This window comes from Spirillospora sp. NPDC047279 (assembly GCF_040643285.1).
Classification (GTDB): Bacteria; Actinomycetota; Actinomycetes; order Streptosporangiales; family Streptosporangiaceae; genus Spirillospora.
Map to the genome: position 1 here is coordinate 55,338 of NZ_JBEYUA010000021.1, position 57,271 is coordinate 112,608.

Here is a 57,271-nt window from a genome sequence, read left to right on the forward strand (position 1 = left end):
GCCAACGCCGTCTGGCCGTACGGGCTCGCGTTCGACCTCGCGCTGGCGTCCGGGGCGGTCTGGCTGTCGGCCCGGCGCCTCCGGGCCCCCGCGCACACCCTGCCCAAGGGCATCCGGGTCGCCTGACGGCGGGTCACGATCGGATGCCGTGTCTGTAGGCGATCTGGCCATTTCTTGAATGCTGGGTAAATTCCACCGGAACGCGACTCGACGAAGGAGTGTCCGGAATGGAACGTCGTCACTTCCTTGCAGGTGGAGCGACCGTGGCGGCCGGGGCGGCCCTGGGGGCGGGCCCCTTCCAAGGCGTCGTGGCGCACGCGGCCAAGCCCGGCGGCACCCGCGGGTACGGCCCCCTCCGTCCCGCTCCCGACCTCCGGGACGGCCAGGTGCGGCTGCACCTGCCCGAGGGGTTCCGCTACCGCTCGTTCAACCCGGCCGGATCCGAGCTCGGCGACGGTCACGCGACCCCGGGCAAGCACGACGGCATGGCCGCGTTCCGGGGCCGCCGCGGGTCGGTGATCCTCGTCCGCAACCATGAGGTGAACGGCCCCGTCGGCGCGTTCGGCGACACCTCCAAGGCCTACGACCCGGCGGCCGGCGGCGGCACCTGCACGCTGCGCGTCACCCCGTACGGCGAGGTGCTCGACTCGGGGGTCAGCCTCAGCGGCACCCAGATGAACTGCTCCGGCGGCCCGATGCCGTGGGGCTCCTGGGTCACCTGTGAGGAGACCGTCAACGGTCCCGACGTGGGCAACGACTTCTCCGGCGGCGACAACAGCAAGCTCACCCAGAAGCACGGCTACCTCTTCGAAGTGCCCGCCGACCGCCGTGCCGCCCCGCGCCCCATCCGCGACGCGGGCCGCTTCGCCCACGAAGCGGCGGCCTGCGACCCCCGTACCGGCGCCGTCTACCTGACCGAGGACAACTTCGGCTTCGCCTCGGGCTTCTACCGCTACCTCCCGCCCAGGAACCCGCTGCGCGCCGGGCGCCTCCTCGACGGCGGCCGCCTCCAGATGCTCGCCGTCAAGAACCGCCCCAACGCCGACCTCTCCGCGGGCCAGCCCGAGAACGCCGTCTACGAGACCACCTGGGTCGACATCGACGACCCCGACCCGACGTTCACCGGCACCCCGTCCAACGACACCGCCATCCAGGCCGTCGGCAACCAGGGCCGCGCCGCCGGCGGCGCCGTCTTCTCCCGCCTCGAAGGCGCCGTCCACGACCGCGGCGTCATCTACTTCGTCTCCACCCAGGGCGGCGCACCGGTCACCCAGCCCGTCCCCTCCGGCTTCGGCGACGGTCGCGGCCAGATCTGGGCGTACGACACCCGCTCCGGCCGCCTCCGCCTCGTCGTCGAATCACCCGGCGCCGAGTGGCTGGACCTCCCCGACAACATCACCCACAGCCGCCGCGGCAGCCTCGTCCTCTGCGAGGACGGCGAAGGCGACAACTACCTGCGCGGCCTCACCACCCGAGGCTCCCTCTTCGACTTCGCCCGCCTCGTCTCCGTCCCCGGCGACGCCGGCGCCGAGTTCGCCGGCTCCACCTTCTCCCCCGACGCCCGCACCCTCTACGTCAACATCCAGTCCAACCAGGGCATGACCCTGGCCATCTGGGGCCCCTGGCACACCGGCCCCTTCTAACCCCAAGGACCGCTACTGGGATCTGCGGATCTGCCCTGGCCGTTGCTGGGCGACGTCGGCCAGACCGATGGAGCGGCGGCGGCCCTCCTCTGAGCGGGAGCCTTCGTCCTTCTTGGTGCCTCGCTCGTGTACCAAACACGCGAGTTGCGCCACTCACGTGAGCAGGCGGCACGTTCGACCCGGCAAGAGTGCGAGACCGGGATCAGGTGTCTGGCCAGCAACGAGATCTTCGATCAGGAATATGCGGCGGTGATGCCGGCGGCCCACCCGCTGGGGGGCGGGTGGGGGCTCGACAGCGGGAGACCCCACGGATCGCCTCGGGGAGGGTCCTTTCAATGGTCGGCGCCGTGGGGGTCGGGGTGATGCTCGGGGGCGCGGGAGGGGCCTTGCTCAGGCGGAAGGTCAGGCCGTCAGGTCGTGGGCGCCGGACTTGATCCGGTCGGTGAAGGCGCGCCAGCTGGTCTCATCGAGAACGAGAATCGTGGCTCCGGAGACATGCTCGCCGCGGACACCGACCATCCCATCGGGAAGCCTGCGTACCTCCACACAGGTGCTGCTCGCTCCGCAATGCCGGCTCTTGATCCAGGGACTCTGGGATGCCTGCTCAGCTCGCATCCCCACCTCCTGAGGGGTTCGGACCGACGATGACAGGCGTCGTTGCCAAGCAGGTTGTACCCACCGGCCGCTGAGAATATTGGCGGAGGCTCAAGCCGTCACGCCGCGCGTTGGAGCGGGACAAGTCAGGGGAGGAGGGTGAGGTCGCGGGGGCTGCAGGCGCCCGTCAAGTGGGTTGGGGACGGGCGCCCTCACTCAGCGTGTTCCCTTGTTAGGAACTGAGGTCGAATTCGCCGTTCTTGGCTTGCGTGAGGAAGGTGCTCCAATCACCTGCACTGAATCTCAGGATCGGCCCTGTGGTGCCTTCCTTAGTGTCCCGAGCGCCGATCTGTCCGCCCGAGAGCATTGCCACCTCGACGCATGTGCCGCTTCCGCCACATCGTGTACTCTTCCGCCATCCGGCGGAGTTTGCGACCAAAGCTGACACCGAGGATCCTCCAGGTTTTTTTGTCCGGTTTTGAGCAGGCAGACTGAATTGTCTGATGGCTCCACTGCGCCCTTCGGCGTGCAGTTGGAGTGCTCAAGCGCGACTCGCGCGCGGGAACTTTACCATTCGGACCTGAGGTCGCGGTGGGAAGGTTCGTGGCGCCAGCCTCACTTATGCTTGCGCTGACCACCACTCCTTGCATTGCTCAAGATAGGCCCGGGACTCGTTGACCGGGAGTGCGATATCGCACATGTGCTCGTGCGCAAGGCGATACATATTGGTCTCGCGCTCGTCTTCCAGATAATGGAGCGTGAGACTCTCGGTGTGCACCGTGTCCGGGAAGGGCGCATCGTACATGGGTGGAAATTCGAGCAGTGTGAACGATCCAGCCAGGATTTTATGCCGTGCATCGAGTGGAAGCACGAAGATTTCCACGTGCGGCAGTTGTGACATCCGGTGCAGGTGAGAAACCTGCTCGACCATCACGCCCGATGTCCCGATGCGCCGTTTGAGCACGGCTTCGTCGAGGATGACCCGAAGCTCCAGTGGGCGGGTGGTGTGCTCGACGACTTTCTGGCGACGCAACCGGACCTCGATCCGGCGCTCGATCTCCTGAGGGGTCAACGTGTCGACGATCTGCCAGCCGCTGATGACCTCGCGGGCGTACGTCTCGGTCTGGAGGAGCCCGGGAACGACCAGGGTCTCCCAGAACAGCGCCTTGCGTGCATCCGCCTCGAGCGCGATCAGTTGCGCATAGGCCGGCCCAATCGACGGATACGCCTCCCACCATCCCTTCTCGGCGGCCTCGTTCGCCAGCGCGATCAGCTCGTTGAGATGCGGACCGTTCACCTTGTAGAGGTTCAGGAGCCGCTGGACATCGGAGATGCGTGCTCCGGTGCGCGCGTTCTCGATCCTGGAGACCTTGGCCGTACTCCAGGAGAGCTCGGCGGCGACGTCGTCCCCGGTCAGTTGCTGATCCTCGCGCAGTCTGCGCAGCTCGGCCGCCAGGCGCCGCTGCCGGACGGAAGGACGTGGGGATGCGGTCATGGCTGCGGCCTCTCCCGCCCAACGGGTAGCTATGTGCGCAGTCTGCCCCGGGAGGGGGCGTTCCGCGCAAGTCGGCTGATGATGATTGTCCCCCGTCTGCGGAGAATTCATCGCTGTACATGACACTGTAACTTGCACAGCAACGTACAGATGTTCACAATCGAGTAAAGGCCGATCACCCCGAACGGTCCCCTGCCCCGAGTGTCCGACCAGGTCACGAACCTGAGTGAACACATCCCCGCCGCGCCGGAGGCTGGCGCCGACGCGGCTCGAGCGACAGGCGCCAGGCAACGGAGCCTCGCCGGGTCACCTGAGATCACACCCTGTGATCTTCCCTCGTGCGTTGGCCGGCTCACAAGCCGGAGAATGGAGGGGTCCGGTGGACAATCTTCCCCTGCACCGGAGCATCGTGGCCGTCGACATGGAGAGGTCGACGAGTCCGCTCCGCACCAACCCGATCAAAGGCGAGCTGCGCGGTCACGTCTACCGCATGCTGAACCAGGCCATGGCCCACGCCGGCATAGGCCCCCGGCGACGTGACCCCTTCGAAGACCGCGGCGACGGCGTGCTCGCCCTGATCCACCCCGATGACGGCGTGCCCAAGACCTACCTGCTGAGCCGGCTCATCCCCGAGCTCGCCCGCCAGCTCGTCGAGTACAACCTGAGCCTCCCGCCCGACGAGTGGCCACGCCGCGGCCTCCGCCTCCGCGCCGTCGTGCACGCCGGTGAAATCCACCGGGATCCGTACGGCTACTTCGGCGAAGCCCTCGACGTGGCCTGTCGCCTTCTCGATGCCAGGTCCCTGAAGAAATGCCTGGAGTCCGTGGCCGCCCCGCTCGTCCTGGTCGTCTCCGAGGAGCTCTACCAGACCATCGTGAAACACGGCTACGACGGCATCTCCCCGGAGACCTACCAGCCCGACGTCCGAGTCAAGGTCGCCGGCCGTCGCCGCCAGGGCTGGGTCCACGTCCCGACCGAAGCCCTCAAACTCATCCCCGAAGACCCGCACACCTACCCCGACCTAGACCACTCCGCCGCCTGAAGAACGGAACACAAAACCCCGCGCCTTTACAACCGGCACGAGGTCTGACAGGCATCGAATCACTTGTCTCGGTGGATTGCCGTACCAGGACTGCGGACGCGAAGAGAGCCGCGGACGGGCTCAGAGCAGGTCGAGTTCTCCGGCGCGGATGCGTGAAAAGAATTTGCGCATTTCTTTGCCGTCGAAGGCGAGGACCGGGCTGGCCTCGCCGAGGACGCTGTCCCGGGCGCCGGTGGTTCCTGGGGCGAAGGCAGACAGTTCCAGGCAGCCATTACTGTTCTGGCATGCACGGCTCCTCCTCCATGAACGGCTCCGCGGAGCGGCGGAGGCGTCGGAGGACTTCAGCGCGGCGGGCGACGGCGTACGCCCGTTGAGGAAGTTCATGTGATTCCGTCTCTGGTGATGGCAGAGGAGCCCGGTGGGGGCCTCTATATTCTATTTCATAGAGGCCATTCACGTGATGGCTCGACCGCACGCGAAGAAACCTTGGATAACGAGGAAACTTCGGTGCGGCGAAGCTGTGAAAAGAATAGCAGTCGCTGCTGCCCGCCAGGGCCTATTCGTAGAATGAATCGCCGGTCTAGTGTCAACGCTGAGCAATTTATTGAGTGTATTCGCCTGGACACTTCAGGTTGCCGGTCATCCGCCATGGGTCATTGAAAAGGCGTCGATGACTGCTCATCGAAAACTTTGCGAGGATGTTCATCCAGCCCGACGAAAGCGAGAAACTAAAATGCTCACATGTGCTTTGTGGTGAGCGGCCGTTAACTCGCTGTTGATATTCAGGGAGCTGTCGCATGGCAGAGGATGGCTCGGCCTACCGGAGTGGGAAGAGGGGACTTCTATGGTGCTCGACGCGGCTTCCTCGCTCAGGGTGATCGATTCGGGCGCGCGCTCGCTCAGGCGGCGGTGAAGGGGGTCGTCGAGGCCGTGCACGAGGGGACGTGTAGATAGCCGTGTCTGGTCAGACCGCCGACCCGGACTTCGACTCCTCGCCGGTAGGAGTCTGGCTGGATGCCGTCATAACCGTGGATCACGATGGACTCGTAGATCATTTGGGAGACGACGACCACGAGGGGTGCGCTCGTCTCGCGCAGGCACCTGCGGACCGCGTCGGCGTCCAGCAGTCTGATTGCGGCGTCGAGCTCCAGGCCGAACGATCCGTGCGCGTCGCGCAGTAGGTCACCGGCGTGGACTACCACGCGCATTCTCAGTTCCCGTTCCGCGCGCTGTTCTTCGGGAAGTGCCGCGTTGTGCTCGGTGAGCAGCCGGCTCAGTGTGGGAATCAGGGGCGTGAGCAGTCGTGATTTCGGAACCTCGTCCACCGGATGGATCAAAAGGAGGACCCCGTCGCCCCTATCCGCGATCGGTTCGCAGTGCTTCTCGTCGATCTCCGCGACTTGAAGAGCCTCTTGGAGGAGATGATAGAGCTGATAGCGAAGCTCGATCTTGACGACATTCGTCCTGGCCGTGGACCGTTCAAGATCCAGCGCCAGGATGGTTCGGTGGTGCGGGCCCCGCAGCAAGCTGCTCAAGACGCCCTCCGTCCCCAGGCCGGGCGAATCCGGCCTCCCACGTGAGAGGAAAGAATGCCACCGTGGTGGCGTGGCCCGTCCGCCGTCTCATCGCCGCCGGCGGGCGCCGCTCGCGTGGTCTGCTCCAAAAAGGAACTTCCCGGAACAGACCTACTCCCCTTATGTTCTATATGCCCGATGGAGCGTGCTGGTGCAACATGCACGGCCCGATGCAGACGGGCGTTTACGAGAACCTATCTACGTAGTCACATTGGTCCTGAAACTTTCGACTCGATTTTCCCGTTGTAGTGGGAAGGTGATCGGGATAATCTGCACATTGCAACGTGCGGCGTTAGTTGCAGAGCAAGATGACTCAACAGATTCCCATTGACCAGACAACTGGACAACCGGCGGCTGGAGGCGCTTTCCCGGCCTGGATCTGAGGAGCCTGGTGATGGCCACGGTGCGAGCCCCGACCGTTCGGCAGCGGCGTCTGGGGGTCGCGCTGCGGCGGCTGCGGGACCAGAACAGGTTGAGCGCCGAAGAGGTGGGGTGGCGGCTGGGCTGGTCCGCCTCCAAGGTGAGCAGGATCGAGACCGCGCGCATCGGCGTGCGTGAGGTCGACGTCCTGCGCATGCTCAGGCTGTACAAGACCCCTGGGCAGCTGCGGCAGGAGTTGCTCTCCCTGACGCACGAGGCGAGCAGGAAGGGCTGGTGGTCGGAGTTCTCCGAGTTGCGGGAGGATACGGCCGCCTACATCTCTCTTGAGGACGAGGCCGACTCGATCTCGACGTTCGAGAGTCAGGTCATCAACGGCCTGTTGCAGACCGAGGACTACGCGCGCCGCCTCCTCCTGGGATGGGACGAGGTCATGCCGCGGCCGCCCACGACTCTTGAACGCCTCCTCCAGGTACGGATGCGGCGCCAGTACCTGATCCGCACACCGCGTTCTCTGCCGCTGAAGGCGATCCTCGATGAGGCCGTTCTGTTGCGGAGAGTCGGCGATGCCGCGGTGATGCGCGATCAGTTGCGGCTGCTGGTCGACCTCGCGGGTTTGCCCAATGTCGAACTGCTGGTGCTGCCTCTGGATGAGGACCATGGTGCGGGGCTGAGTTCGTTCACCTTGCTGGAGTACAAGCCCGCGTACGAGGTCACTTTTCCGGCGGTGGTCTACACCGAGAGCCGGACGTCGAACAGCATCCAGGACCGGACCGTGACTCACGAGTATCGGCGGGAGTTCGACTGGCTGGTCGCGCGCAGTTTGAGCGGGGCGCGGGCGATCGAGTTCATCGAGAGGGTCAACCGGGAGCGGTGGGGGGCCTGAGCGCGGCGGACTTCGTTCTGGCTGGACGGCTGTGCGGCGGATCGAGGTGCGGCGGTCGGGGAGCGGAGGAAAGGGGCGTGGCAGGGTGGGTGTGGAGGGTGGTCTGAGATTTAGGGGGTTGGGGTATGCGGGTCGGGCATGGGGTGGGGAAGGTTCGGGCGGCTGAGCGGGAGTTGATGGGGCGGCTGCCTGAGGGGGCTTTGATGCAGCGGGCCGCGGCGGGGTTGGCGGCTGTTTGTGTGCGGTTGCTTCCTGGGGTTTACGGGGCGGACGTGGTGTTGCTGGTGGGGAGCGGTGACAACGGGGGGGACGCGCTTTACGCGGGGGCTCGGCTGGCTCGGCGGGGGGCCCGGGTGACGGCCGTTCTGGCGGGGTCGAAGGTGCATGAGGCGGGGCTCAGAGCGTTGCGGGGGGCCGGGGGGCGGGTGGCCTCGGTCGAGGAGGCGCCGATTGAGGCGGCGGACCTGGTGGTGGACGGGCTGACCGGGATCGGGGGGTCGGGGGGTCTCCGGGAGCCGCATGCGACGCTGGCGCAAAGGGCGGCGGAGGCGCGGGGCGTCGTGGTCGCTTGCGACGTGCCGAGTGGGGTGGACGCGGGGACGGGGTGCGTCGAGGGGGTGGCGGTCCGGGCCGATGTGACGGTGACGTTCGGGACGTACAAGCCGGGGCTGCTCATCGACCCAGGGGCGGCGCGGTGCGGCGTCGTGGAGCTGGTGGACATCGGGCTCGACCTGCCGGAGCCGGACGTGGTGGCGCCGTGGGCGGAGGACGTGCGGCCGCCCGAGCCGGGGCCCGAGTCGGACAAGTACCGGCGGGGGGTCGTGGGGATCCTGGCGGGGAGTGACGAGTTCACCGGGGCGGCGGTGCTGAGCACGGGCGGGGCGGTGCACGGCGGCGCGGGGATGGTGCGCTTCGCGTCGGTGCCGCATGCGGTGGAGGTGGTGCGGCACCGGTGGCCGGAGGTCGTCACGGCGGAGATCGAGCCGGGGGAGCCGCTGGACATCGGGCGCGTTCAGGCGTGGGTCGTGGGGCCGGGGCTGGGGACGGGGGCCGACGGCGAGGCGCTGGTGGAGGCGGTGCTGCGCACCGATCTGCCGGCGCTGGTGGACGCGGACGGGCTGACGGTGCTCGCCAGGCGCAAGGAGCTGTTGAGGCGGGAGGCCCCCACGGTGCTGACGCCGCACGCGGGGGAGCTCTCGCGGCTCATCGGGGTGGAACGGGACGTCATCGAGGCGCGGCGGCTCGAGCATGTGCTGCGGGCGGCGGCCGAGCTCCAGGCCACGGTGTTGCTGAAGGGGTCGACGACGCTGGTCGCGGAGGAGGGGCGGCCGGTCCGGGTCAACCCGACGGGGACGCCGCGGCTGGCGACGGCCGGTACGGGGGACGTGCTGTCGGGGCTGACCGGGGCCCTGCTGGCGGGCGGGATGACGGCGATGGACGCGGCGACGGCGGGCGCCTACATTCACGGGCTGGCGGCGCGGCTGGCCTCGGGCGGGGCCGGCGACGAGCCGTCCGATGCCCCCATCAGCGCGTTCGACGTGGTGACCGCGCTGCCCGCGGCTTTCCGCGCGCTCTGAACCCCCGCATGGTCGATTGCGTCTCAAAAGGGTAGAGAACGCCCTGGACGCAATGCGTCCTGCGCGGGAGCGGGGCGTTCACCGTCGGGGGAACGGCACACTGGGTGACTATGAGGAGTCCAGCGCAGGCGCGCGTCGATCTCGCCGCCATCAGCCACAACGTCTCCCTGCTGCGCGAGCGCGCGGGCGGGGCCGAGGCCATGGCCATGGTCAAGGCCGAGGCGTACGGGCACGGGCTGGTCCCGGCGGCGCGGGCGGCGCTGGCGGGCGGGGCGGCCTGGCTGGGCGTCGCCAAGCTGGCCGAGGCGATCGAGCTGCGGCGGGGCGGTGTGACCGGTGTGCCGGTGCTGGTGTGCGTCGGGGTGCCGGGGGAGCCGTACGACGAGGCGGTCCGCGGCGACGTCGACCTGACGGCGGGGGCGGTCTGGGCGGTCGAGGAGATCGCGGCGGCGGCGGAACGGGCGGGACGGCCCGCGCGGGTGCATCTGAAGGCCGACACCGGGATGAGCCGGGGCGGTGCGGCGCCGGGTGACTGGCCGGTGCTGGTGGACGCGGCGCTCAAGGCGGAGGCGGCCGGGCATCTGCGGGTCGTCGGGCTCTATTCGCACTTCGCGTGCGCCGATGAGCCGGGGCATCCGTCGATCGCGAGCCAGCTGGGGCTGTTCAAGGAGTTCGTGAGGTACGCGGAGGGCGCCGGGCTGCGGCCCGAGGTGCGCCACCTGTCCAACTCGGCCGCCATCCTGACGCTGCCCGAGGCGCGGTTCGACCTGGTGCGGCCGGGCATCGCGATGTACGGGCTGACGCCCGTTCCGCGGATCGGCACGTTCGGGCTGCGGCCCGCGATGACGCTGACGGCGGACGCCGCGATGGTCAAGCGGGTGCCCGCGGGGAGCGGGGTGTCGTACGGGCACACGTACGTCACCGAGCGGGAGACGACGCTGGCGCTGGTGCCGGCCGGCTACGGCGACGGCGTCCCGCGGCACGGCTCCAGCCTGCTGGAGGTGCTCGCGGCCGGGCGCCGCCGCCGGATCGCCGGCCGGGTGTGCATGGACCAGTTCGTCATCGACCTGGGCGACGACACGGTGTCGCCCGGGGACGAGATCATCCTGTTCGGCCCGGGGGACCGGGGCGAGCCGACCGCCCAGGAGTGGGCGGACGCACTGGGGACCATCTCGTATGAGATCGTCACCCGCATCGGATCCCGGGTACCGAGGGTGTACTCGTAGGGGGATGGCCAGGAGATGGACAGCAGGAACAAGCGCAGGATCGGCATTCTCGGCGCCGTGGCGGGCGTCGGCGCGGCCGGTGTGGGCGCCGCGGTGGGGTTGCGGCACCTGGCGGTCGGCCGGGTCCGGCTGCGTCCCGACCCGGACGCGGGCGAACCGTTCGGTGAGCTGCGCGGCCGGGAACTGACCGTGCTGGCCGACGACGGCCTGAAGCTGCACGTGGAGATCGACGGCCCGGACGACGCGCCGCTGACCGTGGTGTTCTGCCACGGCTACACGCTCAACCAGGACGCCTGGCACTACCAGCGGCGCGACCTGGCGGGGCCGAACCTGCGGATGGTGTTCTGGGACCAGCGCAGCCACGGCCGTTCCGGGCGCGGCAAGCCGACGCACGCCACCATCGACCAGACCGGCGCCGACCTGCACGCGGTGTTGCGGGCGACGGTGCGGCCGGGCGATCCGGTGGTGCTGGTCGGGCACTCCATGGGCGGTATGTCGATCATGGCGTACGCGGAGCGGCACCCCGAGCCGTTCGGCGACCAGATCAGGGCCGTCGCGCTGATCAACACCTCGGTGGGCGACCTGGCCGAGCTGACGCTGGGCCTGCCGCTGGTGCTGGCGAAGGTCGTGCGCCCGCTGGCGCCGGGCACGCTGCGCGGGCTGGGCCGCCGGGCCGCGCTGGTGGACCGGGCGCGCGGGTACGGCGCGGACATCGCGTTCATGGTGACCCGCCGGATGGCGTTCAGCGACAAGTACGTCAGCCCGACCGTGGTCGACTTCCTGGAGCAGATGATCCGCGCCACCTCGATCGACGTGATCGCGGAGTTCTATCCGGCGCTGATCGCGCACGACAAGTCGGCGGCGCTGGAGACGATCGGGCGGGTGCCCGTCCTGATGCTGACCGGCGGGGACGACCGGCTGACGCCGCCCGCGCACGGCCGCCGCATCGCCGAGTCGGTGCCCGACGCCGAGCTGGTGGAGATCGGCGACGCCGGCCACGTCCTGCCGCTGGAGTACCCGGGCGTCGTCACCGGCGGCCTGCGCCGGCTGATCGAGAAGGTCCTTCCCGAACGGGCGGAACGGACCGCGTGAACGAGGCTCCGGAGGGAGAAGGAGTGGGGCAGGAGATCAGCGTCGCCGTGCCCACGGCCGAGGACATGCGGGAGCTGGGGCTCCGGCTGGCCGGGGTGCTGCGGGCGGGCGACCTGCTGGTGCTGACCGGTGATCTCGGCGCGGGCAAGACGACGCTCACGCAGGGGCTCGGCGAGGGCCTCAAGGTGCGCGGGCCGATCACCTCGCCGACGTTCGTGATCGCGCGGGTGCATCCGTCGTTGTGCGGCGGGCCGCCGCTGGTGCATGTGGACGCCTACCGGCTGGGCGGATTCGCCGAACTCGACGATCTCGATTTGGACGCATCGGTCGACGAGTCGGTGACGGTCGTCGAATGGGGCGAGGGGATGGCAGAAAATCTCACCGAGGATCGGCTCGATGTGATCATTTCTCGCGGGCATGAGGAAGGCTCGGAGGAACGGTCGGTAAGGATCACGGGTGTAGGCGCCCGGTGGGCGGCTCTGGGGGACGATCTGGCCTGATGTGGCCGGTGCGTATCTGAGAAACCCTCGTGATTTTCCGTAAGTGGGACCCGACCACTTTACGGTTACATGTCGTACTCTTTGCCGGAACGAACCACACCTTCGCGACATAGCAGATATTCCCTCGGGCGGGAGTGGGACCGGTGAGTGGGAGCCATGGAAGCGGGAATCACCGCGCCGACAGCGCCGACGGCGCTGGTTACCGGCCTGCGGACCGTTCGGGTGGTACCGGCGGGTACCCCCTCCCTGGCCATCCCCGCCAGACCGGCCCTCGCCAGACCGGCGCCCCCGGCTATCCGGCCCGGCCCGCCGACCTCCGCCAGCCGGGCGGCGGCGGCCATCCGGGCAGTGGGGGCCATCCGGCCGGCGGCCCGTATCCGGCGCCCGGCGGCGCCCCCCGCTCGTCCGTGACCGGCGGCCTGCCCTCGCCCAGCACAGGCCACCAGGAGAGCAGCGGCGCCTACGCCTCGCGCGACACCGGACCTCTTGCGGGCGGCTCCTACGGGAGCGGCGGCGGGGCGTACGGAGCGCGCGAGAGCGGCTCGCACGGAGGCGGCGGCGCCTACGGCTCGCGTGAGGGCGGTTCCGGCGGCGCCAGCGGCTCGTACGGGGCGGGCGAGAGCGGCTCCTACGGCGGCGGCGGCGCGTACGTGCCGGGCGAGGGCGGCTCCTATGGCGGGAGCAGCGCCTACGCGCCGGGGGAGAGCGGCTCCTACGGCGGCGGCAGCGGGACGTACGCCTCGCGCGAGAGCGGCGCTTTCGGCGGTAGTGGAGCCTACGGAGTGCGCGAGAGCGGCCCCTACGGCACCGGCGGGGCGTACGCGTCCCGCGACAGCGGCTCCTACGGCGGCAGCGGGGGGCACCCGACCGGCGGAGGCGCCGGAGGCAGCGGCGGCTACCCGTCCCGTGACAGCGGCGGGTACCCGTCCCGTGACAGCGGCTCGCGCCGGACCGGCAGCGGCAGCCACCGCAGGATCGAGAACGACAAGCCCCCGGGCCGCCGCTGGGCGTTCGTCCTGGCGGGCGTGGTGGCCGGTGCGGCCTGCTGCGTGCTCGCCGCCTTCGCGATCATGAGCGGGGTCGGCGTCGGCGAGGGCGAGCAGTCCGGCGGCGCGGTGGCCAACAGCGGGGCGTCCGACAGCTCGCCCGTGTCCAAGGGCGAACGTTCGCTGGTGCCCGACTCCTGCCAGCTGGTGAGCAACGAGCTCGCCGGCCGGCTGGCCCCGAACGCCGACCGCACCCAGGCCGACAACTACCGCAACAGCGACCGGCAGAACCAGTGCGTCTGGGGCGCCTACACCGGTGACCGCAAGCGCCAGCTGACCGTGGAGCTGCGCGCGATCGAGGCGAGCGGCGACAAGAGCCCGACCGACGCCGCGCGCGCCTCGTTCGACGGCGAACGCAAGGCGGACGAGTCCGGCAAGGCCCTGCTCGCGGGGCAGGAGCTGACCGACAAGCGGGCGCTGTCCGGCGTCGGCGACGACGGCTACGTCGTCTACAGCGTCGACAAGGGCCAGGGCTCGGGCGAGGCCATCGCCAACGTCCGGCTGGGCAACGTCCTGGTGACCATCCACTACTCGGGCGGCAACGACGGCTCCCCGCTGGGCGGCGACCCGGCGATGAACGGCGCCGTCGACGCGGCCAAGGCCGTGGTCAACGGCCTCAACCAGGGCTGAGCCGCCTCCCGGGGCCCGGCCCTTCCGGGGGTGGGGCGCCGAACGCGCTCGAGCAATCGGGCGCAGCCAATAAACTCGCAACGTGCTGGTCTTGGCTTTCGACACCGCCACCGCAGCGGTCACCGTCGCGTTGTACGAGTGGTCTCCGGGCCTCGGCATCCGCGGCCGGGCCGCGAAGGAGGCGATCGACCCGCGCCGGCACACCGAGCTGCTGACGCCGTCGATCGCCGCGGTGCTGGCCGAGGCGGGGGCGACCGCCCAGGACCTCAGCGCGATCGCCGTGGGCGTCGGCCCCGGCCCCTACACCGGGCTGCGCGTCGGCCTGGTCACCGCGCGGTCCATGGGCGAGGCGCTGCGCGTCCCGGTGCACGGCGTGTGCACGCTGGACGTGATCGCCTGGGCGTCGGGCCGGATGACGCCCTTCGCGGTGGCCACCGACGCCCGGCGCAAGGAGGTCTACTGGGCCCGGTACGCGTCGGCGGGGGCGCGGGTGACCGAGCCCGCCGTGGGCCCGGCCGCCGACGTCCGCGGCGAGGGCCCGGACGACCTGCCCGTCGTCGGCGAGGGCGCGGCCCTCTACGAGGACGTCCTCGGCACGCCCGGCCAGGACCCGACGCCGCTGCTGCCGGCCGCGACCGCGCTGGCCGAGCTGGCGGTCACCCGGCTGTCGGGCGGCAAGGGCCCCGAGCTGCTGCCGCCCGAGCCGCTCTACCTGCGCCGGCCCGACGCCAAGGAGCCCGGTCCGCGCAAGAAGGTGACGCCCAAGTGACGCGCGACGACGGCGTGCCGGGCGAGGTGGTCCGGTGACGTCCGTTCTCTACAGGCAGATGACCGAGGCGGACCTGCCGGCCGTGCTGGTGCTCGAACGGGAGCTGTTCCCCGAGGACGCGTGGAGCGAGGAGATGCTGGCCGGTGAGCTCGCCGACCAGCCGCGCACCCGCCACTACGTGATCGCCGAGAGCGGGGACGGCGAGATCGTCGGCTACGCCGGGCTCTTCGCGGCCGGGGGCCAGGCCGACGTGCAGACCATCGGGGTGAGCGCCGCGTGGCGGGGCGCCGGCATCGGCGCGGCCCTGCTGGAGCGGTTGCTGGACGAGGCCGGACGCCGGCACAGCGAGGCGGTGTTCCTGGAGGTGCGCGCCGACAACCCTCCGGCCATCCGGCTGTACGAGCGGTACGGGTTCGTGCGGGCCGGCCTCCGCAAGCGTTACTACCAGCCGTCGGGCGTGGACGCCGTCGTGATGCGGCGGGAGCTGCGCACCGGCCCGAGCCGCGTGACCTTCGGCTTCACCGGGGAGAAACGATGATCCGAGACTCCGAGCCGCTCGTCCTGGGCATCGAGACGTCCTGCGACGAGACCGGCGTCGGCATCGTGCGCGGGCACACGCTGCTGGCCGACTCGATCGCCTCCAGCGTCGAGCAGCACGCCCGGTTCGGCGGCGTGGTGCCCGAGGTGGCGTCGCGGGCGCACCTGGAGGCGATGACCCCGACGGTCGAACGCGCGCTGGCCGACGCCGGGGTCGCGTTCGAGGACGTCGACGCGTTCGCGGTGACCGCCGGCCCGGGCCTGCCCGGCGCGCTGATGGTCGGCGTCGCGGCGGCCAAGGCCTACGCGCTGTCGCTCGGCAAACCGCTGTACGGGGTCAACCACCTGGCCGCGCACGTGGCCGTCGACCAGCTCGAACACGGTCCGCTGCCCAAGCCGTGCGTGGCCATGCTGGTCTCCGGCGGCCACTCGTCGCTGCTGCTGGTGCCCGACGTGGCGGCCGACGTCCGGCCGCTGGGCTCGACCGTGGACGACGCGGCGGGCGAGGCGTTCGACAAGGTCGCCCGGGTGCTCGACCTCGGCTTCCCGGGGGGCCCGGTGATCGACCGCATGGCCCGCGACGGGGACCCGGCGGCGATCGCGTTCCCGCGCGGCAAGTACGCCGACGGCACCTACGACTTCTCGTTCTCCGGCCTCAAGACGGCGGTGGCCCGCTGGGTGGAGGCCAGGGAACGCGCGGGCGAGCCGGTGCCGGTCGCCGACGTGGCCGCCTCGTTCCAGGAGGCCGTGGTCGACGTCCTCACCCGCAAGGCGCTCAAGCTCTGCAAGGACCAGGGCGTCGACCACCTGCTCATCGGCGGCGGCGTCGCGGCCAACTCGCGGTTGCGGGCGCTGGCCCAGGAACGCTGCGACGCCGCGGGCGTCCGGCTCCGGGTGCCGCGGCCGAAGTTGTGCACCGACAACGGCGCCATGGTGGCGGCGCTGGGCTCGGAGCTGGTCGCGTCCGGGCGGGCGCCGTCCGAGCTCGACCTGCCGGCCGACTCCAGCCTGCCCATCGAGCACGTCCTGGTCTAGCCGAGCCCGCAGCCGTGCCGAGCCGGCGGCCGAGCCGAGCTCGGCGGACCGCAGTGCGGGGCTAGGCGCCTAGCTGGGACAGCAGGACGGCGAGGTAGTCCTCGATGAGCGGCATGTGCGGGTCGGGGATGATCCGGCCCGATTCCTCGGGCAGCAGGTCGAGCAGCACCCGGACGTCCCAGTAGGGGTCGTGCGAGTAGCCGCCGGACACCTGGTCGAACGCCGCCGAGAACCGGTCGGCGACCGCCAGGCCGTACCGCGGCAGCAGGTGGAGCCGCATCTGCGCGATGTCGACCGCGATGGGGCCGGACGAGGCGTCCGACCAGTCGACCACACCGGTGAGCCGGCCGTACGACCACAACGTGTTGTCCGGCTGGTAGTCGCGGTGGATGAACCGGGACGGCGCCTCGGGCGCGGGTCGGGCCGCGACCTCGTAGGCGCGGGTCCACAGCTCGTCGCGGGTCGTGTGCTTGGGCGGCGTGCGCAGGTCGAGCCGGTTGAACGGGACGTACGGCGGCATCGTGGACGCGCCGTTCAGCGAGTGCACGCCCAGCAGCGCCGCGGCCAGCTGGATGAGGTATTCGGGGAGGTCGTCGGGCGCGGGACGCGGCGGGTGACCGACCAGCCGGGTGATGAGCAGCGCGGGAGCGTCGCAGTAGGCGCCCGCCGGGTCGGCCGCGACCAGCGCCGGGGTCGGGATCTCCGAGCCCGCGAGCAGGGCCAGCGCGGCGATCTCACGTTCGGGCGAGAAGTCCGGGCCGCGGCCGTGCGCGTCCGGCGTCCAGCGGCGCAGCACCAGCCGGTGGGCGCTGCCGGCGCGGCTCTCGACGAGAAGCGCGTGGTTGGCGTGCGAGACGCCGCCGGTCAGCGGGCGGATCATCCGGACCTGGGCGCCCTTGCCGAGGCACTCCTCCACCCACCGCAGAGTGACGCGGCCGGGTGGTGCGCCGATCGGAAGGCGGGTCGCCGTGGTCTGGGTCACGAGATCCATGAAAACGGATTCCGATGGGTATTGAGAGTGATTTGACAAAGACGGAACGTAACACATTGCACGTCGTAGGCGTGTCTTGGAAGTGGACGCCCTGCGTGTTCCGTCTTCGTGAAGGGTGCTTTGTGCGGGGGAAGTCGGGGTGGGGGTGTGGGGGTGTGCGAGGTGCCCGGCGGGAGGTGAGGTGCGGCGTTCGGTGGGGCGCCCGGGCGGGCGCCCCACCGCCGGAACTCAGTCCTTCCCTTCGCGACGCGGGCGCAGGAGTGCCTCCGCCAGCGCCAACATGGTCTCCTCGAGCGTGGAGAGCCGCTTGAGGACGTCCTCGTGCACCGCCGTCACCTGCTTGGTGACGTCGTCGTGGACGTTGTCGACCTTCTTGCCGACCTCCATCTGAACGCCCTCGAACCGCTTGCCGACCTCCGCCTGGACGGCCTCGGCGCGGCGGACGACCTCTTCCGACATGCCGTCCACGCGCTTGGCGAACTCCTCCTGGACGCCGCCCACCTTGCGGGAGACGTCCTCGTGGATGCCGTCGACCTTCTTGCTGACATCCACGTGGATGCCGTCGACCTGCTTGGTGACGTCCTCGTGGATGCCGTCGATGCGCTTGGTGACATCGTCGTGCACGCCGGTGACCTGCCGCGAGAACTCGTTGTGCACCGAATCGACCTGCTTGGTGACGTCGGTGTGCACCGACTCGACGCGGCGGGAGACGATTTCCACCTGGTTGGTGAACTCCTCCAGCGCGCCGTCGACCTTCTTGGTGACCTCTTCGTGGATGCCCTCGATGCGGTTGCGCACGTCCTCGTGCACGTCCTCGAAGCGCCGCGAGAACTCGTCCATCTTCTTGGCGACGTCGCTGTAGGCCGTCTCGGCGATCTGGGACATGGTCGCCTTGACCTCGTCCCGGTCCGGCCGGGCCCGCAGCTCCTCGATCAGCGGGTCGACCGCGTCGACGAGGTGCTTCTCCATCGCGTCGAACCGGTCGCTGTGATCGATCAGCGGCCGCTGTGTCAGCTCGGCCAGCTTGCGGTGCAGCTCGCCGATCTCGAGCGTCGCCGGCAACTGGCCGATGCGGTCGTTGACGCCGTCGATCCGGTCGTCGATGCCCTCGAACCGTCCGTCCAGCCCGTTGAGCTTGCCCGACACGCCCTCGAGTCGCCCATCGAGCCCGTCCAGCCGTCCGTCCAGCCCGTCCAGCCGGCCGCCGACGCCCTCGACCCGGCCGTTGACCGCCTCAAGCCCCTGGTCCACCCGCTCGGCCATCTCGGCCAGCGACTGGTCCACCCGCGTGGTGACCCCGTTGATCGAGTGTTCGAGCTTCTCGGCCCGGTGCCCCAGCTCGGCCAGTGACTTGTCCAGCCGGTTGAACCGGACGGAGGCCGCCTCCATGCTGCCCTGGAGCTTGTCCAGGCGCTTGGTCATCTCCTCCATCCGCTGCGACGCCTGCTGGGTGACGTCGGTGATGTTCTGTGCGGAGTCCAGTACCGCCTGCAGGCGGGAGAGCCCCTCATCGACGTTCTCGGCGACGACGCCGACGTCCGCCCAGAGCGCCGGCAACTCGGCGACGGGCTTGACCCGCTCGCCCACCGCCTCGATGTGCTCGGCAAGACCCTCGGCCCATTCCGGCGGCTTGCTGGACAGCTCGTCCACCTGACCGCGCACGCTGTCGAGCTGCCCCGTCAGCCCGTTGAGCTCCCGCTCGCGAACCTCGCGGAGGAGCCACTCCATGCCTTCCAGTCGCTGGCGTATCTCATCCAGGACCTGACCCTGTGAGCGCTGTTCATAGACGTGGTCCTGCGCCGCACGGGCGAGCAACTCCCGCATCCGGTCCGAGACCGGTTGACCCCCCGTCTGCAGGAAGTTGTGATTCGTTTCCACCCGATGCTCCTTCGTGTGCCGACGCGATGAAATAGCGCTCGGCATTGAATCGTGAAGGCCCAACTGTAGTGCTTCTTCAGAGTGCTTATAAGAGGGAGCAGGGAACATTACGAGTTCTGTGGATTGCACTTCTTTCCCGAGTGGCACCGAAAGTGGGCGATCATAACGAGTGCGGCGATTCGGGCGATCTGCTTAGTTCCGGCGGCGGCGTCCCTCATGGTGCCGTGCGCCGAGCCCGTCGCCGGACAGGGCCCGCGGGGGTGCGCTTCCGCGGGTCTCCACCAGTTTGACCAGCCCGTACTCGCCGATCAGGACCGCCCGGCAGGCCGCGCACCGCTCGATCAGGATGCCGTCGCGCCGGTGGCCGACCATTCCCGCATGGCATTTTGGGTGGCGCGTCACCGTCTTCCGATCATGTGATGCCGTTTCGAGGCGTCGTTCCTGCGACCTTGCCGGTCGGTCGCAAACCATAGTCGGCGCAATGCCGGAAAGGGCTCAGGATTTGCCCTGCCGTGGCGCGTCGCCCGTGGCCGCTTGGCGTTTCTTGGCCGCGTGAAGATCATTGGGATTGATTAAGGGCTCTATGGCCTGCCGGGCGCGTCAAGAGCACGATCGGGGCCGTGCCGACTCGGGTCAGCACCAATGTCATCTCCGCGGCGCCCTTCGGCGCCTTGCGGGCGAAACCGAGATCGCGCCGGAGCCGGTCGACGTCCACCGCCGAGCCCCGTTTCTTGACGGTGAGCACGCCGACCTCGCGGCGCCGGAGCTCGGCCTTGAGCCGCTTGACCGAGAACGCCAGCACGTCCTCGATCTCGTACGCCGCCGCGAACGGCGTCGGGACCAGGTCGTCGGAGGTGACGTAGGCGATCCGCGGGTCCGCCAGGCCACCGTTCACCCGCGCCGCGACCTCCGCCACCAGGTGGGCCCGGATCACGGCGCCGTCCGGCTCGTAGAGGTAGCGCCCCCACTCCCGCACGTCAGGCTCCCCGAGCCCCGCCTCGGGGGTCAGCGTCACCGCGCCGCCGCCCGGCTCGGTGACGAGGGTGGCGCGGCGGCGGACGCCGGTCGCCGTGCCGCCGGTCCCTGTGCCGCCAGTCCCCGTGCCGCCGGCCCCGGCGCCGCGGGCCCTTGTGCCGCCGGGCGCGGGACCGCCGGCCGCGAGGTCGCCCAGCCACAGGGCGGCCTCCTTGACCTCGCCGCCGACCGAGATCCACTCGGCCTCGGCGCCGTCCGGGACCGCCTCGTGCGGGATGCCCGGCGCCACCTTCACGCACGCTCCCGGCGCACGTGAGGCCAGCTCCAGCACGGTGTCGAGCGGCGGCTGGTAGGCGCGGGGGTCGAAGACCCGCCCGCGCCCCGTCCGCCGCCCCGGGTCGGCGAACACCGCCCCGTACCCGCCCGGGTCCTGCCGCGTCGCGTCCCCCTCCCGTACGGACACCAGATCGCCCAGCCCGAACGCCTCGACGTTCGCCCGCGCCACCGCCGCCGTCAGCGGATCGAGCTCCACGCCCACGCCCGGGATCCTCGCCCGCCCCCGCGCGACGAGGTCGCCGCCGATCCCGCACCCCAGCTCCAGGACCCCGGCCCCCGCCGCGCCACCTGAGCCGCGATCTGAGCCGTCGCCGGCGCCGCCCCCGGGGCCGGTTCCACCCGCGGCGCCCCCGTGCCGGTCCGGGGCGGTGAAGCGGCCGGCGCGGTACGCGGCCACGGAGGCCCGGGTGGACTGTTCGAGGCCCGCGGGCGTGAAGTACATGCGGGCGGCGTCGTCGCCGAACTTGGCACGGGCCCGTTCCCGCAGGCGCAGCTGGGTGAGGGCGGCCGCGACGAGGTCGGCGGGGTGGTCCCGGCGCAACCGGGACGCGGTGGCCAGGAGGGCGTTCTCGCTCAGGTCGGATTCCGAGGCCTCGGCGAGTATCGCCTGGCCGGAAGGGGTGAGAAGGGCCGAGAACGCCGCGAGGTCCATAAGGTGGACGGTAGCGCCGGGATGAACTCCGGAGGACGGCGCCGGGCTTGACCGTGTTCGTGTTGACGGGTTACCGGGCATTGCATAGTCTCCATGACTGGCACTCTCCCTCTGAGAGTGCCAACACAGCGACAAGGTCGGTCTGGCACCCGCGACGACAGGCCGGTCCAGGGTCGCCTCTTCTGCCATATGTGCGGCCGGCCTCGCCGAGGTCGGCCGAGGACACCACGAAGGGGAGGTCAGATCGTGACGACCGCCACCAAGGTTGCTCTCAAGCCGCTTGAGGACCGCATCGTGGTCCAGCCGCTCGAGGCCGAGACCACCACCGCGTCGGGCCTGGTCATTCCCGACACCGCCAAGGAGAAGCCCCAGGAGGGCACCGTCCTTGCGGTCGGCCCGGGACGCGTCGACGACAAGGGCGAGCGCGTGCCGCTCGACGTGAGCGTCGGCGACATCGTGCTCTACAGCAAGTACGGGGGCACCGAGGTCAAGTACAACAACGAGGAGTACCTCGTGCTCTCGGCCCGCGACGTGCTCGCGATCGTCGAGAAGTAATCACCGAGACGTGATGCAACGCCCCGGATCCGCCCGAGCGAGGGGTGGGTCCGGGGCGCTCGCGTCAGTGCCTGCCGTACACGGAGTTTAGGGAGTTATCCGTATGGCGAAGATCCTGGAATTCGACGAGGACGCTCGCCGGGCTCTTGAGCGCGGCGTCAACGCTCTCGCGGACGCCGTCAAGGTGACCATCGGCCCGCGCGGCCGCAACGTGGTCATCGACAAGAAGTTCGGCGCGCCGACCATCACCAACGACGGCGTCACCATCGCCCGCGAGGTGGAGCTGGAGGACCCGTACGAGAACCTCGGGGCCCAGCTCGCCAAGGAGGTGGCGACCAAGACCAACGACATCGCCGGTGACGGCACCACCACCGCGACCGTCCTGGCGCAGGCGCTGGTCCGCGAGGGCCTGCGCAACGTGGCCGCCGGCGCCTCGCCGCTGAGCCTCAAGCGGGGCATGGACGCGGCGGCGCAGTATGTCTCCGACCAGCTGCTCAAGACCGCGCGCGAGGTCGAGGAGAAGAGCGACATCGCCGGTGTCGCGACGATCTCCGCGCAGGACGCCAAGATCGGCGAGCTGATCGCCGAGGCGTTCGAGAAGGTCGGCAAGGACGGTGTCATCACCGTCGAGGAGGCCCACACCTTCGGCCTGGAGCTGGAGTTCACCGAGGGCCTGCAGTTCGACAAGGGCTACCTGTCGCCGCACATGGTGACCGACCCCGAGCGCATGGAGGCCGTCCTCGACGACGCCTACGTGCTGATCGTGGACGGCAAGATCTCCAACGTGCAGGAGTTCCTGCCGCTGGCGGAGAAGGTCGCCCAGACCAAGAAGCCGCTGCTGGTCATCGCCGAGGACGTCGAGGGCGAGGCCCTGGCGCTGCTGGTCGCCAACAAGATCCGCGGCACGTTCACCTCGGTCGCGGTCAAGGCCCCCGGCTTCGGCGACCGCCGCAAGGCCATGCTCGGCGACATCGCCACCCTGACCGGTGGCCAGGTCGTCAGCGACGCCATCGGCCTCAAGCTCGACTCCATCGGCCTGGAGGACCTCGGCCGCGCCCGCCGGATCACCGTCACCAAGGACGCGACCACGGTCGTCGACGGTGAGGGTTCGCAGGACGAGATCAACGCCCGGGTCAACCAGATCAAGGTCGAGATCGAGAACAGCGACTCCGACTGGGACCGCGAGAAGCTGCAGGAGCGCCTGGCCAAGCTGGCCGGCGGCGTCTGCGTGCTGCGCGTCGGCGCGGCCACCGAGGTGGAGCTGAAGGAGAAGAAGCACCGCCTCGAGGACGCCATCTCGGCGACCCGCGCGGCCATCGAGGAGGGCATCGTGTCCGGCGGCGGCAGCGCGCTGGTGCACGTGGCCAAGGAGGGCTTCGACGCCCTCGGCCTCGCCGGCGACGAGGCCACCGGTGCCGAGGCCCTGCGCCGCGCGCTGGTCGAGCCGCTGCGCTGGATCTCGGAGAACGCGGGCCAGGAGGGCTACGTCGTCGTCTCCAAGGTGCAGGAGCTCAAGGTCGGCCACGGCTTCAACGCCGCGACCGGCGAGTACGGCGACCTGGTCGCCCAGGGCGTCATCGACCCGGTCAAGGTGACCCGTTCGGCCGTCACCAACGCCGCGTCGATCGCGGGCATGCTGCTCACGACCGAGGCGCTCGTGGTCGAAAAGCCGGAGGAGCCCGAGGAGGGCGCCGGCGGCGGTCACGGCCACGGTCACGGCCACTGATCAGGCCGCCGGCCCGGCCCGTTCGCGCGTGATCGGGTCCGGCCGGGCGGCTCGGCCGGGCACGATCGTGCACGTTCGCTGAACGATCTGACGAGGGCCCCCACCGTTCGGGTGGGGGCCCTCGACGTTTGTGTGGCTTGACGTTGCCGGTGGGGTTTCTGGCTTCGTGAGTTGTTTGTCGGTAAATAGGGTGCCCCGTGGAATATCTGTGACACTGCACGCGACCGGATGACCGCGTTGCGTGATATCGGCGGGGTCGTCCCCGCACTGTGACCATTCCGTTGTCGTGGACAGTGGAGACAGGCCCGAGCCTGCTGGGCATCATGCTCTACGTGACCGAGGGAGCTTTCGCCGGGACCACGACCGCGCGCGCTACCGAGCCCTCGGGGGGGAAGGCCCCTCCGACCGCTCCCGATGTCGAACGCGGGTGGCGCGTCCTGCGTACGGCGAAAGCCGACGAAAACGATCTCAAAGAACTGACGAGCCTTGCCGTGCAGGGCGATCCGGGGGCCATCGAGATGCTCATCGGGCAGGTGCGCCCGATGGTCGTCCGCTACTGCCGCGCCCGGCTCGGCCGGGTGTCCGGGCAGTACCACATCGCCGACGACGTGGCGCAGGAGGTGTGCATCGCGGTGTTGTCCGCGCTGCCGCGCTACCGCGACATGGGCCGTCCGTTCGCGTCGTTCGTCTTCGGCATCGCCGCGCACAAGATCGCCGACGCGCTGCGCAGCGCGGTGCGGGCCGCGGTGCCGACCGAGGACCTCCCGGACGGGCCGGACGACCGGCCGGGTCCCGAGGAGACCGTCGTGCGCTACATCGAGGCGCAGCGCGCCCGCGACCTGCTGACGCGGCTGCCCGACCACCAGCGTGAGCTGGTGTTGCTGCGGGTGGTGGCGGGGTTGTCGGCGGAGGAGACCGGTAATGTGCTGGGGATGTCCGCGGGGGCGGTACGCGTCGCGCAGCACCGGGCTCTGGCCCGGCTGCGCGCGATGGCGAGAGAGGAGTCGATCGCTTGACGGAACGGAGCCGTGGCGCCCCGGATCCGGCCGAGCCTTCGGTGACCGATGCGGCCCCGGCGCCCGGGAACGTGACCCAGGCCGGCGATCTCAACGCCGTACGCCGTACCGACGCGACCTTCGACGCGCTGGCGCCCCGCCGCGCTGCGCTCTCCTCCGCCGCTGAGGCCGCCGCTGACGACATCACGGCCGCCGGTGCGGCCCTCCCGCCCGGCATGGCCGCCGATCCCGCCGTCCAACTGCTGCGCGCGCTCGTCGCGGACGTGAACGCCGGTGCGGCTCCCGGGCTCGACCTGGGCGAGCAGGCGGCCGGCGACTCCCTTGACCAGGACGCCCCGTGCGGAGGCCAGGACGACGCGGAGGTCGCCGCGGGCGCCGGAGCGGGTGTCGGCACGGGCTTCGACGCGGGCATCACAGCGGGCGTCACAGCGGGCGTTACAGCGGACGCAGGAGTGGAGGCCGCGTCCTGCGGCGCCCGGCGGCGCGCGCCCCGCACGATCCTCGCCCTCGGAGTCGCGGGCGTGGTGCTGGCCAGCACCGGCGTCGCCGCGGCGGGCGGCGGCCTCGGCGCCGACCGGCCGTCGTCCGCGCCGGTCAAGCCCGGGGTCTCCGGCGAGACGCACCAGGCAGAGGCCGACGACACCAAGTCCGGCGGCCCGGAGCCGAGCGGCTCGCCCGCGCCCCGCAAGGCCGCACCGGCCCCGGGACGTCCGGCGGTCAGGGACCCGGCGCCCGACCCCATCCGCCAGCTCGAAGACCTCAAGGACCGGCTCGACGGCCTGCTGCCCACGTCCAGACCGCCGCGGCAGGGGCGGCCGCCCACCACCTGGCCGGCCCAGCGGCCCGAGTCCGGGGACGACGGGCAGGCCGAGGCGCAGCGCCGGATCGACGAGATCCGCCGGCAGGCCCAGAGCAGGATCGACCGCTACCGCCCGGACCGCTAGCCCGGACCGTTGGCCCCGGGCTCGGAGCCGGGCCACCAACCGGACCACTTCGAGCGGGGGTCGGCCGGAACGCCGGCCGGGGCGGTCACTCGCCCTCGCGGCCCTCTTCGCTGTCGATGACGCCGTCGACGTAGCCGCGCGCGTACTCCCAGCTCACGTAGTCGACCGGGTCGGGCGCCAGCGCGGGCTCGTGCACCCGGGGCAGGCCCTGGTCGAGCAGATGGCGCAGGTTGCCGTGCAGGAGGTCCCAGTCGATGTAGTGCAGCTTGCCGCAGTCCCCGCAGTCGACGGTGAGGCCGCGCACGCCCAGCGGCTCCAGGAGCGCCCTGAAGACCTCCAGGTCGGCGAGGTCGGCCAGCACGTCCTCCCGCTCCGCCACGCTGAGCGGAGCGACGTCCTCCCCGGGGTCGCCGAGCGAGGCCGCCGGGTCCTCGGGATCACCGGCGAACGGGTCGAGCGGGGCATCGTCGTGCACACCCCCACGCTACTGCGCCATGGCCCGCCAGGTGCACCCCCTGTCTCGTCCGGCCGCGAACGGCCGGGTGTCCATGCCGATCCGTCATGTCCAGGAGGAGGTTTCTTTACGCCGGCGCCCGGAGCCGGAATCCGGCGGTCGTCCCGGGCGTTACCGGGTGTCATCAACACCACGCTCCTCGCGCCCGTAACCGGCCGTCCCGGAGGCGTCCCACGCCCTACCATGGGAAGAGGCCGCTGTGACCTGGCACCTGTGACCTGGCGCTGGACCGCCGTCACCGAGCCGGCGCCGTCCAGCACGAGCACGCTGCCGCCACCACTACCGGGAAGGTCGTCATGAACCCCGCAGCCGAGTCCGCGAAGTTCCTCCCTCAGGGTCTGACCTTTGACGATGTGCTGCTGCTGCCGGGCTACTCCGACCTGCAGCCGGGGGAGGCCGACACCGGCACCCGGCTGACCCGCAACATCTCGCTGCGCATGCCCCTGGTCTCGGCCGCCATGGACACCGTCACCGAGTCGCGCACCGCCATCGCCATGGCCCGCCAGGGCGGCATCGGCGTGCTGCACCGCAACATGTCGATCGAGGAGCAGGCGGCCGAGGCCGACCGGGTCAAGCGCTCCGAGGCCGGGATGATCACCAATCCGGTGACCTGCCTGCCCGACGCGACGCTGGCCGACGTCGAGGAACTGTGCGCGCGCTACCGCATCTCCGGCGTCCCGGTCACCGACGTCCGCGGCGTGCTGGTGGGCATCGTCACCAACCGCGACATGCGCTTCGAGACCGACCACGCGCGCCCGGTGCGCGAGGTCATGACGCCGATGCCGCTGATCACCGCCCCGGTGGACGTGTCCCGGGACGCGGCGTTCGAGCTGCTGGCCACCAACAAGATCGAGAAGCTGCCGCTGGTCGACGGCGAGGGCCGGCTGCGCGGGCTCATCACGGTCAAGGACTTCACCAAGAGCGAGCAGTACCCCGACTCCACCAAGGACGCGGACGGCCGCCTGCTGGTCGCCGCCGCGGTGGGCGTCGGCGAGGACGCGGTGCGCCGCGCCCAGGCGCTGATCGAGGCCGGCACGGACGTGATCATCGTCGACACCGCGCACGGCCACTCCAAGGGCGTCGCCGACACCGTCGCCAAGATCAAGGCCAACTCGCGCGTCGAGGTGGTGGGCGGCAACGTGGCCACCTACGCCGGGGCGAAGGCGCTGGCCGAGGCCGGGGCCGACGGGGTCAAGGTCGGCGTGGGGCCGGGCTCCATCTGCACCACCCGCGTGGTCGCGGGCGTCGGCGTCCCGCAGATCACCGCGATCTTCGAGGCGGCCCGCGCCGCCAAGGAGGCCGGGGTGCCGGTGATCGGCGACGGCGGCCTCCAGTACTCCGGCGACATCGCCAAGGCGATCGTGGCCGGGGCCGAGACCGTGATGCTGGGCAGCCTGCTGGCGGGCGTCGAGGAGTCCCCGGGCGAGCTGATCTTCGTCCATGGCAAGCAGTACAAGTCGTACCGCGGCATGGGCTCGCTGGGCGCCATGCGCAACCGCGAGCGCGGCGCCTCCTACTCCAAGGACCGCTACGCGCAGGCCGACGTCAGCTCCGAGGAGAAGCTCATCCCCGAGGGCGTCGAGGGCCAGGTGCCCTACCGCGGCCCGCTGGCCAACGTCGCGCACCAGCTCATCGGCGGCCTGCACCAGTCGATGTGGTACGCCGGGGCGCGCACGATCGCCGAGCTCCAGGAGCGCGGGCAGCTCATGCGGATCAGCGCGGCCGGGCTGCGCGAGAGCCACCCGCACGACATCCAGATGACCGTCGAAGCCCCCAACTATCAGGGCCGGTAACCTGAGGACATCGGCATTTCCCGCCGTGATCACCGCATCGGGTGATCACGGCGGAGCTTTGAGAGGGAGCACCAACAGTGGCTGCTGAGGTGGAGATCGGCCGGGGCAAGAGCGGTCGCCGGGCGTATGCCTTCGACGACATCGGCATCGTGCCGTCCCGCCGGACGCGCGACCCGGAGGAGGTCAGCGTCGCCTGGCAGATCGACGCCTACCGGTTCGAGATGCCGCTGGTGGTCGCCCCCATGGACAGCGTGGTCAGCCCGGCCACCGCGATCGCCATCGGCAACCTCGGCGGGCTCGGCGTGCTCGACCTCGAGGGCCTGTGGACCCGGTACGAGAACCCCGAGCCCCTGCTGGCCGAGATCGCCTCGCTGGACGACGCCCGCGCCACCCACCGGCTCCAGGAGATCTACACCGAGCCGATCAAGGAAGAGCTGATCGGCCGCCGGATCGGGGAGATCCGCGCGGCCGGCGTGACGGTCGCCGCGCGCCTGTCGCCGCAGCGCACCGCCCAGTTCCACAAGGCCGTGATAGACGCCGGGGTGGACCTGTTCGTGATCCGCGGCACCACCGTGTCGGCCGAGCACGTGTCCGGCCGGGCCGAGCCGCTCAACCTCAAGCAGTTCATCTACGACCTCGACGTGCCGGTGATCGTCGGCGGCTGCTCCACCTACACCGCGGCCCTGCACCTCATGCGCACCGGCGCGGCCGGCGTCCTGGTGGGCTTCGGCGGCGGTTCCGGCCACACCAGCCGCACCGTGCTCGGCGTCGCCGTGCCGATGGCCACCGCGGTCGCCGACGTGGCCGCCGCGCGCCGCGACTACATGGACGAGTCCGGCGGCCGCTACGTGCACGTCATCGCCGACGGCGGCATGACCAACAGCGGCGACATCGCCAAGGCCTTCGCCTGCGGCTCCGACGCGGTCATGGTCGGCTCGCCGTTCGCCCGTTCGACCGAGGCGCCCGGCCGCGGCAACCACTGGGGGAGCGAGGCCCACCACGGCGACGTGCCGCGCGGCACGCGCCTCAACCTGGGCACGATCGGCAGTCTCGAGCAGATCCTGTACGGCCCGTCGCACGTGGCCGACGGCTCGATGAACCTCATCGGCGCCCTGCGCCGCGCGATGGCGACCTCGGGTTACACCGAGCTCAAGGAGTTCCAGCGCGTCCAGGTGGTCGTGGCGTCCCAGGTGCACTAGCCGGCCGGACGGTAGGGCCGGCACCGCTAGAGCGGCGTTCGGTGGCAGCGGGACGTAGCGGTCCTTACTGTTGGGTAGGTAGTGCTCGTACAACCCGACCCGCATGGGGGAAATCGCGATGACCGGATCACCGGTGACCGGACTGGGCAGCTCGCGACTGGGGCCCGCCGAACGCGCGGCGGCGCTGGACCGGATGGGCCGTGAGGAATTCGACGTCGTCGTGGTCGGGGGCGGCATCGTGGGCGCCGGAGCCGCCCTCGACGCGGCCACCCGGGGATTGTCGGTGGCGGTCGTCGAGGCCCGTGACTTCGCCTCGGGCACGTCGTCCCGGTCCTCCAAGCTCATCCACGGCGGCCTGCGCTACCTGGAGCAGTACAACTTCGACCTCGTGCGCGAGGCGCTGACCGAGCGCGCCCTGCTCCTCCAGCAGATCGCGCCGCATCTGGTGCGCCCCGTGCCGTTCCTGCTGCCGACGACCAAGCGGGTGTGGGAGCGCACCTACTTCGGCGCCGGGGTGGCGCTCTACGACGCGCTGGCGTTCCAGATGGGAAGCACCCGGGGCGTCCCGCACCACCGGCACCTGAGCCGCAAGGGGGCGCTGAAGCTGGCGCCGTCCCTGCGCAGGGACGCCTTCGTTGGAGCGATCCAGTACTGGGACGCCCAGATGGACGACGCGCGCTACGTGATGATGGCGCTGCGCACCGCCGCCGAGTACGGCGCGCAGATCGCGGCCCGCACCCAGTGCGTCGGCTTCCTGCGCGAGGGGGAGCGGGTCACCGGGCTCCGCATCAAGGACCTGGAGAGCGGCACCCACAGCGAGGTGCGCGCCAAGCAGGTGGTCAACGCGACCGGGGTCTGGACCGACGACATCCAGGAGCTGGTCGGCGGGCGCGGGCAGATCCACGTGCGGGCGTCCAAGGGCATCCATCTCGTGGTGCCCAAGGACCGCATCCACTCGGCCACCGGCCTCATCCTGCGCACCGAGAAGTCGGTGCTGTTCGTCATCCCGTGGGGCCGGCACTGGCTGATCGGCACCACCGACACCGCCTGGAGCCTCGACAAGGCGCACCCGGCCGCCTCCCGCGCCGACATCGACTACGTCCTGGAGCACGTCAACTCGGTGCTCAACACGCCGCTCACGCACGACGACGTGGAGGGCGTCTACGCGGGCCTGCGGCCGCTGCTGTCGGGTGAACGCGACGAGACCTCGCAGCTCTCCCGCGAGCACATCGTCGCCCACCCCGTCCCCGGCCTGGTGCTGGTCGCGGGCGGCAAGTTCACCACCTACCGGGTGATGGCCAAGGACGCCATCGACGCCGTCGCGCACGGCCTGGACGGCAAGGTCGCCGAGTCGTGCACCGACCGCATCCCGCTGGTCGGCGGCGACGGCTTCCAGGCGATGTGGAACGCGCGGCACCGGCTGGCGGGCATCTCCGGGCTGCACGTGGCGCGCATCGAGCACCTGCTCAAGCGGTACGGCACGCTCGTCGACGACCTGCTCGAACTGATCAGGGACAAGCCCGACCTGGGCAAGCCGCTGAACGGCGCGGACGACTACCTCCGGGCCGAGATCGTCTACGCGGCGTCGCACGAGGGCGCCCGGCACCTCAACGACGTGCTGGCCCGGCGGACCCGCATCTCGATCGAGGCCTGGGACCGCGGCATCGGCGTCGCCAAGGAGGCGGCCGACCTGCTGGCCCCCGTCCTCGGCTGGTCCAAGAAGCAGACCGACCGCGAGGTGGAGTACTACCGCAAGCGCGTCGAGGCCGAGCGTGACTCCCAGGACCAGCACGGCGACCAGGAGGCCGACGCCAGCCGCCGCGGCGCCCCCGACATCGTCCCCACCGCCACTCCCTGATCGGCGTCCGGGGGGCGGGCGGCGGGCGGCACCGGCGGCACCGCCGCCCGCCGGACGGCTCTGCTGACCGCCGGCGCGCCCTCGCCGGTGCAGCCGGGGTTCAGGTCCCGGGGGCTTCGCCTCCGTCCAGGGCGTCGGCCAGGACGAGGCGCATGCCGGTGGCGTACAGCTCGGCCGGAACGCCCTCGGGGTCCAGCAGGTGCTGGAACGCCAGGCCGAAGTCGACGGCCATCGCCAGCGCCGCGCGCTGCTCGGTGTCGACCCCGTCGGCCGGGGACAGCCGCCGGGCGATCACCTCGCGGCGCTCGGCGTACCAGTCGGCGAGCCGCCAGCCCGCCGCGTAGTCGCGCATCCCGTACAGCCAGAACTCCACCAGCAGCAGCGCGAGCAGCCGCGCGTCGTCGCCGCCGAGGCGGCGCGCGTAGATCCGCCCGGCCTGCTCGAAACGTTCTCCGAGCGGCTTGGCGGCGTCGCGCAGCTCGTCGCAGATCTCGGTGCCGATGCGCTCGCGGGTGTAGCGCTCCAGCAAGGCGAGCAGCAGATCGGTCTTGCCCGCGAAGTTGGAGTAGACGGCCCCCTTGGTCAGCCCGGCCGCCGCGGCGACGTCGTCGAGCGACGCGCCGTGGATGCCGCGTTCGGCCCAGAGCTTCTCGGCGGCGCCGAGAAGCGCCGCCCGGGTGAGCTCGCGGCGTTCCTGGCGCCGCCGTCCCTTGCCGCCCGCGCCCGGTGCCGTCGCGGCGTCACCGCCCCCGCGCGGCCGCTGGCCGCCGCCCGGTCCGGCCGTCGGGTGCCCGCCGCTGGAGCGGGTGCCCGGATGCCCTGTTTCGTCGCTGCCGCTGGGTTCCACCTGGGCATTGATCATTACTTGTCGACCCCTCCTCGGGCACGATGCCATGACCCCGGGGACGCGCGGCAGCGAACGCCCGGGGGCAACGGCGTTTTCGGCTCTCCGCTTTCCGGAATACACCGAGAACTCATGGTCAATCCGGTTGTTGGCGAACAACCCAGGTTGAGGACGCTCTTAATGCATGGACTTGTCACTCCGATGATGAGAATTCGGAAAGTGTGGGTCACATCACCATAAGTAGCTCGTTACCTGCGGGTAGCGATGGATGTCCAGGTGGTCATAGTCTGCTGGCATGGCATCTCCGAAGGTCTCCGAGCGCACGCTCTCCACCGCGTTGATCGAGCGGCTGGCGTCCCACATCGTGGCCGACGGCGCCGACACCACCACCATCCCGGCACCCTTCACGGGGGAGACGCTCGCCACCCTCCCCGTCTCGGGCGCCAAGGACGTGCTCACGGCCTACGAGCGGGCCCGCGAGGCGCAGCGCGCCTGGGCGCGGCTGCCCGTCAGCGAGCGGGTCAAGCCGTTCCTGCGGCTGTCCGACGCACTGGTGGACCGGCGCGAGGAGATCCTCGACATCATCCAGCTGGAGACCGGCAAGGCCCGGCGGCACGCGCTCGAGGAGTTCCTCGACGTGGCGCTGTGCTCGCTCTACTACGCCCGGCGCGCCGGCAGGCTGCTCAAGCCGCACCGCCGCCAGGGCATGATGCCCGGCGTCACCCGCGTCCAGGAGGTGCGCCACCCCAAGGGGGTCGTCGCGCTGATCGCCCCCTGGAACTACCCGTTCTCGCTCGGCGCCAGCGACATCGCCCCCGCGCTGATGGCGGGCAACGCGGTGATCCACAAGCCCGACACCCAGACCTGCCTGTCCAGTTTGTGGGTGCTGGACCTGCTGGTCGCGCTCGGCCTGCCCAAGGACCTCTGGCAGATCGTCGTCGGCGACCCGGCCGAGGTCGGCGACCCGCTGATCGAGAACGCCGACTACGTCTCGTTCACCGGCTCCACCCGGGCCGGCCGCGCCATCACCGCCAAGGTCGCGCCGCGCCTGGTGAGCTACTCGATGGAGCTCGGCGGCAAGAACCCGATGATCGTGCTGGACGACGCCGACGTCGAGCGCACCGCGCGCGGCGCCGTCCGGGCCTGCTTCACCAACGCCGGCCAGCTGTGCATCTCGATCGAGCGCATGTACGTGCACGAGGACGTCTACGATCGATTCGTGCCCGCGTTCGTCGAGCAGGTCAGCGGCATGAAGCTCGGCACCGACCTGAGCTTCGAGGCCGAGATGGGCTCGCTGACGTTCCAGCGCCAGCTCGACGCCGTCTCCAAGCACGTCGACCAGGCGGTCGCGGAGGGCGCGACGGTCCTGGCGGGCGGCAAGGCGCGGCCCGACATCGGCCCGTGGTTCTACGAGCCGACCATCCTCACCGACGTCACCACCGACATGGACCTGTGCGCGAACGAGACGTTCGGCCCGGTCGTGTCGATCTACAAGTTCCGCGACGTGGACGAGGTCGTCGCCACGGCCAACGACACCGACTACGGCCTCAACGCCTCGGTGTGGACCAAGAACGTGGCCCGCGGCCGGGAGATCGCGTCCCGCATCCAGGCCGGCACGGTCAACATCAACGACGGCTACGGCGCCGCGTTCGCCTCCTACGACGCCCCGATGGGCGGCTTCAAGCAGTCCGGCGTGGGCCGCCGGCACGGCTCGGAGGGCATCCTCAAGTTCACCGAGGTGCAGACCATCGCCAGCCAGCACTTCATGGACCTCGAGCCGCCCGGCAAGGTCTCGTTCGACACGTTCGCGAACTTCATGGCCACCGGCGTGAAGCTCATGAAGCGGTTCCGGATCAAGTAGGGGCGCATGGCTCACGACTTCGACGTCCTCGTCATCGGCTCGGGGTTCGGCGGCAGCGTCTCGGCGCTGCGCCTCACCGAGAAGGGCTACAAGGTCGGGGTGATCGAGGCGGGGCGCCGCTTCGACACCGACCCCGGCGCCGGCCCGGGGTCGCGCTATCCCGAGCTGCCCAAGACCAACTGGAAGGTCTCGCGGTACGTGTGGGCGCCCGGCCTGGGGCTCACCGGGATGCAGCGCATCCACCTGATCCGCGGCGCCAAGTCCAGCCGGGTCATGGTGCTCGCGGGCGCCGGGGTCGGCGGCGGCTCGCTCAACTACGCCAACACGCTGTACGTGCCGCCCGCGCCGTTCTTCCAGGACCGCCAGTGGGCGCACATCACCGACTGGCAGGCCGAGCTGGCCCCGTACTACGACCAGGCGAGCCGGATGCTGGGCGTCGTCCAGAACCCGACGATCACCGACGCCGACCTGGAGATCAAGAAGGTCGCCGACCGGATGGGCAAGGGCGACACCTTCGTCCGCACGCCGGTCGGCGTGCACTTCGGCGAGGGTCCCGGCGTCGAGACCGACGACCCCTACTTCGGCGGCGCGGGACCGCGCCGGCGCGGCTGCGTCGAGTGCGGCGAGTGCATGGTCGGCTGCCGGCACGGCGCCAAGAACATGCTCACCGAGAACTACCTCTACCTGGCCGAGAAGGCCGGGGCCCGGGTGATGCCGCTCAGCCGCGTCACCCGCGTCAGCCCGCTGGCGGACGGGGGCTACGAGGTCGAGATCGTGCGCACCGGCTCGTTCGGACGCAACCGCAAGACCTTCACCACCGGGCAGGTGGTGTTCGCGGCCGGCACCTACGGCACGCAGAAACTGCTGCACAAGCTGAAGAAGACCGGCCTGCTGCCGCGCCTCTCCGACCGGCTCGGCACGCTCACGCGCACCAACTCCGAGGCGATCCTGGGGGCCGGGCGCAGGAACGGCGCGCGGGGCCCGGACTACTCCAAGGGCGTGGCGATCACCTCGTCGTTCCACCCGACGCCGGAGACCCACATCGAGCCCGTCCGCTACGGCAAGGGCTCCAACCTCATGGCCGGGCTCCAGACCCTGCTGGTGGACGGCGACCGGCCCGGCGAACGGCACCGGCCGCGGTTCCTGAAGTTCCTGCGCGAGGTCGCGCGGCGGCCCCAGGACCTGCTCCAGCTCTTCGACGTGCGGACCTGGTCCGAGCGCACGGTCATCGCGCTGGTCATGCAGACCCGCGACAACTCGATCACCCTGAAGCCCGAGAAGGGGCCGTTCGGCTGGGACGTGCGCGCCACCGACGGTCACGGCGAGCCCAACCCGACCTGGATCCCCGAGGGGCACGAGGCGTCCCGGCTGCTGGCCGAGGAGGTCGGCGGCATCGCGGGCGGCTCGTGGGGCGACCTGTTCGACATCCCGATGACCGCGCACTTCCTGGGCGGCTGCGTGATCGGCGACTCGGCCGAGACCGGCGTCATCGACCCGTACCACCGCGTCTACGGCCACCCGGGCCTGCACATCGTGGACGGCTCGGCGATCTCGGCCAACCTGGGCGTGAACCCGTCGCTCACGATCACCGCGCAGGCCGAGCGGGCCATGTCGCTCTGGCCCAACAAGGGCGAGGACGACGTGCGCCCGGAGCTGGGCGCGGCCTACCGGCGATTGACCGCCGTCGCTCCGAAGAACCCGGCCGTCCCGTCCGCCGCCCCGGCGGCGCTCCGCCTGCCCATCGTCGGCATCAGCTGATCCAGGCCCGCCGCTCCAGGCCCCGCCCGCTCCAGGCCCGCCGCTCCAGGCCCGCGTGATCGTGCGGGCATAGCGTGGCCTCCATGGACGTCGCCCACGAGGCCGCGCGGATCGAGAAGGAACTGCGGGCCCAGGCCGACCCGGTGCGGTCGGTGAACGAGAAGCGCTATCTCAAGAGCGACTTCGTGCACATCGGCGTGCCGATGGGCCCGCTGCGCAAGATCGCGGTCTCGGCCGTCCGCGCCGAGCCGGAACGTGCGAGCGTGCTGGCCCTCGCCCGCACGCTCTGGGAGGCGACCGAGGACGGCCGTCCCGTGCACGAGCTGCGGATGGCGGCCATCGAGGTGCTGGTGCGGCGCGCGGCGCTCCTCACGTCCGGCGACCTCGCCTTCGCGGAACGCCTGATCCGCGACTCGGCGGGCTGGGTGTACGTCGACTCCCTCGCCGAGAAGGTCGTCGGCGGCCTGGTGCGCCGGGATCCGGCGCTGGGCGCCGTGCTCGACCGGTGGGCGGCCGACCCGTACCTGTGGATCCGCCGCACGGCGCTGCTGGCGCTGCTGCCCGGCGTCCGGGCCAGCGAGCCCGACCTCGGCCGCGTCTCCGCCTTCGGTGACCTGCTGATCGGCGAACGCGAGTTCTTCATCCGCAAGGCGCTCGGCTGGGTGCTGCGCGAACTGACGAAGAAGGGGCAGGCCGGGTGGGTGCGCGACTGGGTCGCCGCACGGACCGACAGGATCTCCGGGGTGGCGATCCGCGAGGCCGTCCGGCGCCTGCCGCCCGCCGACGCCGAGCCGCTCCTGGCCGCCTACAAGGCCGGCGTTCAGGCCCGGTAGGCCGTCCAGGCCTTGTGCATGCGGGCACCCTGACCCGGGGTGAACTCGCTCATGCAGCTGTCCCAGCTGTAGTCCATGAAGTTGTGGACCGGGTCGCGGCCCGCCGCCGGGCAGGTGTCCTTGCTCTCCGGGCAGCCGTTGGTGGCCTCACGTTCGGGCGGGGTGTCGGAAACGCGGTCGCCGGGGCTCGCGCACCCGTCCTGGAACGGGTGGTAGAGGCCGAGCCAGTGCCCGACCTCGTGGGTGCCGCTGTATCCGCGGTTGAACCGTTCGATCGAGCCGCCCGGCATGCTGCCCAGATGGATCACCACGCCGTCCATCTTGGGGGCGTTCCGGTATTTCCACGGGAACGTCGACCAGCCGAGCAGTTCGTCGCCGAGGTCGGCGCTGTAGAGGTTGAGCGTCGTGGCGCCGCCGCGGTGCAGCCGCGCCTTGAAGGTCTCCTCGTACGCCTCGGGATCGCCGTACCAGGCGGCGTTGTCGGTGCGGGTGATCTTGCGCAGGCTGAACGTGAAGCGGGTGTCGGCGCCCCCGAGCCGCCCGCCGTAGCCGTCGTTGAGCACCGAGATCTGCCGCTGGACGGTGCGTGCCGGAACGTTGCCGCGCGTCCCGTCGTGCAGCACGTGGAAGTAGACCGGGATCGTCACCCGGGCCGGGGCCCGCCGCTTGGCGCGGCCCGTCTCGCCGGGGGCCGACTTCACGCCGAGCGCCCCGAGGAGCCCGTTGAGCTCGCGTTCGACGTTGACGACCTCGGTCGCGGAGAGCTCGTTGCGCTCGCGGGCGTGGTCGGCGCCGGGCCTGATCCGGGCGTCGGGCCGGGCGCACCCGCCGCCTCCGGGGAGCGCGGCGGTCGTGCCGGCGCCTCGCACCGCGGACGGTAGGGCGGAGATCTCGGGAACGGCGGGAACGGACGCGCTGACCAGGGCGGAAACGGCGACGGCGAGCAGCTTCACGTCGATCCTCGGGGTCGGGGCAGGCAACAACTTGAACGCATAGCGTGACCAATTGGTATCAGAGAGCTGCCGGGTGCCGGGCGCCGCAACACGAAACGCAAGCCGACCGTTACCGCCCGGATGCCCTCCGTGGCCGGTGTGAACGTGATGAGAAATACGCGCGGCGGCACTTCACAGTGACAGTCATCTGGCGTAAATAAATTACTTGCCGACATTCCGCTAGGAAGGTCCCTGCCAATGCCGATTCAGCACGTCATCGCCTATACCAGGCTTGCCGCTCGATTCGCCCGCGACGCCGCCGACGCGGGAGCGCAGCCGGACGAGGCGACGGCCGCCCTCGCGGCCAAGCGTGTCGTGCACGCGGCGTGCGCCGCCCACATGCATGCTCTCGGCGTGGTCGACCTGGCACCCGACGAGCCCGCCTCCACGCTGGAGGGCACCGCGCGCAGGCTCTCCGACCTGGCCACCGAGAGCGCGTGGGCGGCGCGCGCCATCGCCCTGGCCGTCGCCCACGCGGACCAGGGCGTCGCCTGCCAGGCCGCCGCCGACGCCCGCCGGGCGGCGCTCGCCGCGCTGGAGGCCGCCGAGACCGCGGAACGGCAGATCGTGGCCCCCGACTCGGTGCTGGGCCGGGAGGCCGCCGCCCTGGCCATGGAACGGGCCGCCGCCCACGCCGCCACCGACGTGGGCCTGCTGCACGCCAGGGAGGCCGCCGCGCGCATCGCCGCCGTCACCACCTGAGCACGGGAGGGTGGCGGTGCTTCTAGACTGGGACTTCTCCGCCGAACCCTGTTTGCCCTGCGAAAGGCGCTGTTGGTGTCCGTCGACCAGTCCTTTGACACCGTTCTCGTCGTCGATTTCGGCGCGCAGTACGCGCAGCTGATCGCGCGGCGGGTGCGCGAGTGTCACGTGTACAGCGAGATCGTCCCCTCCACGATGCCGGCGGCGGAGATGCTCGCGAAGAAGCCCAAGGCGATCATCCTGTCCGGCGGCCCGGCCTCGGTCTACGCGGAGGGCGCGCCGGTCGCCCCGGACGGGCTCTTCGACCTCGGCGTCCCCACGTTCGGCATCTGCTACGGCCACCAGGTGATGGCGCAGGCGCTCGGCGGCACGGTGGCCAACTCCGAGGTCGCCGAGTACGGCGGCGCCACGATCGCGGTCACCGAGCCGGGCGTGCTCTTCCACGACCTGCCGGTGCACCAGTCGGTCTGGATGTCGCACCGCGACTTCGTCAGCGAGGCGCCCGCGGGCTTCACCGTGACGGCGCGCACGGACGTCACGCCGGTGGCGGGCATGGAGGACACCGAGCGGGGCTTCTACGGCGTCCAGTTCCACCCGGAGGTGCTCCACACCGAGCACGGCATGGACCTGCTGCGGCGGTTCCTGTACGAGGGCGCGCGCTGCCGCCCCAACTGGACCATGGTCAACATCGCGGAGGAGTCGATCGAGGCGGTGCGCGCCCAGGTGGGCGGCAAACGCGCGATCTGCGGCCTGTCCGGCGGCGTCGACTCGGCGGTGGCCGCGGCGCTGGTGCAGCGGGCCATCGGAGACCAGCTCACCTGCGTCTTCGTCGACCACGGTCTGCTGCGCAAGGGCGAGGCCGAGCAGGTCGAGAAGGACTTCGTCGCCGCCACCGGCGTCAACCTGCACGTGGTCGACGCGCAGGAACGTTTCCTGACCGCGCTGGACGGGGTGACCGACCCCGAGGACAAGCGCAAGATCATCGGCCGCGAGTTCATCCGCGTCTTCGAGGAGGCGGCCAGGGAGATCGCCTTCGGCACCCGCGGCGAAGCGAGGAGTGCCGAAGGCGTGGTTGCCGGGGGCGCCGGGGGGTCGTCCCCCGGGACACGGCACGGCGAGGCGGCGTCCGAGCCGGTCGAGTTCCTCGTTCAGGGCACGCTCTACCCGGACGTGGTGGAGTCCGGGGGCGGCACCGGCGCGGCCAACATCAAGTCGCACCACAACGTCGGCGGGCTGCCCGACGACCTGCAGTTCAAGCTGGTCGAGCCGCTCCGGGCCCTGTTCAAGGACGAGGTGCGGGCGCTGGGCGAGCAGCTCGGCCTGCCCGCCGAGATCGTCTGGCGGCAGCCGTTCCCCGGGCCCGGGCTCGGCATCCGCATCATCGGCGCGGTGTCCAGGGAGCGCCTCGACATCCTGCGCGAGGCCGACGCGATCGCGCGCGAGGAGCTGACCCGGGCCGGGCTCGACCGCGAGATCTGGCAGTTCCCGGTCGTGCTGCTGGCCGACGTGCGCTCGGTCGGCGTCCAGGGCGACGGGCGCACCTACGGCCACCCGGTCGTGCTGCGGCCCGTCACCAGCGAGGACGCCATGACGGCCGACTGGGCCCGGCTCCCGTACGACGTCCTGCAGAAGATCTCGACCCGCATCACCAACGAGGTGCGCGAGATCAACCGCGTCACCGTCGACATCACCAGCAAGCCCCCCGGCACCATCGAGTGGGAATGATCCTCCCGCCGGTCGTGGGCATGTCTCCGTCCACCTGAGCGGCCACTTGCGCGACGCGGGGGCGTAGGTGAGCAGCTTGGCGCGGTGCTCCTCGGCCAGGGTGCCGGCCTTGGCCTCGGGCACGGCGATCGTGCCGCCGGCGCCGTCGGAGGTGTGGCAGGAACGCGAAGGCCCCGGCGGGGGAACACCGGAGGGTGCTCCTCGCCGGGGCCGGCGGGCCGCGGATCGTCAGACCCCGGCCATGAGGCTCTGGGCGTCGAGGGTGCTCTCGCCCTTGTTCCAGTTGCAGGGGCAGAGCTCGCCGGACTGGAGGGCGTCGAGGACCCGCAGGACCTCCGCGACGTTCCGGCCGACCGAGCCCGCGGTCACCGTGGCGAACTGGATCTCGTTGTTGGGGTCGACGATGAACGTGGCGCGCTGGGCGACGCCGTCCTCGGTGAGGATGCCGAGCTCCGAGGTCAGCTCGCGGTTGAGGTCCGAGAGCATCGGGAACGGCAGCTCGCGCAGGTCCGGGTGGTCCCTGCGCCAGGCGAAGTGCACGAACTCGTTGTCGGTGGAGGCGCCGAGGATCTGGGCGTCGCGCTCGGCGAAGTCGTCGTTCAGCCGGCCGAACTCGGCGATCTCGGTCGGACAGACGAAGGTGAAGTCCTTGGGCCAGAAGAACATCACCTTCCACTGGCCCTCGTAGGTCTTGTGGTTGATCGTCTCGAACGCCCGGCCGGCGTCGAGGGAGACGCAGGCGGTCAGTTCGTACTCGGGGAACTGGTCACCGACGGTCAGCACATGGGCTCCTTGGTCCGCGATCCGGAGGCGTCACTCGGTCATGGTGTCGTGACGCTCTGTGAACGCCGAGTGTAGGAGGAAACACCTCGGCGACCCGGCAATCGGCTCCGGTATCGTGAAAAGAGAAGGCGATCCATCTCTTTCCAGCGATCGGGGTTGGCTATCAGCAGGCCGACTGTCGCCCAGTTGCGGGCGTTCCTGGCGCTCGCCGAACACCTGCACTTCCGTGACGCCGCCGCCGCGTTGCGCATGAGCCAGCCGGCCCTGTCGGGCGCCGTCGCCGCCCTTGAGGACACCCTCGACACCCGCCTCGTCGAACGCACGACGCGCAAGGTCCTGCTGACCCCCGCCGGCGAACGGGTGGCCCGCCGCGCCGAGGTCGTCCTCGCCGAGCTCGACCGCCTGGTCGAGGAAGTGCGCTCCACCCGGGGCCCGCTCACCGGGCCGCTGCGCGTCGGGGTGATCCCGACCGTCGCCCCGTACCTGCTGCCCGTGGTCCTGCCCCGGCTCGCCACGGAGTTCCCCGACCTGGAGCTCTCCGTGCACGAGGAGCAGACCGAGGCCATCACCGCCGAGCTCCTCGCCGGCCGCCTCGACGTCGTCCTCCTGGCCCTGCCCGTCCCGGCCGCGGGCGTCACCGAGCTCGCCCTCTACGACGAGGACTTCGCCCTGGTCGCCCCCGCGTCGTCAGGCCTCGGCGACCCGGCCGCGCCGCTCGCCCGCACGGCGCTCGGCGAGCTCGACGTGATCCTGCTCAACGAGGGGCACTGCCTGCGCGACCAGGCCCTCGACGTCTGCCGCGAGGCCGGTGCCAAGGCCGCCGCCGCGACCTACGCCACCAGCCTGGCCACCCTCGTCCAGCTGGTGTCCGGCGGCCTGGGCGTCACGCTCGTCCCGGAGACCGCGCTCCCGGTGGAGACGCGGCGGGCCGCCGGGTTGTCGGTGCACCGCTTCACCGCGCCCGCGCCGCACCGCCGCATCGGCCTCGGCTTCCGTGCCACCTCGCCGCGCGCCGCCGACTTCGCGTCCCTGGCCGGGAGCATCCGCGCCGCGGTCGCGGACGGCACCACCGGCGTCCGGGTCCATCCGGGGTGAGCGTCGGCTCCGCCTCTCGCACCGGCAAAGACTTCGCCGCGCTCGCTCGCCAGTCGGTAAGCGACCCGGTAAAGGAGCAGCGTGCCGCCTGGCGCTGCGCTTCACTCCTGCAGACGCGGGCCCGGGCCGGCAGAGGCCGGGACGCATCGAGGTGAGGCGAGGTGAGGGCGATGACGACGGCGACCGGCCACCGGAACGCCGAGCTCGAGGAGGTCTGGGCGCGCGACGAGGAGATCAGGCTCGTCGGCACGCTGGACCCGTCGATCCTGGTCGACCGGGCCTGGACCCTGCGCCTGACCCCGCGCGATCCGGCGCCGCCGCGGTCACGGCGGGTCCGGGCGATCCACACGTTCGGCCGGGCCCGGCTGAGGTTCTGGCGCACGCCCGGCCCCTTCGCCGTCGCGGTCTCGGGCGCGGCGTTCGAGGCGACCGTGCCGGTCGACTTCCTGCGCCCGCCGATGCCCGTCATCGCCGCGGCCTGGGACCTCCACCTCGTCTCCGCGTACATGGGCGCCCCGGTCGAGCTGCGGCCCGGCCGCTACACCGGCGTCCCGGTCAGGGCACAGGCGATCACCTACCCCTGGCAGCGCGGCGACGGCCGCCGGGCGTTCACGGTACGGCCGGTCCACGGGCCCGACGGCGCCCTCTCCATCGAAGGCCGCCGCGTCCGATGAGGATCACCTACGTTCTCCTGCACGCGTACGGCATGGGCGGCACGATCCGGACGGTCGTCAACCAGGCCAACGCCATGGCCGCCGCGGGGCACGAGGTGCATCTCGCCAGCCTCGTCCGGCGCCGCGCGACCGCCCACTTCGCCCTCGACGAGCGTGTGCGCGTCGTCGACATCACCGACCGGCGCCGGGACGCCCCGGCCGTGCCGCGGCCCCGCGCCGCCGCGCCCGGCGCGGGCGACGAGCCGGGGACGGAGGTGCCGCCCGGCGAGGCCGCCAAGGACGTGTTCACCCGGGCGGTCGAGGACGCCTTCATCGACTACCTGCGGAGCCTGGACGAGGGCGTGCTCGTCACCACGCGCCCCGGCCTCAACCTGCTGGCCGCGCGGCACGCGCCGGAACGGCTCGTCCGGGTCGCCCAGGACCACATGCACCTCGGCCGGTACAAGCCGGAGGTGCGCGCGGCGATCGTCCGGGACTACCCGCGCCTGGACGCCGTGGTGTCGCTGACCCGCAAGGACCAGGCCGAGTACGAGCGGGCGCTGGCCGGACGGGTCAGGACCGCGCAGATCCCCAACCCGCTCCACACCCTCGACGTGCCGCAGACGGGCCACGAGAGCACCGTGGTCGTCGCCGCGGGCAGGCTCACCGCCCAGAAGGGCTTCCACCTGCTCGTCCCGGCGTTCGCCCAGGTGGTGGAGCGGCACCCCGGCTGGCGCCTGCACATCCACGGCTCGGGCAAGGCCGAGCCCCGCCTGCGGCGCCTGATCCACCGGCACCACCTCTACAACCACGTCTTCCTGATGGGCCCGAGCAAGAACCTCGACCGGGAGCTGTCCAAGGCGTCGGTCTACGTCCTGAGCTCCCGGTTCGAGGGCTTCCCGATGATCCTGCTGGAGGCGCTCAACTGCGGCCTCCCGGTGGCGAGCTTCGACTGCCCCACCGGCCCCGGCGAGATCATCGTGGACGGGGAGAACGGGCTGCTCGTCCCGCACGAGGACGGCGACGCCCTGGCGGCGGCGATCTCGCGGCTGATCGAGGACGAGGGGCTCCGCCGCACTCTCGGCGCCGCGGCCCGGACGACGGCCGCCCAGTACGGCCCCGAGACCGTCCGGCGCCGCTGGGAGATGTTGTTCGCCCACCTCCTGGAGGAGAAGGAGCTGGCGATGTCCGATCCGGGCCCCGGCCCGCGTAGATCGAGGCACGCGTAGGTCAAGTCTGGGTCAGGCAACATGCTGGCAATCGCGATGCACGTCCGGCGGTTGACCTGCTTTCACCATGCTGAAAGGCATGCCGAAGGTCAGCGTCATCGTTCCCGTCTACAACGTCGCGCCCTACGTCGAGGACTGTCTGGAGTCGCTCGCGGCACAGACCCTCGAGGACATCGAGGTCGTGGTGGTCGACGACGGCTCGACCGACGACGGCGGCGCCATCGTGGCCCGCTTCGCCGCCGGCGATCCGCGCTTCACGGTCGTCACCAAGGAGAACGCCGGGCTGGGCGCCGCGCGCAACACCGGTATCGACCGCGCCACCGGGGAGTTCCTGGCGTTCCTCGACAGCGACGACCTCCTGCCGCCGTACGCGCTGGAGTACATGGCGGCGACGCTGGACCGGACCGGTTCGGACTTCGCCACCGGCAACGTGCGCCGGTTCGACGCGCTGGGCCCGACGCCGTCGCCGATGCACCAGAAGATCTTCCGTACCACCGCGCTGCGCACGCACGTCACCGGCGAGGACCGGCTGCTCGCCGACCGCCTCGTCACCAACAAGCTGTGGCGCCGGAGCTTCTGGGACGCGCAGGGGCTGCGGTTCCCCGAAGGGGTGCTGCACGAGGACATCGTGGTCGCGCTCACCGGCCATTTCTCCGCGACCGCGGTCGACATGCTGAAGGCCCCGGTCTACCTGTGGCGGATCCGTCCGAACGAGGACAAGTCCATCACCCAGGACCGCACCGCCGACCACGCCCTGGAGCACCGGGTCAAGGCCGTCGAGGGGGTGGGCTCGTTCCTGGCGGAGCGCGGGATGGACGCGGACAAGCGGCGCTGGGAGCTCACCGTCGTCGGCGACGACCTGCGGCTGTTCCTCCAGGTCCTCGACTCGGGTGACGAGGCCTACCGGGAACGGTTCCTCGACCAGGCCAACGCCTACCTCGACGGCACCGATCTGAGCGTGCTCGACGACCTGCCCGCCATCGAACGGCTGAAGTGGCATCTCGTGCGCCGGCGCCTCATGCCCGAGCTGCTGGAGGTCCTGAAGTTCCAGAAGAGCCGGGAGATGGCCGGCTGCGGCGTGGTCCGGCGGGGCCGCCGCTACTACGGCAACTACCCCTACCTGGACGATCCCGCGGTCGGGGTGCCGCTGGAGATCTACCGGCTCCAGGAGGAGATCAGGCTCCGGCAGAAGGTGACGTCGGTCCGGTGGGAGAACGGCAGGCTGCTCGTCGAGGGGCGCGCCGTCCTCAAGCACCTCAAGCCGGACCGGCGCTGGAAGCACCAGGTGCTCGCCTGGCTGGTCTGCGAGGAGACGGGCCGCCGCGTCCCGGTGCCCGCGACGCTGCGCAGGCGCACCACCCCCGGCCCCGCCGGGACGGCCAAGCGGCGCCACGACTGGGGCGGATACCGGATCACCATCGACCCCCGGCGGCTGACGTCGGGCCGGTCGGGCCGCACCTGGCGCCTGGACATCTGGGTGCTCAACCGCGGCGTGCTGCGCAAGGACGAGCTGGGCGCGCCGCAGACGGGCGAGGTCCAGCGGCCCGAACGGCACCAGACCGCGGACGGCCTCTGGGTGTGCCCCGAGTGGTCCGAGAACGGGCGGCTGCGCCTGCGGGTCGAACGGCACGGCGCCGAGGTGCAGCGGCTGGCGTTCGTGGACGGCGAGGTGGAGCTCTCCGGCGTTCTCGAGCCGGGGCTCCGCGACGCGACCCACCTCGTCCTGACGCGCAGCCCCGGCGGCGACCCGCACCGGTATCCGCTGCTGCGCGAGGACAGGCCCGGGACCAGGCCGGGCAAGGCCGCGAAGGCGGACACGTTCCAGGTCCGGATCCCGCTGGCCGACCTCTGGCCGCGGCGGCGGCCGTCGTTCACGCCGATGAGCGGTGAGGCGCTCGCGTTCGGCGACGGCACGACGTGGACCGCCGAGGTCGAGACGCCGGACGGGGAGACGACCCTGGTCCGGCTGGTCGACGGGGTGCCGAGGCCGCGCCACCGGGACGGGCTCCGTGAGATCGCCGTGCACGCCAACGTCCGCTCGCAGGGTGGCCTGGAGTTCCGCGAACGGGCGATCTGCCCGCTCATCGACACCGCCCGCTGGACCGCCGACGGGCGGCTCGTCCTCGGCGGCGACCTGCCGGTGCCGCCGGAGGTGCCGGTCTCGTTCGTGTTCGCCGCCACCGGCCGCACCGAGGAGGTCGGTGTCCCGGTCGGCCGGGCCGGGCAACGTTTCACCGTCGAGTTCGACCCCGCCGCCGTGACCTCGCTCGCCGGCGCGCTGCCGCTGCCCAAGGGCAACTACCGGCTGGCCGTCCGCGTGCACGACGGCGAGACCGAGTCGTTCGTCCGGGCCCAGGCGGGCGCGGACCTCTTCGCCTCGCTGCCCGCCGAGCACGAGACCGGCGGGCGCACGTTCACGCTGATCGACGTGCGCGGCGAGGACCTGATGTTGCGGGCGAGCAACGACCTCCGCCCGGCCGAGCGCAGCCGCGCCTCGCGGATCGAGCTGCGCGACGAGATCTACCCGCGGCTCCGGCACGAGCCGCTGCGCCCCTGGGCGTTGTTCGAGAGCTACTTCGGCCGCCAGTACTCCGACAGCCCGCGCGCGATCCTGGAGGAGCTGCGCCGCCGCGACGCGCCGTACGAGTTCCTCTGGATCGTCGACAACGGCCAGGCCGAGGTGCCCGAGGGCGTCACCGTGGTGCGCCGGCTGAGCCGCGAGTACTTCGAGGCCCTCGCCCGCGCGGAGTTCATCGTCAGCAACTCGCACCTGCCGATGTGGTTCGAGCGGCGGCCGGAGCAGAAGGTCCTGCAGACCTGGCACGGCGCCACGCTCAAGCGGATCGGCTTCGACATCGAGCGGGTGCAGTTCGCGACCCGCAACTACCACGAGAAGCTCGCCACCGAGGTGGGCCAGTGGACGCACCTCATCTCGCCGAGCCCGTGGTGCACGCCCATCCTGGAACGCGCGTTCCGGTTCGAGGGGAGGACGCTCGAGACGGGATACCCGCGCAACGACATCTTCTTCGCGCCCGAGCAGGAGGAGATCAAGGAGCGGGTGCGGCGCCGCATCGGCCTGCCCGAGGGCAAGAAGGTCGTCCTGTACGCGCCGACCTGGCGGGACGACAAGTTCTACCGGCGCGGCAAGTACCGCCTCGACCTCCAGCTGGACCTGGAGGAGATGTGGCGGCGCCTCGGCGACGACCACGTCCTGCTGGTCCGGCGCCACCCGAACATCGTCGACCGGGTGCCCGAGGTCGGCACCGACTTCGTCTTCGACGTCTCGGTCTATCCGGAGATGCAGGAGCTGCTGCTGATCTCCGACGTGCTCGTCACCGACTACTCCTCGGTGATGTTCGACTTCGCGATCACGCGGCGGCCGATGGTGTTCTTCACCTACGACCTGGAGACGTACCGGGACACGCTGCGCGGCTTCTACTTCGACTTCGAGGCGGAGGCGCCCGGCCCGCTGCTGCGCACCTCGGCCGAGGTCATCGACGCGCTCGTGGGGATCGACGACGTGGCGGCCGACCACGCCGGCGCCTACCAGGCGTTCGTCGACACGCACTGCCCGCTGGACGACGGCAAGGCGACGATCCGCGTGGTCGAGCGGGTCTTCGGCGCCTGACGCCGGGCCTTCGGTCCGCCGAGCCTTCGGTTCGCCGAGCCTTCGGTTCGCCGGGCCTCCGGTCGGCCGGGGCTCCGGTCGGCCGGAGCTCCGGCGGACCGGAGGTCAGTGCCGGGCGGCGCGCCGCCTGCGCGCTCCCCGGCGCCGGTGCGCCGGGGGGCGGGCGAACACCCAGCGGTCGAGCGCGGTGAAGCGGAACGCCGTCGTCAGCGCCGCGCCGGCGACCAGGGCGGCGGCCTCGGCGCCGAGGCCGGCACCCGCCGGGATCAGCAGCACGGCGCCCGAGGTCGAGGCGTAGGTGAGCAGGAACAGCATCGCCGCGCGCGACAACACCCGGAGAGGCGAGCCGGCCGGACGGCGGAAGGTCCAGCGCCGGTTGGCCTCGGCGTTGGGGAAGAACGCGAGCGCGGCGGCCACGAGGTTGGCCGCCGCGGGCTCCCACCACGTCCGGAGCAGCAGGTACGAGGCGAGGTGCGCGTCCGCCGACGCGATGCCGATCAGCGCGAACGGCAGGAGCTTGGCCAGCCGCGTGCCCCGTCCCGACAGGGCGGGGGCGGACGGCCAGCGGCGGGCCCGGGAGGAGCGGCGGGGGATGGCTCCCCGCCCGGTCGAGATCTCCCGGGCCGTCCGGAGGACCCCCTTGACGTTCTGGACGACGAGCCGGGCCACGCCGTCGCGCGAGCCGGGGTCGTCCTCCCAGCCGACCGGGACCTCGTGGATCCGCAGCCCGTTGTACTCGCCCAGCAGGAGCAGTTCGGTGTCGAAGAACCAGCCGTCGTCGGCCACCCGCGGCAGGAGCGTGTGCGCGACGTCCGACCGCGCCGCCTTGAACCCGCACGCCGCGTCGGTGCTCCGGGTGTCGAACGCCAGCCTCAGCAGCGCGTTGTAGGCGCGCGAGACCGCCGCCCGGCGCCACCGCCGGGCGGCCCGGGTGCCCGGGGACAGCCGGCTGCCGACCGCGATCTCGGAGTGGCCGCCGGCGAGCGGGGCCACCAGGCGCGGCAGCGCGCTCGGGCCGGTGGAAAGGCCGGCGTCCATGTAGGCGACGATGTCGGCCGGGCTGTCGAGCCAGGCCGCGCGGACCGCCGCCCCCTTGCCCTGCCGCTCGATGCGCCGCACGTGCACGCCGTCGAGCATCGTCGCGAGCCAGATGGCGACCGACCAGGTGGCGTCGGTGCTGCCGGCGTCGACGATCGTGATGCGCCAGGGCAGCGGGAACGAGCGGCTCAGGAACTCGTGCAGGGCGCGGACGCACCCTTCGAGGGCCCGTTCGCCGTTGCGGACGGGAATCGCGATGTCGACGGACGCCGGCCGTTCGGCCGTCCGCTCGATCTGGCTTGCCCGCATCGCCTCTCACCCCCGCTTTGCCATCTTCGGACGCGGCGGTGCCGGGAGGCCCGGAATCTAGCCCCCGATGGCCGACTATTGCATATTCATTGGGATCTGATTCAACAGAGCTCCCCTTAGGCTGTCCTGGTCGCAGTGGAAGTCGCCATGGAAAGGGGAGGGTGTGCGCCGTTTCAGTGGCTCGTCCAAGCGGATCGCCGACCTCGTTCGTGATTTCTCCAGATTTGGTCTGGTCGGGGCGTGTGCCCTTTCCGTTGATCTGGGCCTGACCTACGCGCTCAAGTTCTATGTCGGGCTCGGCCCGCTCACCTCCAAGACGGCCGCCACCGTGCTGGCCACGCTGGTCGCCTACTTCGGCAACAGGCACTGGACCTGGCGGGACCGGGCGCATCGCGGGTTCTCCAGGGAGTGCTCGCTGTTCTTCGCCTTCAACGGCGCCGGCCTGCTGATCTCGCTGGGCTGCATCGGATTCACCGAGTACGCGCTCGGCCTGCACGACAAGGTCAGCTTCACCGTCGCCAACCTCGTCGGCCTGGGGCTCGGCACGTTGTTCAGGTTCACCTGCTACAGCCGCTGGGTCTTCGTCCCGCCCACCGCGGAAACGGCCCCGGAGCCGGCGGCGCGGCAGGCGCCCAGTGCCCCGGCGGCGGCCCTTCCGGCCACCGCGGTCGACGCCTGAAAAGGGCGTTACCGGTCATTGACCGCCATTCTGGATGATGGGTGTAATGGGCTTTCCAGGAGTCTTCAACGTTCGGTCAATGAATGAAGATTGCGGAGCTCAAGTAATGGCGTGCCGGATAGCTTCGAGGTCGGAAATTCAGGTCCGACTTCGAACGGGGCGATGGCGATGCCGGAAACGGAAGTGGAGAGCGTTGAGTTCGCTGCGATCGGGGGCGGTCCGGCGGGACTGACGGCGGCCTTCGAGCTCGCCAGGCGGGGCCGGCGGTGCGTGGTCTTCGAGGCCGACTCGGTGGTCGGCGGCATTTCGCAGACGGTGCAGCGCGACGGCTGGCGCTTCGACATCGGCGGTCACCGCTTCTTCACCAAGGTCCGGCGCGTCGAGGACTTCTGGAACGAGATCCTCCAGGACGACGACTTCCTGCTGCGGCCGCGGATGAGCCGCATCTACTACGACAAGAAGTTCTTCGACTACCCGCTCCGCGCCCAGAACGCGCTGTCCAACCTGGGGATCCTGGAGGCGCTGCGGTGCCTGGGCTCCTACGCCTGGGCCCGGGTGCGCCCGCCGAAGGACCAGACGACGTTCGAGGGCTGGGTGGCGGCCCGCTTCGGCTGGCGCCTCTACCGCATCTTCTTCAAGACCTACACCGAGAAGGTGTGGGGCGTGCCGGCGTCCTCCATCCAGGCCGACTGGGCGGCACAGCGGATCAAGAACCTGTCGCTGGGCAAGGCGATCTGGAACGCGCTCCGGCCGCAGCGCAACCAGAAGGAGATCACCAGCCTCATCGAGGAGTTCCGCTACCCCAAGTTCGGGCCGGGGATGATGTGGGAGGCCTGCGCCGACCAGGTGCGGGCGGCCGGGTCCGAGGTGCGGCTCGACACCGCCGTGCGGTCGGTCTCGCGGACCGCCGGCGGCCGGCTGCGCGTGGTCGCCCGGGATCGGGACGGCGCGGAGCAGACGGTCGAGTGCGGGCAGCTGGTCTCCAGCATGCCGCTCGCGACGCTCGTCCGGACGTTGTCTCCGGCGGCGCCGCCCGAAGTGATCGCAGCCGCCGAGGGCCTGGCCTACCGCGACTTCCTGACGGTGGCGCTGGTCGTGCCCGAGCGGTTCTCGTTCCCGGACAACTGGATCTACATCCACTCGCCCGAGGTGCGGCTGGGCCGGGTGCAGAACTACGGCTCCTGGTCGCCGTACCTGGTGAAGGACGGACGCACCTGCCTGGGCCTGGAGTACTTCGTCAACGAGGGCGACGACCTCTGGGCGGCCGACGACGACGACCTCATCGCACTCGGCACGCGCGAGCTGGACCTGCTCGGCCTGGTGACCGCCGGCGCCGTCGAGGCGGGCCACGTGGTGCGGATGCCGAAGGCCTACCCGGTGTACGACGCGCACTACGCGGCGAACGTCGAGACGCTGCGCAAGTTCCTCGAGGTGGAGTGGCCGGAGATCCACCCGGTCGGCCGCAACGGCATGCACCGGTACAACAACCAGGACCACTCGATGCTGACGGCGATGCTCACCGTCGAGAACCTCGTCGACGGCGCGAACCACGACGTGTGGGCCGTGAACGTCGAGGCCGACTACCACGAGGAGAAGTCCGGCGAGGGCCGCCCCGGCGGCGGGACCGGCCGTGACGCGCCCATCCTTCCCGCGCCGCGGTCCGCCGCCGACTCCGCCGTGCCGGAGCGTTCTCCGCTCCAGGCCGGCTGAGGCCGCGCGATGCTCCTGGCCCCCGCGCCCGAATCACCGGCGGCGTCCTCGGACGCCGCCGGTGGCGTTCGGCGGCGGTTCCGGCCGCCGGCCGCCCCGTCCCTCTGGGCCGTGCTGGTCTATCTGGCCGTGCTCCCGGCGGCGTTCTGGACACCCGCGGCGATCGGGATCGACCCGTTCCACCTGCGCGGTGCCATGCTCCCCGTCGCGGCGGGCGCGGCGGGCCTCGCGGCCGTGGCCCTGCTGCTGCGCCGGGTGCGCGCCGGCGTGCTCAGCGGCGTCGCGGCCGGGCTCTTCGCGGGCTGGGTCGCGTTCACGATGCGGAGCGCGCTGAACGGCGCCGCGTACGGCTTCTTCGGCCTGGGCGGCGACCATGGCCGCATGTCGACGATGGTCATGCGGCACACCGTCGTGCTCGGCAGCGCCGACGGCATCGTCGAGGCGGCGCCGTCGGAGTATCCGCCGCTCTACCCGTGGCTCATCGGCCGGGCCGGAGTACTGCTGGACGTGCCCGCCTGGCGGCTGCTCGGCGCGGCCGAGGCGCTGACCTGCTCCGCCGCCGTGATCGTGGCCTTCGTCCTGTGGCGGCGGCTGGTGCCGGGCCCGGTGGCGCTGGCCCTGGCCGTGGTCTCCCTGGTCGTCTTCCGGCGCCCGGACAAGGCGTTCGAGGTCATGGCGCTGATGGCGTTCGTGCCGTGGGTGCTCGCCGCGTTCACCCGGCCCGGCGGGCGCAGGCCGCTGCACTGGGCCGCCGCGGGCCTGGTCGGCGGCCTGATGGTCCTGCTCTACCAGGGCTACCTGATGTTCGGCGCGCTCGGCGTCGTCGCCATCATCGCGGTGACATGGTGGCGCGTGGACGGCCGCAGGGCCTACATGCGCGACCTGCTCCTCATGGTGGCGACGGCGGCGGTGGTCGCGTCCTGGTATCTCGTCCCGTACGTCGCGCGGATGGCCACGCACGGCCTGCAGATGACGGACGTGTTCCAGAGCGAACGGCTGCTCGCGACGCCGCTGCCGTTCCTGGAGATGACGTTCCTGGGGGTCCTCCAGCTCACCGGGCTGATCGGGGCCGTCTGGTTCCGGCGGACCGTGCCGTGGGCGGAACCGATGCTGTTCCTGCTGGTCAGCGCGTACGTCTACCGGTTCACCCTGCTGCTGGGCTTCGTCGTCAACGGCCACACCAAGGTGCTGCACTACACCAACGAGCTCATCGAGACGATCCTCGTGCTCGCGGCCGTCCTCACCATCGTGCACGTCGCCCCCATGGCGGCGCGGCGGCTGGCGTCGATGCCGCCCGCGCGGCTGCCCGCCCTGGCGTTGTCCGTCCTGGTCGCCTGGGCCGGGTTCACGCTCTGGGAGACCTGGATGCCGGGCGCGCCGGCGACGGGCGGGTACGGCGGCGACTACCGGCCGGCGGTGAACACCAGGCCGAACGCGGCGACGCGCGCCTTCACCGAGCCGCTGCCGGGCGGCGGCTACGCCCGCCACGCGCCGAAGGAGGGGCGGATCCGCTGGTTCCCGGCCGGCCCCATCGTCGACAGGACGCGGTCCGTCCTCGGGCCGGGCGCCCGGCCGGTCACGTTGTCGGCCGACGAGCGTTTCTTCGGCGTCGTCCCCTGGCCGGGGTACGTCGGCGTCGACCGCAGCGCCGCGGGCAGCACGACCCGGTGGTACGCGCGGGTGCGCGAACTTCGGCGCCTCTCCCGGATCACCGACCCGGCGCGCTTCGCCGCCGAGACGGAACGGACGGCGTTCGGGCCCGTCGACGTCTTCGCCCTCAGGCAGAACGGGCCGGACTGGACCTGGACCGCGTTCGACCACAGGACCCGGCTGACCTTCTCCCAGCGGCAGTTCGACCCGGCGGCCTTCCAGGTGTTCACCGACCTGCCGGGCGACGTCGTGCTGGCCGTGCGGCGGCCCTGACCGGTGCCCGGCCGTCAGTGCATGATCACGTTCTGCGATCATTGCGGGACGGAAAGCGATCATTCGGGGGGATGTCCATGACCGCCGCACACGAGCACGACACCGCGCACGCGCACTCGCACGGGCCGGAGGGGCACTCGCACGCGCATCGTTCGCATGAGCACGAGCATGTGGAGCATTCGCACGCGCACGAGCACGGCGGGTCCAGCCACTCGCACACCCACGTGCACGAGGCGGGCCTGGAAGGCGAGCACGACCACCAGCACTGACGTACAAGGGTCGAGACCGCGGGGCGTCCGGTTCCTACCGGGCGCCCCGCGCTGTGCCACCGCGCGCTGTGCCACCGCGCGCCGTCCTGCCGGTCGTTGTCCCACCGGTCGTTGTCCCACCGGTCGTTGTCCCACCGGTCGTTGTCCCACCGGTCGTTGTCCCACCGGTCGCTGTCCCGCCGCGTTGCTGTGCCGCTGTGCCGCTGGCCGCTGGTCGCCGTTCCGCCGCGCGCCGTCCTGCCGGTCGCCGTTCCGCCGGTCGCTGTCCCGCTGGTCGCTGTTCCGGCGGTCACTGTCTCGGCGGGCGGTCGCCGGTCGACGCGCCTGTCATGACGGGGAGCTGGGCCGGAACGGCGACCGGACGTTGGGCCGGAACGGCCGGGAGCCGGGCCGGAACGGCGGCGGGTTCCTCGCTCAGGCCGACCCGGGCGTGCAGGCGGCGGAGCGGCCGTGGCGCCCACCAGTTCGCGGCGCCCGCCAGCCGCATGAACGCGGGCATCAGCAGGCCGCGGACCAGCGTGGCGTCGATGACGATGGTCAGCGCGAGACCGGCGCCGAGCAGCTTGAGGATCGTCAGCCCGGACACCGCGAAGGCGGCGAAGACCACCGCCATCGTCACCGCGGCCAGCGTGATCAGCCGCCCGCTGCGCTGGAGGCCGGACGCGACCGCCTCGGTGGTGTCCCCGGTCAGGTCATGGCGTTCCTTGATCCGGGACAGCAGGAAGAACTCGTAGTCCATCGAGAGCCCGAACGCGACGCAGAACATCAGCACCGGGATGGTCATGTCGGTCATCCCGGTGACGGTGAAGTCGCCCACGAGCCACCGCAGGTGCCCCTCCTGGAAGACGTGCACCAGCGCGCCGAACGAGGCGCCCAGGCTCAGCAGGCTGAGCAGCAGCGCCTTGAGGGGGAGCAGCAGGCTGCCGGTGAAGAGGAAGAGGATCACGAAGCCGGACAGTGCCACGATGAGCAGGGCCCAGGGCAGCCGTTCGGCCATGGCGGCGCGGGTGTCGGACAGCTGGGCCGCCGGGCCGCCGATCGACACCGCGGCCGGGGCCGGCACGTCGCGGAGCGCGGCGACGAGGGCGGAGCCGCGGTCGGAGTACGGCTCGACGGACGAGTCGACGGCCAGCCAAGTGCCCGCCGTGCCCGCCGTGCCCGCCGTGCCCGCCGTGCCCGCGAACCGCGCCATGTCCGCGGCGGCGATCCGCCGCCCGGAGTCGAAGACGCCGCCCGCGCCGCGCACGCTCCGCACGTCCGGCACGCGGGACAGGTCGCGCGCGTACGCGGCGAGCCGGGCGGGTTCGCGCCGCGCGTCGAGGCCGTGCAGGACGATCGAGGTGGCGGCGGTCTCCCGGGTGTCGAAGCGCGTCCGGACGGTCTCGGCCACCGCGTGCGCCGGGGCCGAGGCCGGCAGCACCCTGTCGTCGATCAGGCCGAAGGCGACCTTCGTGAACGGCATGGCGAGCCCGGCCAGGAGCAGCGTCGTGGCGATCGCGACGGGCCACGGCCGGCGCATGACACGTTCGGCGAGCGCGCGCCACATCCGTCCCTGATGCTCGGGCGCGCGGCGCGGCCGGACGCGGTCGCCGAGCACCGTGACCAGCGCGGGCAGCACGACCAGCGACGACGCGGCGGCGAACGCCACCACCGCGATCCCCGAATAGGCGAACGACCGCAGGAAGTACAGCGGGAAGACCAGCATCGCCGACAACGCCAGCGCCACCGTGATCGCCGAGAACAGGATCGTCCGCCCGGCCGTCCGCTTGGTGACGGCGAGCGCGTCCGCGCGGCCGCGTCCCGCCGCGACCTCCTCCCGGTAGCGGCTGAGGAAGATCAGGCCGTAGTCGATCGCGAGCCCCAGCCCGAGCGCGGTGGTGAGGTTGACCGCGTACAGCGAGATCGGGGTGAACTCCGACATCAGGCGCAGCACCGCCAGCGTGCCGCAGATGGCGAGCCCGCTCACGACGAGGGGGAGCGCCCCCGCGACCAGGCCGCCGAACACCAGGACCAGCAGGATCAGGGTGGGCACGACGGCCAGCAGCTCCGACCGCCTCAGGTCGCTCTGGCTGGTGTCCAGCGCCTCGGCCGCGACCTGCTCCGAGCCGCCCGCCGCGACGTGGAGCGTGCCGTGCCGCCCGGTGACCGGCGGGACGATGCGGCGGGCCGCGTCCTGCCGGGCGTCCTCGTCGCCCGGCAGCTGGACGGTGATCATCCCGATCCGGCCGTCCCTGGACCGCAGGGCCGGGTCCCCCGAGGTCCAGTACGACCGGACCGGGACGCCGCCCGCCGCGGCGGCGACCCGTGCGGTGAGCGCGGCCCCGTCCCGCCGCGCGGCCGGGCCGTCGACCCCTCCGGAACGTTCCGACGTGGCCAGGAACACCAGGTTGGGCACGCCCGCGCCGAACCGGCTCGAGAGCGTGCCGGCCGCCTGGCTGGACGGCGCCCCGGGGTCGGTGAAGCCGCCCGCGGAGAGGCGGGGGCCCACGGTGGCCGCGGCCGGCGCCGCCAGTACCGCCAGCACACCGGTCACGATCAGCACGAGGCGTGCCCTGCGGGTCACGAGAGATCCTTCCAGCGGGTGTGGAGACTGACGAGAGCGAACGGGGCGGCCCGGCCAAGCGTGGACGCAGGCCCCCGGCACCTGGAAACGGCGAGCGAGCGCACACCGCCGACTGATCAGGGCGAGGCCGGTCGATGACCGCGGGCCGGTCGGCGGCGCCGCGCCAAGGCCGGCCGGACAGACGGACTCCGGACGTACGCGATCATCCGCGGGTCATCCGCGATCGTCCAAAGGGAAGCCGTGCTCGGCGCTCAGGACACGCCGGAGGCCTCCCCGGGCGGCCCGCCGTCTGACGCGCCCGGCGTGTCCCCGCCGTTTGACGCGCCCGGCGCGTCCCCGCCGTCTGACGCGCCCTGCGCGTTGATGTCGACGACGATCGGGGCGTGGTCGGAGGGGCCCTTGCCCTTGCGGGCCTCCCGGTCGACGTACGCCGACCGCACCCGCTCGGCGACGTCGGGTCCGGCGTAGAACAGGTCGATGCGCATGCCCATGTTCTTGTGGAACGCACCGGCCCGGTAATCCCAGTACGTGTAAGGGTGGGGGCCCTTCATCGGCGTCGGGACCACGTCGTGCAGGCCCAGCGACAGCAGGTCGGCGAGCGCCTGCCGTTCGGGCGGCGTGACATGGGTGGAGCCGGCGAACACCGCCGGGTCCCAGACGTCGGCGTCGGTCGGCGCCACGTTGAAGTCACCCGTGGCCACCAGCGCCGGATTCGCGGCCAGCTCGCCGGCCAGCGCGTCCTTCAGCGCCGCGAACCAGGCGAGCTTGTAGACGTAGTGCGGTGAGTCGACGGTGCGGCCGTTGGGCGCGTACAGCGACCACACCCGGACGCCGCCGCAGGTCGCGCCCATCGCCCGGGCCTCGGGCGCGGGAGGCGGCGGGTCGGCGTCGAGCAGCGTCGGCTCGTCCGGCGGGTTGGCGTAGCCCGGCTCGCCCGGGAAGCCGAGCGACACGTCGTCCAGGCCGACGCGCGAGAGGACGGCGACGCCGTTCCAGCGCCCGTCGCCGTGCGCCGCGGTCTCGTAGCCCAGCTCGGCGACCTGCGCGGACGGGAAGTCGGCCGCGGCGCACTTGGTCTCCTGAAGGCAGAGGACGTCGGGCTCGGCCTCGGCCAGCCATTCCAGGAGCCGCGGCAGCCGTGCCTTGACCGAGTTGACGTTCCAGGTCGCCAGACGCATGGTCACCAGCTTGCCATCAGGGAGGGGCGCCGGCTCGGCGGCTTTGCCATCTCAAAGGATCGTCGTCACAGGATCGTCCGGCCGAACGCCGACATCACGTAGGCGGAGACCCGCCCGGCGTTCCGGGCGTCCAGCCCGGCGACGTCCAGCGCGAGCATCGCCCCGGACTGCGCGATCAGCTCCATCGCCTGGTGGGTCTCGCGCGGCGACATGCCGTCGCCGCCGGTCGCGGACACGTCGTAGACGACCGCGAAGCCGCGGGTGCCGGCGGTGGCGGTCCGGACGGCCTCCCGCATGACCTCGCGGACGCCCCGCACGTCGATGTCGACGATCGTGAACGTGCCGAGGCCGGCGTCCTTGATCTGCTCGGACTCCTCGGGGCCGACCTCGCGGAGCCCGACGAGGACGGTGTTCTCCGGGCAGAGCTCGGGCAGCGCGGAACGGCCGCCCGGTTCGGGCGCCCGGCCGAGCGCGCGGCTCAGCGTCTCGCCGGGCTCGAGGGCCGCGGTCGCGCTGATCCAGATCAGGCCGAACGCGTCGTGCTCGCCCGCCAGGCAGGCGAGCAGGCCGGCGGAGGGGGCGGCGCCGAACCGGAGCGGCATCGAGCCCGGTGTGGACGTGGCCGGCGGGTGGCCGAGCAGGGCCAGCCTGCCGGGCAGGTCGTCGACCAGCTCGGCCCGGCCGGGGTCGGCGATCAGGCGGACCGGGCGCGGCGCGCGCGGCGCTTCGTCGAACATCGGCTCCTTCTCCACGTACTCCGACGTCATCGCGGCCAGCAGCGCCGCGTACCCGAGGTTGAAGGCGACGGTGTCGCCCACGTGCGGCAGCGGCCGGACGTCGGCGACGTCGATGATGAGGTGGTCGCTGGACGCGCCCAGGATCCGCACGCGGGGATCGGCGGGCAGCAGCGCCTCCACGGCGACGTCCTCGCGGCCGACGTTGAGGATGCCGCGCGACCGGAGGCCGCGGTCCTCGAACACGGGCCTGCCGCCGAACGCGTCCACCCCGGTCTCGCCGATGGGCACCGACGGCTTGACC

49 protein-coding genes (2 of these 49 only partly in view) are annotated in these 57,271 nt (G+C 71.5%); 32 read left to right on the forward strand and 17 right to left on the reverse strand.

What is annotated here, in order from left to right; translation table 11 throughout:
* Both ABZ810_RS39540 and ABZ810_RS39545 read left to right on the forward strand, forming a co-directional pair.
* A protein-coding gene (locus ABZ810_RS39540; protein ID WP_358412039.1) for an ABC transporter permease crosses the window boundary here: on the forward strand, positions 1 to 126 show its final stretch. The gene continues 834 nt to the left of window position 1, outside the view; the window shows 126 of its 960 coding nt (coding positions 835-960); the start codon falls outside the window, past its left edge; its stop codon occupies positions 124 to 126.
* A gap of 101 nt (positions 127 to 227) precedes the next feature.
* On the forward strand, positions 228 to 1,643 hold the full coding sequence (locus tag ABZ810_RS39545) for an alkaline phosphatase PhoX (protein ID WP_358412040.1): 1,416 nt from the start codon (positions 228 to 230) through the stop codon (positions 1,641 to 1,643).
* 402 nt (positions 1,644 to 2,045) lie between these two features.
* Here ABZ810_RS39545 and ABZ810_RS39550 read toward each other — a convergent pair whose 3' ends face one another.
* The 3 genes from ABZ810_RS39550 to ABZ810_RS39560 all read right to left on the reverse strand — a co-directional run bounded on the left by ABZ810_RS39550 (position 2,046) and on the right by ABZ810_RS39560 (position 3,732).
* Positions 2,046 to 2,258 carry a DUF397 domain-containing protein gene (locus tag ABZ810_RS39550; RefSeq protein ID WP_358412041.1) on the reverse strand — a complete coding sequence of 71 codons (213 nt, stop codon included), beginning with the start codon at positions 2,256 to 2,258 and terminating at the stop codon, positions 2,046 to 2,048.
* 211 nt (positions 2,259 to 2,469) lie between these two features.
* Positions 2,470 to 2,685, reverse strand: coding sequence for a DUF397 domain-containing protein (locus ABZ810_RS39555; RefSeq protein ID WP_358412042.1), 216 nt, complete (start codon positions 2,683 to 2,685; stop codon positions 2,470 to 2,472).
* Positions 2,686 to 2,856: 171 nt separating this feature from the next.
* Positions 2,857 to 3,732: a helix-turn-helix transcriptional regulator gene (locus ABZ810_RS39560; protein WP_358412043.1), complete on the reverse strand. Its 876-nt coding sequence runs from the start codon at positions 3,730 to 3,732 to the stop codon at positions 2,857 to 2,859.
* Between the two features lie 379 nt (positions 3,733 to 4,111).
* Here ABZ810_RS39560 and ABZ810_RS39565 point away from each other — a divergent pair, with 379 nt between their 5' ends.
* On the forward strand, positions 4,112 to 4,774 hold the full coding sequence (locus ABZ810_RS39565) for a hypothetical protein (RefSeq protein WP_358412044.1): 663 nt from the start codon (positions 4,112 to 4,114) through the stop codon (positions 4,772 to 4,774).
* 120 nt (positions 4,775 to 4,894) lie between these two features.
* Here the strand turns inward: ABZ810_RS39565 and ABZ810_RS39570 are convergent, their stop codons facing one another.
* Both ABZ810_RS39570 and ABZ810_RS39575 read right to left on the reverse strand, forming a co-directional pair.
* Positions 4,895 to 5,158 carry a DUF397 domain-containing protein gene (locus tag ABZ810_RS39570; RefSeq protein ID WP_358412045.1) on the reverse strand — a complete coding sequence of 88 codons (264 nt, stop codon included), beginning with the start codon at positions 5,156 to 5,158 and terminating at the stop codon, positions 4,895 to 4,897.
* Positions 5,159 to 5,673: 515 nt separating this feature from the next.
* Positions 5,674 to 6,309 (reverse strand): hypothetical protein, encoded by a 636-nt coding sequence (locus tag ABZ810_RS39575; RefSeq protein WP_358412046.1) that lies wholly within the window; start codon positions 6,307 to 6,309, stop codon positions 5,674 to 5,676.
* A 433-nt stretch (positions 6,310 to 6,742) separates the two neighbouring features.
* Here ABZ810_RS39575 and ABZ810_RS39580 point away from each other — a divergent pair, with 433 nt between their 5' ends.
* The 9 genes from ABZ810_RS39580 (at position 6,743) to tsaD (ending at position 16,024) form a co-directional block, all read left to right on the forward strand.
* A complete protein-coding gene (locus tag ABZ810_RS39580) occupies positions 6,743 to 7,612 on the forward strand; it encodes a helix-turn-helix transcriptional regulator (protein ID WP_358412047.1) in 870 nt (289 codons plus the stop codon).
* A gap of 125 nt (positions 7,613 to 7,737) precedes the next feature.
* Complete coding sequence (locus ABZ810_RS39585) at positions 7,738 to 9,189, forward strand: NAD(P)H-hydrate dehydratase (protein WP_358412048.1); 1,452 nt, start codon at positions 7,738 to 7,740, stop codon at positions 9,187 to 9,189.
* A 110-nt stretch (positions 9,190 to 9,299) separates the two neighbouring features.
* On the forward strand, positions 9,300 to 10,415 hold the full coding sequence (alr, locus tag ABZ810_RS39590; RefSeq protein WP_358412049.1) for an alanine racemase: 1,116 nt from the start codon (positions 9,300 to 9,302) through the stop codon (positions 10,413 to 10,415).
* A gap of 15 nt (positions 10,416 to 10,430) precedes the next feature.
* Positions 10,431 to 11,507 (forward strand): alpha/beta hydrolase, encoded by a 1,077-nt coding sequence (locus ABZ810_RS39595; RefSeq protein WP_358412050.1) that lies wholly within the window; start codon positions 10,431 to 10,433, stop codon positions 11,505 to 11,507.
* Between the two features lie 65 nt (positions 11,508 to 11,572).
* Positions 11,573 to 12,007, forward strand: coding sequence for a tRNA (adenosine(37)-N6)-threonylcarbamoyltransferase complex ATPase subunit type 1 TsaE (gene tsaE / locus ABZ810_RS39600; RefSeq protein WP_358412132.1), 435 nt, complete (start codon positions 11,573 to 11,575; stop codon positions 12,005 to 12,007).
* Positions 12,008 to 12,414: 407 nt separating this feature from the next.
* Positions 12,415 to 13,683 carry a hypothetical protein gene (locus ABZ810_RS39605; RefSeq protein WP_358412051.1) on the forward strand — a complete coding sequence of 423 codons (1,269 nt, stop codon included), beginning with the start codon at positions 12,415 to 12,417 and terminating at the stop codon, positions 13,681 to 13,683.
* 82 nt (positions 13,684 to 13,765) lie between these two features.
* Complete coding sequence (tsaB, locus tag ABZ810_RS39610; RefSeq protein WP_358412052.1) at positions 13,766 to 14,452, forward strand: tRNA (adenosine(37)-N6)-threonylcarbamoyltransferase complex dimerization subunit type 1 TsaB; 687 nt, start codon at positions 13,766 to 13,768, stop codon at positions 14,450 to 14,452.
* Positions 14,453 to 14,510: 58 nt separating this feature from the next.
* On the forward strand, positions 14,511 to 14,990 hold the full coding sequence (gene rimI / locus ABZ810_RS39615) for a ribosomal protein S18-alanine N-acetyltransferase (protein ID WP_358412133.1): 480 nt from the start codon (positions 14,511 to 14,513) through the stop codon (positions 14,988 to 14,990).
* Positions 14,987 to 16,024, forward strand: a complete 1,038-nt coding sequence (tsaD, locus tag ABZ810_RS39620; RefSeq protein WP_358412053.1) for a tRNA (adenosine(37)-N6)-threonylcarbamoyltransferase complex transferase subunit TsaD — start codon at positions 14,987 to 14,989, stop codon at positions 16,022 to 16,024. Before rimI ends, tsaD begins: the two co-directional genes overlap by 4 nt.
* A 61-nt stretch (positions 16,025 to 16,085) precedes the next feature.
* On the opposite strand, the gene ABZ810_RS39625 is transcribed toward tsaD, so the two are convergent.
* From ABZ810_RS39625 to ABZ810_RS39640, 4 genes are all read right to left on the reverse strand, one after another.
* The gene (locus ABZ810_RS39625; protein ID WP_358412054.1) at positions 16,086 to 17,015 is read right to left on the reverse strand and encodes an aminoglycoside phosphotransferase family protein; all 930 of its coding nucleotides are present in this window, start codon (positions 17,013 to 17,015) and stop codon (positions 16,086 to 16,088) included.
* Positions 17,016 to 17,243: 228 nt separating this feature from the next.
* Positions 17,244 to 18,743, reverse strand: a complete 1,500-nt coding sequence (locus ABZ810_RS39630; protein ID WP_358412055.1) for a hypothetical protein — start codon at positions 18,741 to 18,743, stop codon at positions 17,244 to 17,246.
* 342 nt (positions 18,744 to 19,085) lie between these two features.
* The gene (locus tag ABZ810_RS39635) at positions 19,086 to 19,364 is read right to left on the reverse strand and encodes a zf-TFIIB domain-containing protein (RefSeq protein ID WP_358412056.1); all 279 of its coding nucleotides are present in this window, start codon (positions 19,362 to 19,364) and stop codon (positions 19,086 to 19,088) included.
* Positions 19,365 to 19,452: 88 nt separating this feature from the next.
* Positions 19,453 to 20,856, reverse strand: a complete 1,404-nt coding sequence (locus ABZ810_RS39640; RefSeq protein WP_358412057.1) for an SAM-dependent methyltransferase — start codon at positions 20,854 to 20,856, stop codon at positions 19,453 to 19,455.
* A gap of 243 nt (positions 20,857 to 21,099) precedes the next feature.
* On the opposite strand from ABZ810_RS39640, the gene groES reads away from it, so the two are divergent.
* From groES to ABZ810_RS39660, 4 genes are all read left to right on the forward strand, one after another.
* Complete coding sequence (gene groES, locus ABZ810_RS39645) at positions 21,100 to 21,411, forward strand: co-chaperone GroES (protein ID WP_344548392.1); 312 nt, start codon at positions 21,100 to 21,102, stop codon at positions 21,409 to 21,411.
* Positions 21,412 to 21,514: 103 nt separating this feature from the next.
* A complete protein-coding gene (gene groL / locus ABZ810_RS39650) occupies positions 21,515 to 23,137 on the forward strand; it encodes a chaperonin GroEL (protein ID WP_358412058.1) in 1,623 nt (540 codons plus the stop codon).
* A 437-nt stretch (positions 23,138 to 23,574) separates the two neighbouring features.
* Positions 23,575 to 24,153 carry a sigma-70 family RNA polymerase sigma factor gene (locus ABZ810_RS39655; protein ID WP_358412134.1) on the forward strand — a complete coding sequence of 193 codons (579 nt, stop codon included), beginning with the start codon at positions 23,575 to 23,577 and terminating at the stop codon, positions 24,151 to 24,153.
* Positions 24,150 to 25,097: a hypothetical protein gene (locus ABZ810_RS39660; protein WP_358412059.1), complete on the forward strand. Its 948-nt coding sequence runs from the start codon at positions 24,150 to 24,152 to the stop codon at positions 25,095 to 25,097. The genes ABZ810_RS39655 and ABZ810_RS39660 overlap by 4 nt, the downstream gene beginning before the upstream one ends.
* An 85-nt stretch (positions 25,098 to 25,182) precedes the next feature.
* Here the strand turns inward: ABZ810_RS39660 and ABZ810_RS39665 are convergent, their stop codons facing one another.
* Positions 25,183 to 25,572 carry a DUF5319 domain-containing protein gene (locus ABZ810_RS39665; protein WP_358412060.1) on the reverse strand — a complete coding sequence of 130 codons (390 nt, stop codon included), beginning with the start codon at positions 25,570 to 25,572 and terminating at the stop codon, positions 25,183 to 25,185.
* 335 nt (positions 25,573 to 25,907) lie between these two features.
* Between ABZ810_RS39665 and guaB the strand changes: the two genes are divergently transcribed.
* The 3 genes from guaB to glpD all read left to right on the forward strand — a co-directional run bounded on the left by guaB (position 25,908) and on the right by glpD (position 30,461).
* Complete coding sequence (gene guaB, locus ABZ810_RS39670) at positions 25,908 to 27,404, forward strand: IMP dehydrogenase (RefSeq protein ID WP_358412061.1); 1,497 nt, start codon at positions 25,908 to 25,910, stop codon at positions 27,402 to 27,404.
* Positions 27,405 to 27,493: 89 nt separating this feature from the next.
* On the forward strand, positions 27,494 to 28,603 hold the full coding sequence (locus ABZ810_RS39675; protein WP_358412135.1) for a GuaB3 family IMP dehydrogenase-related protein: 1,110 nt from the start codon (positions 27,494 to 27,496) through the stop codon (positions 28,601 to 28,603).
* A 118-nt stretch (positions 28,604 to 28,721) separates the two neighbouring features.
* The gene (gene glpD, locus ABZ810_RS39680) at positions 28,722 to 30,461 is read left to right on the forward strand and encodes a glycerol-3-phosphate dehydrogenase (RefSeq protein WP_358412062.1); all 1,740 of its coding nucleotides are present in this window, start codon (positions 28,722 to 28,724) and stop codon (positions 30,459 to 30,461) included.
* Between the two features lie 100 nt (positions 30,462 to 30,561).
* On the opposite strand, the gene ABZ810_RS39685 is transcribed toward glpD, so the two are convergent.
* Positions 30,562 to 31,308 (reverse strand): TetR/AcrR family transcriptional regulator, encoded by a 747-nt coding sequence (locus tag ABZ810_RS39685; RefSeq protein ID WP_358412063.1) that lies wholly within the window; start codon positions 31,306 to 31,308, stop codon positions 30,562 to 30,564.
* 292 nt (positions 31,309 to 31,600) lie between these two features.
* On the opposite strand from ABZ810_RS39685, the gene ABZ810_RS39690 reads away from it, so the two are divergent.
* From ABZ810_RS39690 to ABZ810_RS39700, 3 genes are all read left to right on the forward strand, one after another.
* Entirely contained in the window at positions 31,601 to 33,166 is a 1,566-nt protein-coding gene (locus tag ABZ810_RS39690) for a succinic semialdehyde dehydrogenase (protein WP_358412064.1), read from the forward strand.
* Positions 33,167 to 33,172: 6 nt separating this feature from the next.
* Positions 33,173 to 34,924, forward strand: coding sequence for a GMC family oxidoreductase (locus ABZ810_RS39695; protein ID WP_358412065.1), 1,752 nt, complete (start codon positions 33,173 to 33,175; stop codon positions 34,922 to 34,924).
* A gap of 83 nt (positions 34,925 to 35,007) precedes the next feature.
* On the forward strand, positions 35,008 to 35,757 hold the full coding sequence (locus ABZ810_RS39700) for a DNA alkylation repair protein (protein WP_358412066.1): 750 nt from the start codon (positions 35,008 to 35,010) through the stop codon (positions 35,755 to 35,757).
* Here the strand turns inward: ABZ810_RS39700 and ABZ810_RS39705 are convergent.
* The gene (locus tag ABZ810_RS39705; RefSeq protein ID WP_358412067.1) at positions 35,745 to 36,710 is read right to left on the reverse strand and encodes a zinc metalloprotease; all 966 of its coding nucleotides are present in this window, start codon (positions 36,708 to 36,710) and stop codon (positions 35,745 to 35,747) included. The two genes, ABZ810_RS39700 and ABZ810_RS39705, sit on opposite strands and share 13 nt — an antisense overlap.
* A gap of 237 nt (positions 36,711 to 36,947) precedes the next feature.
* Between ABZ810_RS39705 and ABZ810_RS39710 the strand changes: the two genes are divergently transcribed.
* A complete protein-coding gene (locus ABZ810_RS39710; RefSeq protein WP_358412068.1) occupies positions 36,948 to 37,451 on the forward strand; it encodes a hypothetical protein in 504 nt (167 codons plus the stop codon).
* A 69-nt stretch (positions 37,452 to 37,520) separates the two neighbouring features.
* Positions 37,521 to 39,176, forward strand: a complete 1,656-nt coding sequence (gene guaA / locus ABZ810_RS39715; protein WP_358412136.1) for a glutamine-hydrolyzing GMP synthase — start codon at positions 37,521 to 37,523, stop codon at positions 39,174 to 39,176.
* A gap of 228 nt (positions 39,177 to 39,404) precedes the next feature.
* Here the strand turns inward: guaA and ABZ810_RS39720 are convergent, their stop codons facing one another.
* Positions 39,405 to 39,959 (reverse strand): peroxiredoxin, encoded by a 555-nt coding sequence (locus ABZ810_RS39720; RefSeq protein WP_358412069.1) that lies wholly within the window; start codon positions 39,957 to 39,959, stop codon positions 39,405 to 39,407.
* 186 nt (positions 39,960 to 40,145) lie between these two features.
* On the opposite strand from ABZ810_RS39720, the gene ABZ810_RS39725 reads away from it, so the two are divergent.
* The 4 genes from ABZ810_RS39725 (at position 40,146) to ABZ810_RS39740 (ending at position 46,564) form a co-directional block, all read left to right on the forward strand.
* Positions 40,146 to 41,054 carry a LysR substrate-binding domain-containing protein gene (locus ABZ810_RS39725; RefSeq protein WP_358412070.1) on the forward strand — a complete coding sequence of 303 codons (909 nt, stop codon included), beginning with the start codon at positions 40,146 to 40,148 and terminating at the stop codon, positions 41,052 to 41,054.
* Positions 41,055 to 41,224: 170 nt separating this feature from the next.
* Positions 41,225 to 41,728 carry a hypothetical protein gene (locus ABZ810_RS39730; RefSeq protein ID WP_358412071.1) on the forward strand — a complete coding sequence of 168 codons (504 nt, stop codon included), beginning with the start codon at positions 41,225 to 41,227 and terminating at the stop codon, positions 41,726 to 41,728.
* A complete protein-coding gene (locus tag ABZ810_RS39735; protein WP_358412072.1) occupies positions 41,725 to 42,936 on the forward strand; it encodes a glycosyltransferase family 4 protein in 1,212 nt (403 codons plus the stop codon). Before ABZ810_RS39730 ends, ABZ810_RS39735 begins: the two co-directional genes overlap by 4 nt.
* A gap of 79 nt (positions 42,937 to 43,015) precedes the next feature.
* On the forward strand, positions 43,016 to 46,564 hold the full coding sequence (locus tag ABZ810_RS39740) for a CDP-glycerol glycerophosphotransferase family protein (RefSeq protein ID WP_358412073.1): 3,549 nt from the start codon (positions 43,016 to 43,018) through the stop codon (positions 46,562 to 46,564).
* Positions 46,565 to 46,669: 105 nt separating this feature from the next.
* On the opposite strand, the gene ABZ810_RS39745 is transcribed toward ABZ810_RS39740, so the two are convergent.
* Complete coding sequence (locus ABZ810_RS39745) at positions 46,670 to 47,911, reverse strand: glycosyltransferase (protein ID WP_358412074.1); 1,242 nt, start codon at positions 47,909 to 47,911, stop codon at positions 46,670 to 46,672.
* A 163-nt stretch (positions 47,912 to 48,074) separates the two neighbouring features.
* Between ABZ810_RS39745 and ABZ810_RS39750 the strand changes: the two genes are divergently transcribed.
* From ABZ810_RS39750 to ABZ810_RS39765, 4 genes are all read left to right on the forward strand, one after another.
* Complete coding sequence (locus ABZ810_RS39750) at positions 48,075 to 48,590, forward strand: GtrA family protein (RefSeq protein WP_358412075.1); 516 nt, start codon at positions 48,075 to 48,077, stop codon at positions 48,588 to 48,590.
* A 183-nt stretch (positions 48,591 to 48,773) separates the two neighbouring features.
* Positions 48,774 to 50,300: an NAD(P)/FAD-dependent oxidoreductase gene (locus tag ABZ810_RS39755; protein WP_358412076.1), complete on the forward strand. Its 1,527-nt coding sequence runs from the start codon at positions 48,774 to 48,776 to the stop codon at positions 50,298 to 50,300.
* A gap of 9 nt (positions 50,301 to 50,309) precedes the next feature.
* A complete protein-coding gene (locus ABZ810_RS39760) occupies positions 50,310 to 52,223 on the forward strand; it encodes an arabinofuranosyltransferase (protein ID WP_358412077.1) in 1,914 nt (637 codons plus the stop codon).
* Positions 52,224 to 52,300: 77 nt separating this feature from the next.
* Positions 52,301 to 52,492, forward strand: coding sequence for a hypothetical protein (locus tag ABZ810_RS39765; protein ID WP_358412078.1), 192 nt, complete (start codon positions 52,301 to 52,303; stop codon positions 52,490 to 52,492).
* A 289-nt stretch (positions 52,493 to 52,781) separates the two neighbouring features.
* On the opposite strand, the gene ABZ810_RS39770 is transcribed toward ABZ810_RS39765, so the two are convergent.
* The 3 genes from ABZ810_RS39770 to ABZ810_RS39780 form a co-directional block, all read right to left on the reverse strand.
* A complete protein-coding gene (locus ABZ810_RS39770) occupies positions 52,782 to 55,055 on the reverse strand; it encodes an MMPL family transporter (RefSeq protein ID WP_358412079.1) in 2,274 nt (757 codons plus the stop codon).
* A 251-nt stretch (positions 55,056 to 55,306) separates the two neighbouring features.
* Entirely contained in the window at positions 55,307 to 56,233 is a 927-nt protein-coding gene (locus ABZ810_RS39775; RefSeq protein ID WP_358412080.1) for an exodeoxyribonuclease III, read from the reverse strand.
* Positions 56,234 to 56,298: 65 nt separating this feature from the next.
* A protein-coding gene (locus tag ABZ810_RS39780; protein WP_358412081.1) for an alanine racemase crosses the window boundary here: on the reverse strand, positions 56,299 to 57,271 show its 3' portion. Its footprint extends 758 nt past the window's final position; the window shows 973 of its 1,731 coding nt (coding positions 759-1,731); the start codon falls outside the window, past its right edge — the gene reads right to left on this strand; its stop codon occupies positions 56,299 to 56,301.

Excerpts from the sequence above, each read along its gene's own strand:
- ABZ810_RS39545 (WP_358412040.1), top strand. The coding sequence starts at position 228 with ATGGAACGTCGTCACTTCCTTGCAGGTGGAGCGACCGTGGCGGCCGGG.
- ABZ810_RS39550 (WP_358412041.1), bottom strand. The coding sequence starts at position 2,258 with ATGCGAGCTGAGCAGGCATCCCAGAGTCCCTGGATCAAGAGCCGGCAT.
- ABZ810_RS39560 (WP_358412043.1), bottom strand. The coding sequence starts at position 3,732 with ATGACCGCATCCCCACGTCCTTCCGTCCGGCAGCGGCGCCTGGCGGCC.
- ABZ810_RS39570 (WP_358412045.1), bottom strand. The coding sequence starts at position 5,158 with ATGAACTTCCTCAACGGGCGTACGCCGTCGCCCGCCGCGCTGAAGTCC.
- ABZ810_RS39580 (WP_358412047.1), top strand. The coding sequence starts at position 6,743 with ATGGCCACGGTGCGAGCCCCGACCGTTCGGCAGCGGCGTCTGGGGGTC.
- ABZ810_RS39585 (WP_358412048.1), top strand. The coding sequence starts at position 7,738 with ATGCGGGTCGGGCATGGGGTGGGGAAGGTTCGGGCGGCTGAGCGGGAG.
- alr (WP_358412049.1), top strand. The coding sequence starts at position 9,300 with ATGAGGAGTCCAGCGCAGGCGCGCGTCGATCTCGCCGCCATCAGCCAC.
- ABZ810_RS39595 (WP_358412050.1), top strand. The coding sequence starts at position 10,431 with ATGGACAGCAGGAACAAGCGCAGGATCGGCATTCTCGGCGCCGTGGCG.
- tsaE (WP_358412132.1), top strand. The coding sequence starts at position 11,573 with ATGCGGGAGCTGGGGCTCCGGCTGGCCGGGGTGCTGCGGGCGGGCGAC.
- rimI (WP_358412133.1), top strand. The coding sequence starts at position 14,511 with ATGACCGAGGCGGACCTGCCGGCCGTGCTGGTGCTCGAACGGGAGCTG.
- tsaD (WP_358412053.1), top strand. The coding sequence starts at position 14,987 with ATGATCCGAGACTCCGAGCCGCTCGTCCTGGGCATCGAGACGTCCTGC.
- ABZ810_RS39625 (WP_358412054.1), bottom strand. The coding sequence starts at position 17,015 with ATGGATCTCGTGACCCAGACCACGGCGACCCGCCTTCCGATCGGCGCA.
- ABZ810_RS39630 (WP_358412055.1), bottom strand. The coding sequence starts at position 18,743 with ATGGAGTGGCTCCTCCGCGAGGTTCGCGAGCGGGAGCTCAACGGGCTG.
- ABZ810_RS39635 (WP_358412056.1), bottom strand. The coding sequence starts at position 19,364 with ATGGTTTGCGACCGACCGGCAAGGTCGCAGGAACGACGCCTCGAAACG.
- ABZ810_RS39640 (WP_358412057.1), bottom strand. The coding sequence starts at position 20,856 with ATGGACCTCGCGGCGTTCTCGGCCCTTCTCACCCCTTCCGGCCAGGCG.
- groL (WP_358412058.1), top strand. The coding sequence starts at position 21,515 with ATGGCGAAGATCCTGGAATTCGACGAGGACGCTCGCCGGGCTCTTGAG.
- guaB (WP_358412061.1), top strand. The coding sequence starts at position 25,908 with ATGAACCCCGCAGCCGAGTCCGCGAAGTTCCTCCCTCAGGGTCTGACC.
- glpD (WP_358412062.1), top strand. The coding sequence starts at position 28,722 with ATGACCGGATCACCGGTGACCGGACTGGGCAGCTCGCGACTGGGGCCC.
- ABZ810_RS39690 (WP_358412064.1), top strand. The coding sequence starts at position 31,601 with ATGGCATCTCCGAAGGTCTCCGAGCGCACGCTCTCCACCGCGTTGATC.
- ABZ810_RS39695 (WP_358412065.1), top strand. The coding sequence starts at position 33,173 with ATGGCTCACGACTTCGACGTCCTCGTCATCGGCTCGGGGTTCGGCGGC.
- ABZ810_RS39700 (WP_358412066.1), top strand. The coding sequence starts at position 35,008 with ATGGACGTCGCCCACGAGGCCGCGCGGATCGAGAAGGAACTGCGGGCC.
- ABZ810_RS39710 (WP_358412068.1), top strand. The coding sequence starts at position 36,948 with ATGCCGATTCAGCACGTCATCGCCTATACCAGGCTTGCCGCTCGATTC.
- ABZ810_RS39730 (WP_358412071.1), top strand. The coding sequence starts at position 41,225 with ATGACGACGGCGACCGGCCACCGGAACGCCGAGCTCGAGGAGGTCTGG.
- ABZ810_RS39735 (WP_358412072.1), top strand. The coding sequence starts at position 41,725 with ATGAGGATCACCTACGTTCTCCTGCACGCGTACGGCATGGGCGGCACG.
- ABZ810_RS39740 (WP_358412073.1), top strand. The coding sequence starts at position 43,016 with ATGCCGAAGGTCAGCGTCATCGTTCCCGTCTACAACGTCGCGCCCTAC.
- ABZ810_RS39745 (WP_358412074.1), bottom strand. The coding sequence starts at position 47,911 with ATGCGGGCAAGCCAGATCGAGCGGACGGCCGAACGGCCGGCGTCCGTC.
- ABZ810_RS39760 (WP_358412077.1), top strand. The coding sequence starts at position 50,310 with ATGCTCCTGGCCCCCGCGCCCGAATCACCGGCGGCGTCCTCGGACGCC.
- ABZ810_RS39765 (WP_358412078.1), top strand. The coding sequence starts at position 52,301 with ATGACCGCCGCACACGAGCACGACACCGCGCACGCGCACTCGCACGGG.
- ABZ810_RS39775 (WP_358412080.1), bottom strand. The coding sequence starts at position 56,233 with ATGCGTCTGGCGACCTGGAACGTCAACTCGGTCAAGGCACGGCTGCCG.